Here is a 53,691-nt window from a genome sequence, read left to right on the forward strand (position 1 = left end):
CATCAAGTGTTCCAGACTCTGCAATGTTTTGATTATCATCGTAGGAAACTAATAAAATTTCATTGGAATTAATAAGAGTTGGCTTATCCATAATTTTCCTCCCTAACGCCTCTTGGCGATTGTTTGTGCGTGGTTTGCATAATTACTTATACGCAAATGTATAAACATAAGCAAGCAATAGAATCAAAAACTTTATTGGGATTATTTCATAAGTAGACGATAGGATTTGCGCGGTAATATCGCAACTATTTCTCCAACCCATTTTATCTTTGCATTTTTAATAGGTAGCGCATTCCATGATTTGAGTACAATGCCCTCTGAAGAGCGAGTAATTTGTTTGATGAAACGCCTATTATCTTCTGTTAGAACGACAACTTCATCACCGTAATAATCGCTCATTGGCTTTGTTTGCAGATGTTTAACTACGATTAAATCACCATCTTTATACACGGGATACATGGAATCTCCACGAACCATGAATCCTATTGTTTCAAAAGGCAAATCAAATGGTATTTCGATTGTTTCAAGCCCATTTTCTGGGATTTGCTCAACATCGGTATCAATCTCTAATCCTGCTCCTATATACCCCATAACAGGAACAACTGTAGTAATTTGATTATAACCTTTTAAGCTTTTATAAAGTTCTAAAATTGCGTCTCTGTGTGAACCTCTGGGATCTGATTCACTTCCTAACCATCTTGACACGGTCGCTTGGGTTACATTTAATCTATCGGCAAGATCTTTTTGATTAAGACCAAACTCAGATTGCAATACTTGCAATGTCGCAATGATATTTTTCGTCATAATTAATTACTTATGATTTTAAAATTAAAAAAATCTATTGTTTTTTTTAATTAACTCTATACAATTGCGTATATGGTTAAAATCAAGGAGCTTAACTCAAATGGACACAGAGGAAAAATTAAAGATTAAGTCTATCCGAAAGTGTTTATCGCTAATACAAAAGGAATTAGCAGATATTTTAGGTGTTAAGCAAGCTTTTTTTGTCGTTGGGAACAAGGCAAAGGACTATCTTTAAATAGTTATTTAAAGCTGCAAAAGTTGAAGGATAGTTCTAGCTCTAGTTCTGCTTTTATTGCTGCTCATACAGATAATGATGAACAGCAACAGCACCATTCACACTCTTAAAGAAGAAAGAAAATAAAATGGATTACGGTTTGGCAGCGATGATTGTGTTTTTTATAGTCAATGTAATCATGTTTTTTGCTGGCTTTTACTTTTATAAAATGACGAAAACGCATGAAAAAGACAAAATAATAGCACAATTAAGTATATTAATTAACGAGTTAGAAAAAACAGTATCGAAAAGAAGAATTGTGGGGACCTTTGGAGGCTATGAGCAGTAAAACAGAATAAGTTACTTAGATGTGTTTGCTTCTTCGCCTTTAAAAGCAAAGAAGCATAGAACAGTCAATGATTAATCTCAAAGTGGGATGAAAATTGTTGATAGGGCTTTTGACGGAAAAAACTGGGCCAAAAACGAACTTGAAGTGTTTTATATGGATCATTTGACGAGGTGTGTTCAAGAATAAAAACTGGAACGGTTATCTTATTGGAATTTTCTGTTTCTGTAGGTCGAATTTTTATACTCCAAACGCAAGTAGATCCGCCATGTAAACTAAAGAAATCAATATCGATGGTATCTGTAATGGGAAATGCTATTAAATCGATGTGTTTTTGAGATATATTGGGAGTAGTTTTTAGTGACTTTCGATAACGCGAATTGTAGGCGCTATGGAATGCCTCAACAAATTGAAATGGGCTATTTTCGTCTATTCGTATATGATTCATTTTTATTGGTTGTTTTGTAGGGTTTTTGATTTCAAATTCTACAGTAACAATATTGTGTGGTGGTATGACTTCAATCTTAGGTTCCTCAATATTAATCTCCAACTTTGGCTCTAAATTTTGTGATGCCTTTTCTAATATTGCAATTTTCCTTTTGATATTAACCAGTTGGCTTTCCAAATTTTTTAGCTTTTCTTGCATATTTCTCCCCTGCGGTTTCGAAAAAAATGATGATCAGATACGATTAAAAAATACTCTTAAATTGGAATAGCAAATGATTAACACGATTCTTTTTCTTGATCTAGGGACTAAGACAGGCTGGGCGCTTCGTGAAGCAGATGGTTTTATCACAAGTGATACAGAACATTTTCAATCACGCCGTTTTGAAGGCGGTGGCATGCGTTACTTGCGCTTTAAGAAATGGCTTACTGAACTAAAGAGGTCTGTTGATGAAATTGATGCAGTGTATTTTGAAGAGGTCCGCCGGCATGTGGGTACAGACGCTTCTCATGTTTATGGGGGCTTTCTAGCAACATTAACGGCGTGGTGTGAACATCATCAGATACCGTATGAAGGCATTCCCGTTGGTACCATTAAGAAAGCAATGACAGGCAAAGGAAATGCCTCAAAAGCAGAAATGATTAAGGCAATGCGTGCAAAAGGTCACGCGCCTTGTGACGACAACGAAGCAGATGCTTTGGCAATTTTATATTTAATGAAAGAAGGGGATGCGCATGTCTAATGGTATGCCATGGATAAGATTCCATTTGTATGACTGGATAAGTGGTACAGATGGAATGACGTTAGAGCAAAGGGGCGCTTATATGACGCTTCTCGTTCGCATGTACGATAAAAAAGCACCAATTAAAGAAGATTTTGAAACGCTTGCAATTGTTCGCAGAAAAAATTTGCAACTCTTGTCGAATACTTAATGAGGAATGATAAACTTGTTGAGACAGATAATGGATTGTGGAATACACGCGTTGAAGAAGAGCTGAATGATTTTGCTGATAAAAAAGAGCACATATCGCAAGTTCGTAGTGAGGCTGGTAAAAAAGGTGCAAAAGCAAAAAATAATATAAAACAACATATTAATAATTTTGCTGAAGCAAATGATAAGCAAAATCTAGCTATAAAGAACCAGAATAAGAATAATATATATAAAAAAAATAAAACTATCGTTTTATCAAAAAAAGAAATTGATTTTGAAGATTTAGAAATCACTGATTTGGTTGACGAGCCAATCGAGGTTGCTGCTGTTGAGACCACATCAGAGCAAATCGAAACCTCATCAGACAACCAACCTCCCATTCACGAGCAAGAGAACGTTCCCAAAAAAGCAAAACGAGCGCAAGCTAATCGCGGTTGTCGATTGCCAGAGGATTTTGAACCGGATTACGATTTTGCAATCGAAGAGGGCTTGCCTCCAGAGCGCGTGAAAGTCGAAATCGCAAAATTTCGAGATTACTGGCGTTCAAAAGCCGGAGCAAATGCAACCAAAATCGATTGGCAAGCAACATGGCGTAACTGGATACGCAAGGCGGTTGATGATTTAGAAAAAATAAAAAACACGAACAACAATGGTGGAAACAATGGAAACTTTTCAAAAGATCAAAGAACTCGCGGTGGTACCGGAGAGGCAATCCGTAATCTTATCGGTGCAACACAGCTTAGTGACGCCTCTACAAAACGCCATACAACAGATGGCAAAATATGTAACACTGGAATGTCCATGGACCTTGATCAGTGGCATGGAATTGACACCAGTCCTAGAGAAACAAGCTTTAGAAGCCTATCAGACAGTCCAAAACTTATTTACCGTGAAAGCATCTGTTGAAGATATAGCAGAGGCTCTTGATGTGCTTGAAGGTGGTTTGACAATGCAAAAAGTTTCAAATCCAGAGGCGCGTGCAAAGGCTTATATCGCTGCTCTTAACGGCATCTCACTCTGGTCTTTGTTGCAAGCTGTTAAAAATCTTATCCGTGGTGAGGCAAAAGGTATGTCAACAACCTTTGTCCCCTCATGTGCTGATCTGGCGCAGTATTGTCGTGATTTAGAAAGCGGGCTTTATGGTGTTGCTGAGAAGGTTTTTATAGCAGTTGAAAATACGCGTAACCTAGCCTTAGGAGGCAAGCGCATTTCATGCATGAGAATAGGCAAGCCTAGTGAAGAGTGTCATGACAGTAGCAGTTCCAAAGCAGCCTAAAACAGCAAAATAGTGAAAAGTGCTGATCATTTTTGGATTAGATATGTATTTAAACAGACAAAAAGGCACCATACAAAGCGATTTAAAGATTTTATGATGAAAACCACATCTGTAATACAAAACGCTCTGTACGGTCAAATTTTAGGTAAATTAACCTATTGGTAAAAATAGGAATTAAAACATGGAAATATTAAAACGAAGATTCTTTAAAAAACGTAAACAGCCTATGCAAAAAAAGTTTATCGCAACGGCTGTTGGGTATGTTCCTTGGGGAGATGGAGCAGAGGAGTATTTTTACAACCTCTACGAATATGAAGACGGTACAAGAGAGTGTGAAAAGTTTGATGGCGGTCAGTATTATACCACACCAGAAAATGCGGATTTTAGTACCAAAGCGCAAGTAAAAGCATGGGTTTACGGTGGGAATATTCCGAAAAGCGTTCTCAATTACGAGCCTCTTATAGACGAGATCAATAAAGGCATAAAAAAACTATCAGAAGTTGCTTGACAATATGGCAACATTATGTCTATTGTCGAATCAGGTGCCTAGAAAACACCTTAAAACAACTAGCGGATTGGTTGCCGAAATAACTGATCTTCCGCAATTTAAAAGCTTTGACTCATTGTGTGCTACACGCATATAATAATTTTGTCGGGTGTGGTTATGCCATAAAATACCCTTTTTGGGAAAAGCATAACGACGGGCTAGTTGCCGTGTTTTCTAGCGCCCGGCATTCTCTTTGGATGTCAATAGAAAACCTTAACAACTAGGAGTTCACAATGAACACTCTAATTAAAATATCAGAACAAGCTGTTGGACAAGAAATTATTCAAACCGTTAATGCACGTGAATTACATGCGTTTTTGGAAGTAAAACGAGACTTTTCTAATTGGATTAAAGATCGTATTAACAAATACAGTTTTCTAAAAAATCAGGATTATATAGTTTTCGCCAATTTTGGCGAAAACCTCCAAGGTGGTCGTCCAAGTACAGAATATCACCTCACTCCAGACATGGCAAAAGAGCTTTCCATTGTTGAACGCAATGAGAAAGGCAGACAAGCTCGTCGTTACTTTATTGAGTGTGAGAAAAAGTTAAAAAGCCAATCTGTTGATTATGACCATGATACACGCTTTGATTTTCCAAAAGATTGGGATAAAATGTCTCCAACTAAAAAGGCTGTTTATATTTATGGTCCTCTTCATATGCATCTTGTTAAAGCCTTTACATTGGTAGAAGAAAGCAAACAGTATAAAACACTCATTGAAGAAGTAAAACAGGTTTTAGAAAAATCTGTTAAAGCTGCTTAGTTTTTTAATATAACTCTCTTTCCTTGCTTTTTAGAGGAAGGAGAGGTCAACGCATTGAACGAAGCATAGCATCACGTAAAATGGCGTTAATCCGCGTCTGGTAGCCTTTTCCTTGACTCTTAAGCCATGCTAATACGTCTGAATCCACACGCACTGTTGTGACAGTTTTCTTTGGTTTATAGAATGGATTGCGCACTGCATTTTTCCAGAATGCATCATCTAGTGGTGGAATATCACTATGATCAATTGTGCTATCCGGCATTACAGCCAGTTTTTCAATTTCAACTCTTTGTTTATCTGTCAAAGGCGATAAGTTACCTACATCAATTTCATAACGAACTTTCTTCTTCATAATGTTTTCTCTCTTTCAAATTAGCACGCCGTGCTGAAATAATACGGATTACCTCTATGCCATCTTTATCATCATGAACAGTATGCGCTACGAGTAGCAATAAAAAACCATCCACAAGCCCTAAAGTCTGCCAACGATATTCTCCGTTTTCAATACGGTCTTGTTTAACCATAGCGAATGGGTCGGTAAAAACACGTGCAGCTATTTCAAAACTTACACGGTGCTTTCTAAGATTACTTTTCGCTTTAGCTTCATCCCATTCAAATCTTATTTTCATGTCTTATGTTAATACATTTATGTATGTATATCAAGAGTTTTAAATACAAGATTGAAGTATCTATATAACACATCTTTTTTATGAATAATTTATCAAATAAAATTATAAAGTAATTCTTTAAAAAACTGTTATTAATCAACTGAAATAATTGAAAAAATAATAAAATTATGCTAAGATTTTTTTACATATTTAAATACAAATTTAAGGTAACTAAAACATGCTAAACAAAGTGACATTAATCGGACGCCTCTGTGCTAACCCAGAAAGCAAAACCATGACTTCTGGAGCTGAAATAGTCAATTTTAGTATAGCAACTTCTGAAAGCTATACTGATAAAAAGACCAATCAAAAAGTAGATAAAACGGAATGGCACTCCATTGTGGTTTTTAATCCACATTTAGCAAAAGTTGCTCTTCAGTATCTCAGTAAAGATTCAAAGGTTTACATTGAAGGCAAATTACAAACACGCAAATGGCAAGATAAAAATGGGCATGACCGTTACACAACAGAGATTGTCTTGTCACAATATAAAGGTGAACTGCATTTGCTTGATGCAAAGAAAGAACAATCGGCACACCCCTCACCCATTACTTCTCAAAATTATGCTATTGCTTCAGGTGCTGCTGATCATAGTGCATCTCTTAATGACAGCATACCATTTTGATTGAAAAATATGACAAAAAGAAAAAAACATGCAAAACGTGGACGCCCTCGTATTAATGGATGTATCAGAGAACCCAATGGTCGTATCTCACGGACAAAAATGCCTCATGATCCCATTGACAAATTGGCAATAAATGCGTGCCAAACGCTTTGGCTTGACCATAGAAGAGGCTAAAAATCCGCTTTCCGGTACCTATATTGGGCGGCTTTATTTGCAAGGCGAAATCAATCAAGACCAATATGATGCTGCGCAAAAATATCTTGAAGTGAGAAATGATTATCTCTGTGCAAAAACATTGCCTAGTGCAATTTATGATAAAATGCCTTCATCTTCTAATGAAGAAGCTAGAAAAAAATGGGTTGAATTTACAACAAAACAACTTTTGAATATGCAAGAGGTAATAAAAGAAACACAACACCTTTACAGACAGCATAATTTTTATGCTGCGCTACAGTATCTTGTTAGTGAAGATCAAGAATTATCATACCTTGTACCTTCATTGCGGATAGTCCTTAACGCTCTCCAGAAATATTTTAACCAAAAAAATAAATGCTAAATGTTTTACTAGTATATTTATAAAAGCATCAGAAACTCTTGAAATAGCTTTTTGAATGTTATATTTTTATATAATATTTTGAGAGGTTGTTTTATGCATACAACGAAATTACGTAAAGTTGGAGGATCAGTAATGCTTTCTATACCACCCTCACTGCTTGATGTCCTTCATCTTACTGAAAATGCGCAAGTTGGTTTGACTATTGATAATGGACAATTAGTTGTGAAACCACAAACATTTCCTAGTTATACTCTTGATGAATTGTTAGCTCAATGTAATCCGTCAGATGATTTTGTAGATGAGGATATAGAATGGTTTAATACTAAACCTGTTGGTAAAGAGCTGTTGTGATGAAGCGAGGCGAAATTTGGCTAGTATCTCTTGATCCATCTTCGGGTTATGAACAAAAAGGAACGCGTCCTGTATTAATTGTATCACCGGGAGCGTTTAATCGTGTAACGAAAACACCTATTGTCTTGCCTATTACAAACGGAGGAAATTTTGCTAGAACAGCAGGCTTTGCTGTCTCATTAATGGGAGTGGGATTACATACAACGGGCATAATACGTTGTGACCAACCACGTGCTCTTGATATTGGAGTGCGTCAGGGAAAGAAAATGGAAGCAGTACCCCCCATGATTATGAACGAAGTCCTTGCTAAGCTAGCAACATTTCTTACGTAGTTGGTTCAAATCTTTATCTCGTACCGTAAAACATCGTTCTCTGAAACGAGGCAAAAAGCCAAGTAAAAGATTTATTTAAATGGGATTATTATTGCATCACTTGTTTGTCTGAATACTAAGTTTAGATTTTTAGAAACAAAAAATGTACAAAATATAGATTTTTTCTCTTGACAATGTGTAAAAAATTTTACTTAATGGTTGTGCTGTTCCTAGGTGTATTGTGTCTAAAATTCAAAAATATCCCTTAAAATTTGATAAAATCTTAAGCTTTCAAGAGAGCTTAAATTACTGTTTTTATTGATAAAACAGGATAATCTATTTTGCACATATCAAAAACCATTAAGTAACCAATGATGTCATTAATTATGACTCAAAAGGAGCGAAGATGAAAGCAATCATCACGAAGCCAATGTGTGTTGTCGGCGATAATAAAAGCACTGTTCGTTTTGAAATTTCAACTCCCAATAATCCATTTGTTGAGGTATCCAATCAAGTCTATGCTCGTCTCAAGCGTGCAAATGCTACTAAACCCTTTGTTGATGTTAAAACAAAAATAAAGCCCGACAAGGTAGTTGAACAAATTAAGCAAATAGAACAAGAAACAAACCAAATATCATCTGAGACAGTACCAGAGGAAACCTCACTCGAAAAGCCTAAAGCATCTAAAGTTTCTAAATCATCAACACCTACCCCAAAAAAGGCTTAGAAGTTGAAGTTAATCATCCACCAAAAATGGTATCTTCAACAGGTAAAAGATACCTTCACAAGCCTTCAAGCACCACGTCTTAATTGGGCTCTGCGTAATGCTCTAAACACTGCAGCAAAACAAGTTGAACGCTTTACTGAAAAGCAAGTTACCGACATCTCATCAGCCAAATCAAGCGTTTTAAGCAAGGTGTTTATATTAAAGAAAAAGCGACAGCAAGGTTTCTTGAGACAGGTATCATTGGTTCTGGAACACCAATACCTCTTAAATTTTTTAAAGCAAAAGAAACAAAACGCGGCGTAACTTACACACTGTTTGGAAAGAAAGAAATCTTACCCCATGGTTTTATCAAGGGAGGCAGTTTTCCAAAGCGTGTTGAATTGAAAATGGGAGGGAATGTGTTTCAAAGAAATGACGGAGATCAATTCCCCATTGCAAAACAAGAAGGACCTTCAATTGCTAAAGTGATGTCCAAGCCAGAGATTGCAAGTGCTATTGTAAAAGAAGCCAATGAAAGACTAATCAAAAACATACAGAGACAACTTAAACGTCAAGAATACGCTGCCAATAAGAAAAGCTAGATCATGTTCTCAAGCTTTATCTATATATTCCATATCCTTATGAGGATAGGCATTACATATTCTTATTGCAATCTTAAAAACAGATTATCACTTATGCTTCTCTTTTTTCATAAAAAAGTTAATAAAATCAATGCAAAAGGTACTTCCCAGCGAGTTGGCTTCGTTGCGGGGCAGACTAGTGCGAATTATCGCTAGCGACAGAATTTTCAATTTGACTGTACATTGTACACATAACACATTGATAAATAACGAATTTAATGTGCACTAATATACACCTTGTACAATAGTGGATTATTTTTTAGAAAAAAGTTTTTACCACTTGACAATATGGCAACAATATGAATAATCGAATCAGGTGCCTAGAAAACACCTTAAAATACCAAGCGGATTGATTGCCGAAATAATCAATCTTCTGAACATTAAAGATTTTGACTCATTATATGCTGTGGCATATAAAGATCTTGTCGGGTGTAGTTACGCTATACAATACCCTTTTGGGAAAAGCATAACGACGGACTTGGTACCGTGTTTTCTAGCACCCGGCACTCTTCATAGAGTGTCAATAGAAAACCTCTATTACCAAGGAGTTCATCATGAACACTCTTATAGAAATATCAGAACAGGTTATTGATCAAGAAACTGTTCAAACTGTTAATGCGCGTGATTTGCATGCGTTTTTAGAAGTAGGTAAAGATTTCTCTACTTGGATTAAATATCGCATCAACAAATATAATTTATTAGAAAATCAGGATTATTTAGTTTTCACCAATTTTGGGGAAAACCTCTAAGGTGGTCGTCCCTCTAAAGATTATCATCTCACCTTAAGCGTAGCCAAAGAGCTCTCTATGCTTGAAAATAATAAGAAAGGTAGAGAAGCTCGTTTATATTTTATCGAATGTGAAAGACGGTTAAAACAAGTAGCAACACCACAGATAGCCGCTCCACAAGTTGATTATTCCAAACCCGAAGCATTACTTGGTGTTTTGAATCACTTACAAAGTCAAATAGAACAGAAAGACCATGTTATTGCCGAATTGACTCCAAAAGCAGAGGCACTTAAGGGTCTAAAACGCTCTGATGGTCTGTTTGGTTTAATTGAAGCAGCAAAGATGTTAGAAGTGCGACCAAAAGATTTAACTGATTACTTTTATAAAAACATTACATTGCCACTTGACATTGTAGCGACAATATGAATAATAGAATCAGGTGCCTAAGAAACACCTTAAATCGATAGCGGATAGATTGCCGACACAATCTCTTCTCCGCACATTAAAGACTTTGACTCATTATATGCTGTGGCATATAAAGATCTTGTCGGGTGTAGTTACGCTATACAATACTCTTTATGGGGAAAGCGTAACGACGGACTATCGACCGTGTTTCTTAGCGCCCGGCATTCTTCTGAAATGTCAATAAGAAACCTCTAATCGATAGGAGTTCACTGTGAACACTCTTATAGAAATTAAAGAACGGGTTATTGATCAGGAAACTGTTCAAACTGTTAACGCGCGTGATTTGTATGCGTTTTTGGAAATAAAGTCTGAATTTAGAAATTAGATTAAAAATCGCGTTAAAGAATGTAAATTTCAGGAAAATATAAACTTTATAACTGCGGTAAATTTTTACCGGGGTGGAAAAATAAAAGAATACCACATTACGTTAGACATGGCTAAACATCTTTCGATGATAGAGCGTAATGATAAAGGGCATGAAGCACGTCAATACTTTATCAAATGTGAACGGCTTTTAAAATAAGTAGCTGTTCCACAAATTGACTACTCCAAACCCAAAGCATTACTTGGTGTTTTGAATCACTTACAAAGTCAAATAGAACAAAAAGATCATGTTATTGCCGAATTGACTCCAAAAGCAGAAGCTTTAGAAGGTTTAAAACGCTCTGATGGATTGTTTGGTCTTATTGAAGCAGCAAAGATGTTGGAGGTACGACCAAAAGATTTAACCGATTACTTGCGTAAACATGATTGGGTGTATCGACGGGCTCCAGGGGCGCCTCTGTTACCTTATCAGGATAAAATCAAAAAAGGTTTCATGGACTGTCCTGCTATTACTATCCAAAGATCAGATGGTACAGAAAAGGTGCTCCCTTCAACGAAAATCATATCCAGAGGATTAGCATGTTTAAGAGAGTAAATTCATGGAGGTGTGCAATGAAGATAGATACCAACTTCTTATGCGATTTATGGATGGCATTATCTCAATTTTCTAGACATGAAAATATGAATGATAAAAATTGTACAGCTCTGGTTGATACTATGAATGTCATAGAAAAAGCTTTGATTTCAAAACTTCAGGATGAGATGCCAAGTATACTTAAAATCTTAACAGTTCTAACAGATTTTGGTGATTCAGAGTTACCGAATAGCATGGAACATTTGTTGCGAACTTACGAACAAAATTTCGATAGCCCTATTAAAAAGGTTGCTTAAGTTCAAAAACAGAAGTCCCCTCCCCGTTCTCAAAATGGGGAGGTGGTTAAGAAGGCAATAAAATTAAGGTGCGCTATACCAAGTTGATCGTCCACCACCATGACGTATCAAAAGGCCTTTTTCAACTAATGATGTAAAAGTTACTTTAAGTGTATTAGGGCTTGCACCAACCTCACGCACCATATCGCGGGTTGTAACTCGTCCGTGATTACGCACATAATCAAGAATGTTAAGAGCCAATTCAGATAAGGAAAAAAGAGCATTTTTTTCACTCTCTATTTTTATTTCTAATTGGCGTTTTTGTTTTTGTAGAGCACGTAAAAAAAAGAGTATCCAAGGTTCCCAATTGGGTGTTTTAGTATAAATTGTTTTTTGAGTCTGATTCAGAGCTAAGTAATAGCTTTCTTTATTATTCTCAATAATGCTTTCAAGTGATGAATATGGTACATAAACATAACCTTTTTGTAACAAAAGCAGGGTGGTTAAGATACGGCTTAAACGTCCATTTCCATCTTGAAAAGGATGAATAGCTAAAAATGTAACATTAAAAATACCAATCGTAAGTAAAGGATGAAGATCCTTTAATTCATTGGTTTTATTGAACCAAGTAATAAGCTCTTGCATTCGGTATGGTGTATCAAATGGTGTAGCTGTTTCAAAAACAATGCCAACCATTTTCCCTTGAGAATTAAATGCTGCTACATCATTGCGTAAAGTCTTATATTCACCTCGATGTCGTTGGTCTTTCTCACTATTACACAAAAGATCACGATGAAGTTGTTTAATATGATTTTCAGTAATAGAAATATCACTCCAAGATTGAAAGATTGTTTCCATAACCTTGGCATAACCGATAACTTCTTGTTCATCACGACTCTTGAAACGTTTAATTTCTAAGTTTACCAAAAGCTGTTCGATTTCGCGGTCTGTTAACTTACTCCCTTCAATGCGTGTGGAAGATCCAATACTTTCAACAGTAGCAATATGACGAAGAGCGTTCAATCGCTCAGGTGCAAGAGTACCAAGGGCGCGCCATGCCCCTTTGAACTCATCAATTTCAGCAATGAGAGCCAACAATTCTTGTGTAATTTGGAGTGTATCTGTTTTCATACCGGAATATAGACCCGATTATACCCGATTGTCAATCATTCGTAACACCGTAACCACCTCCTTCTTAGGACAGAAAAGAAGGCAAGGAGCAACTATGACCAAGAAAGTTCGTGAGGGGATATCGCTTCGTGCGTTTGCCAAAAAGATGCGTGTTTCTCCTAATGCAGTGGTTTCTCGTCTTAAGACAGGGAAATTTGATAAGGCTCTTTTTGAAGATGGTTCTGTCAATGAAGCCCTTGCCACAAGCATCTGGAATGAGAATCCAACAAAACGCCCTGCTCCATTTTTAGCACCGGATGGCCAACCGCGAACAAAGATCAAACAAGTCTCTACAGAGGGTGCCAATGAATACAAGATAAAACTGGAGCGAATGCAAGTTGCGCTTGAAAGCGAAAAGATTGCCCTTGAACGCTTACGCGAAACAACCGTTGACCGTGAAGAAGTCAAGAGAGCAGCGCGTGAGTTTGGAAGAGCACACCGTGACGCTATGTTGAATTTTCCTCATCGATTTGGTGCAAGCATTGCTGCACAAGTTGGATGTGATGCTGCAAGCCTAATCGGTGCCATTGATTATTACATACGAAAGGCTTTGCTTGAAGCTGTTCATATTCCAGTTCCTTATCATGATCCTCAACCTCCAGAATGAGAGAGTTTTGGGGCGAGCAAAGAATGAATAATGGATGAGAATGCTGTTACAGAATTTTTCGCCCATGCCAATGATGCAAGACAACCGGACCCACCATACACGGTTTCGCAATGGGCGGATAAGAATAGATACCTTAGCACCGTAGCAAGTGCTGAACCTGGATTGTGGAGAACAAAACGCACCCCCTATTTGCGCGAAATCATGGATAATCTTTCTTCTTACGCGCCAATTGAAACAACCATTGTCATGAAAGGGGCGCAGGTTGGCATGTCAGAGGCAGGATTAAATTTCTGCGGTTATGCTATTCATTATAGTCCAGGACCTGCCCTTTATGTCATGCCAACCGTTGAGACAGCCAAAAAGTTTTCAAAGACGCGGCTTGATCCCATGATTATGGCAAGTCCAGTTTTAAGTGAACGCATAGCCCCAGCACGAGCACGTGACAGTGGGAATACCATGTTTTCGAAAGAGTTTGATGGTGGTGCTCTGATGCTTACAGGGGCAAACAGTGCTGCTGGTCTGCGTTCTATGCCCATTCGTTATCTGATTTTGGATGAGGTTGATGCCTATCCTCTCAGTGTCGATAACGAAGGTGATCCAGTGATGATTGCGGAAAAGCGCACATCAACCTTTGTACAACGAAAGATCTTTAAATTGTCCACCCCTACCCACCGTGACACAAGCCGTATTGCCAAGGATTTTGTACTAGGAGACCAGCGATATTACAACGTGCCTTGTGATGCATGTGGTACACTCCAGCCGATTGTTTGGTCACAAATCAAATGGCCGAAAGGAGCTCCCGAAAAAGCTGTGTTTGTTTGTGCCCATTGTGGTCATGAACATGCCGTGCACCGAAAAACAGACCTCATGTGTGAAGAAAGAGGTGCATGCTGGGTCCCCACCAGTGAATCAAGCAGACCCAATTTGCGCTCTTATCATATTTCGGCACTCTATTCACCTTGGCTTACATGGGGAGAATGTGCAAGAGAGTTTTTAAATGCCAAAGATGATCCAGCTCTTCTACAGCCTTTTGTCAATACAGTGCTTGGAGAGCCATGGGAGGATAGAACAGGCGAAGTTGTTGATCCTGATAGCCTCTATGCAAAACGCGAAGATTATCCCCTTGCACCAGAACAATCCGTCGTGTTGACAGCAGGCATTGATGTGCAAAATGACCGTTTAGAGCTTGAAGTGGTGGGATGGGGGCGTAGTGAAGAAAGTTGGCATATTGATTATCAAGTGATCCTTGGTGATCCCTCTTCTTTTGAAGTGTGGGACCAATTGGATGAATATCTTGCAAAACGTTGGCCGCATCCAGGCTATAAAGAGGGGATTAGGATAACAGCTGCTTGTATTGATACCGGTGGTGGACACACACAGGCAGTTTATAATTATGTACGCCCGCGTGAAGGGCGGCGTATCTGGGGCATTAAGGGGCAAGCGGGATGGCGTGCGGTATGGCCACGCCGACCAAGCAAAAACAATAAGGGGCAGATTAATCTCTATATTGTTGGTGTTGACGCGGCAAAAGATATTATCACGGCACGGTTTAAAAAATCGGGACCTGAAGCATCAGGGGCTGGTGCAACACACTTTCACAAAAGCCTTGACCAGGAATATTTTGACCAGCTAACTGCTGAAAGAAAAGTCATCAAATATTTCAAAGGCTTCAAGCGTATTGAATGGCAAAAAAGTGAAAAGGCAAGAAACGAAGCCTTGGATTGTAGGGTCTATGCTTATGCGGCTTTACAAGGTCTGATTTCGGCGGGAATAAACCTTAATCGAGAAGTTGATATCTTAGAAGAGCGTTTGGAAAAACTTAAAATTGAAGGTTCTGTAGAGCAACCAACATCTGGGATTTCTTCATTCACTTCTCCAAGAAGATCTCAGATAGCAAAACCTCAAAGGAAACAATCCAGAACAGTGATGAATCCTTATATGCGAGGGGATTGGAGGTAATTTGTGGATGAAACTTTAGGACAATTTAACAGCAAAATTAACAGACTGGAAAGTTTAAAAAGGCGGCGTGAACAAATTGAAGAGGCTCTTTATTCAGGTGCACAATCGGTACGCCATGGCGATAAGCAAGTCAGTAACCGCTCTGTTGAGGAACTGCGCAGAGCGCTTGAGATGCTGAACACACAAATAGCCAACCTTGAAGGACGCAAGCGTTCACGCGTTTTCTATTTTAATATATCACGAGGCTATTAATGGCTGGCTTTATCAATAAACTCACGGGCTTTTTTAAAATTTCTCGTCAACACAATCCCCATTTTGAAGCGGCAAGCAAAAGCCGCCGTATGGGTGGTTTTGACCCCGCAAAAAAACATATTAATAAAGCGATTGAAGAATGCGGTGATACCATTGTTGCCCGTTCAAGATGGCTTTATGACAATGAATCTCTTTATGGGTCTGCAACAGAAGAATGGGTCTCTGCGGCTGTTAGTGATGGGATTAAACCCTATCCTCGTATTGAAGGTTTTCAAGAAGAAAAGAAAAAGCTTTTAGACTTATGGTGGCAATGGGTTGATGAGGCGGACTATGATGAAGATGCCAATTTTTATGGACTTCAAGCAACCATTGCACGAGAAGTCTTTCTAACTGGTGAATGTTTTGTAAGACTACATTATGTTGACCTCTACGGGCGCTCTGGTGTGCCGCTTCAATTACAAGTTTATCCCACCGAAATGTTAGACCTTACTTACAATGGACCGGCTGATATTGAAGGCAATTACATTCGTATGGGGATTGAATTTAATGCCAGTGGCAAGCGTGTTGCTTATCATTTCTGGGAACATCACCCCTATGATGATGTCCCTGCAAATATGGCATTTGAGAGCCAAGAGCGCGTGCGTGTCCCTGCTGAAATGGTCATTCATATCAAAGAACGCCGGATTGCCGGACAATTGCGCGGTTCTCCCAAAATAACGCGCTCTATGACAAAAATCTTTCAACTCGAATCCTATGATGATGCAGAACTTGATCGAAAAAGGACGGCGGCTCTTTTCGCGGCGTTTGTCAAGGACAATTCCCCAAACGTCGCAAAATTATCCGATAATCGTGATAAAAACGACGTTGAAGAAGAATACGAAGCACCTGCCATTGCACCCGGTGCATCTCTTTATTTAGGAGAGAATAAAGAGGTTACATTCTCTAATCCTGTTGAGGTTGGAGGTTCTTATGAGGCTTTCCAATTTCGCAATATTTTAAAAATTTGCTCGGCTCTCAATATGCCTTATGCCGTTGTTACTGGAGACGTTACGCGCGGTAATTTTTCCAATGTGCGAACCTCTATCATTCAGTTTAGACGGCATGTCAAACAATGGCGTGAACATATCATTGCCTTTCAGTTTAACCGCATTGTTTGGGAACGTTTTGTTGAAATGGCAGTACTTTCTGGACGCGTTCACTTACCCGGATGGGAAGAAAATTCCTTGCCATGGCTTCAATGTGAAAGCTTTGCGCCCCCGCTTGAAATGATTGATCCAAACAAGGATATCTCAGCGGAAAAAGAAGAAATTCGTGCAGGCTTGAAAACACGACGCATGGCACTGGCCGAACACGGCTTTGATATCGACAGCATTCATGCAGAACTTGAGGAAGAGCACACAGACGCTCGTGCACGCGGCTTATCTTTTGATACAGATATGGCAGCACTCTCTGGTGAAAATCAAGCGATTGATGATGAAGATTCAGACTCTTCTGAAACTTATGAAAGCAACCAAGGCAGTGAGGCACACAAAAATGGTGAATAATCTTGACATGCCGTTTTTGGCATCACGGCTTTTTGGGGTTCCACACATGCTTGCCTCCACAAAGCTTGATATCATCCTTAATGCTCTTGCCCCACGCCTTTTTGCAGGCGAAAAGTTTCCCATTGAAGCTTATTCGCAAGGGAGTACAGAAGCTTTCAGACCACCAGAAACCTATGTGGTGCAAAACAATATTGCTATAATACCTGTTCATGGCACGCTTGTACGCCGCGGTGCATGGCTTTGAGCTTTATCGGGTTTGACTTCTTATGAAGGGTTAAGAGCTTCTTTTCGTGATGCCATGGCACAGCCTGATGTGAATGCCATCTTACTTGATATTGACAGTGGTGGTGGAGAAGCCGGTGGCATCTTTGATTTGGTTGAAGAGTTTCAAACCCTTTCAAAACAATACAATAAACCCATTTGGGCGCATGCCAATGAATTTGCTTGCTCGGCGGCTTATGCCATTGCTTGTGCGGCTTCTCAAATCTGGGTTGCACGCACCGGTGTTGTAGGCTCCATTGGGGTTGTTTGCGCCCATCTTGACCAATCTCGTGCGGATGAGAAACAGGGGCTTAAATGGATCTTTGTTTTTGAAGGTGATCACAAAACGCATGGCAATCCTCACGAACCCTTGAGCGATACAGCACAGATAAAAATGCAAGCCGATTGCGCCCTGCTCTACGAGATGTTTATCGATTGGGTTGCAAAAAACAGACCTCTGAGTGCGGACGCAATTCGTGACACAAAAGCAGAAACTTTTATAGGCACCCAAGCTTTAGAGCTTGGATTAGCAGATGCGCAGGGCACCCTTGCGCAAGCTTTGGAAGCCTTAACGGATTCCATATCACAAACCCCAACAGCAACAAAAGAAGGAAAAAACACATGGCACGCACACAATACCGCGCCCAAGAAGAGGATGATGAAAAAATTGTCGACATCATCAACGAAGATGAAGATGAAGAGGACGAGAGCGACATTGACGAAGATGCCGAAGTCTTTGACGATGAAGAAGAAAACGAAGACGAAGATGAGGACGAAGATAAACAAGAAAGCATAAAAGCTGCTCTTGAAAAGGAAAGAAAACGTGGCAAAGCACTGATAAACCTTGAAAGGCAAGCAAAGCGCCTAGGCGTTTCTTTTGATGCCGCAAAAGCCATTAAAAGCGGCATGAATGTTGAGAAAGCAAAAAATGTTGTTTTAACTGCTGCTGTCTCGAAAAGTTCATCTTTTAAATTATCACCCACGGTTCCTCACAGTGATGGAACGAGTAAGGCAAAAATTCATACAAAATGGGACACAGCTTGGAGGGCAATAAAATGAATAATATTATTTATGAAGACGTACGCAATGGCGCTTATCTTGGACCCTACGATACGGATATGTCAAACGAAGAAGTGGTTTTTGCATCAGGAGCCTTCATTGAAGCAGGAACTGTCATGGGGAAAATTACAGCATCAGAAAAATATGCCCCCCTTAATCCAGCAGAATCAGATGGCAGCCAAATCCCTGCTGGAATTTCTTTTGCCACTGTTGATGCCTCTCAAGCCGATCAACGTGCCGTGATTACAGCACGCTTATGCACTGTAAAAGCTTCTGAACTGCTATGGCCAGATGCCATTACAGATGAACAAAAAAGTGCGGCCATTCAATCTTTAGAAGACAATAACCAAAATTATGTTACAATGTGATAGGAGATTATACATATGGATATAAATTTTTTTAAACACGACGCTTTCTCAGCTTCCAGCATGATGAAAGCGATTAGAGACTATGCATTTCAACCAGGTCTTATCGGTTCTCTCAATCTTTTTGAAAAAATCGAGACAAATACAGCAATAGTTAGTATTGAAAGGAGAGATATATCACTTATTCAAACGAGTGAACGTGGTATGTCTTGTGCAAATGATGACAAAACTGATTGCCTTCGTTTTTTTAAAACAACACGGATTGCCAAAAGTGATGCTATTAAAATAGAAGAAATCTACGGTTGGAATGAATTGAAATTAGAAGATCAGTTAGAGATGGCAATGCAATATATTGTCAGAAAACAAAAGAAACTGATTTCTGAAATCGAATTGATATGGGAAAACATGCAACTTGGCGCTGTTCAAGGTGTTGTTCTTGATGCCGATGGTTCAGTGATTGTTGATTGGTACAAGGAATGGAAAATTACACCACCAGAGCCGATTGATTTTAAACTGAATGTTGAAACAACAAATGTTGCGGACCACGTTGATCAAGTCATTATGAAAATGATTGAAACTTCAAAGGGTGCATTCACTGATCGTTCACGCATTATTGGGCTTTGTGGACATGAATTTTTCTCCAAATTGAAAAACCATAAAACAATTCGTGAGACCTATCTCAACACAGCTTTTTCACAAACTTTGAATAGCGCCGGAGATGTTGCAACACCAAGTGCAATTGGTTCAGGGAGCTTTAGCAGTTTTGACTTTGCTGGTGTCACTTTCATTAATTACCGGAGTGTTCATAACTATAATGTGAGTGCGAATGTTGGAACAAAGCGCGCCATAGGCATTAAGCCTGATGAATGCCAATTCTTTCCTGCCAATGCGCCTGGCGTTTTCCAGAAAGCTTTTGCACCAGCAGAAATTGAGAATTTTTCTCATACGATTGGAAAACCTCTTTATACTGTTCTTATTCCAGATTCTGGTTACAACACATGGGCCAAACTTGTTGTGTGCAGCTATCCACTTTATATTTGCACGCGTCCTGAAATGCTGTTCAAAGCCGTTATTGGAGCGAAATAACATGCGATGGCATGGGCTGCTAAACAAATGATTAAAGATGTGCGCAACACCTTTGGGCAGCCCGTCATCTACAAGCGAAAGGATAATCAACAATCGTTTTGGATTACAGCGATTTATGGCATTAAACATTCGGAATCGGAGGCTGGAGGCAGAATCCCCACGACAATCGCAAAAAAGGAACTTGATGTTTGTATTAATGATATCGGGGGAATACCACCAAAACCTCAAGATAGTATTGTGGTCATCTCACCTGAAAACAACAAAGCCCCCTCTCAAGAACACTTCGTGATCACAAATGTCCAAGCCTCTGAATCCGGTATGTATAAACTTATCTTGCGGGAGACAAAAAAATGAAACATCTTTGTCTTGTGTGTTTAAAAATCAATAAGGCTGCCCAAGAGCTCGGATTACTGCTACAAACCTTGGACTTGGAATAGAACTAAATCGGTAATTCCATGGTGCACCGACCGGTACGGTGACTGATGTGACATCCTTGGTATTTTATAGATACTGATGCAATTTTTTCTCAAGTAGTCCTTTCATTATCTTCAGAGCTTTCAAATACAATAGCTTGATTTGTTACTAAAAGACGTCCTAAAAGTGGAGTCTTTTCACCAATATTGAAGGTAACGCGTTCTTGAACTCCCAACAGTTTTTCATTTTGTGCTAAACGATAATCATACTCACTTGCGTCAAGTTCTTGAAACATTTCACATGCTTCCTCAAAATTAGAGGGAGGAATATCTGACTGCCACAAAGCAACTTCTTCTTCAAAGCATTTTTCCCTTTTACTTGCAATATAGACAGGGATAATCAAAAGTAAAATGATAAGAATTGGTACTAATAACCATAGCGTAATACTTATTATTACAACAATGCCTCCAATCAGTAGAGCACAAAGAAGAAAGATCTGCACTCTCTTTTCTAACCGTTTTTTTTCAAGTTCCGGCGACATTTTATTAACAACTGATAAATCAGAAGAAGGATGGAGATGGGGAGGAGGCATTAAAACCTGCTCTGAAATGTTTTCTTTAAAACGTTTTTTGCGTTTATCTTGCCAATGAACAAAAATAGACAATGCAATAAATGCAAAGAAAATTAACCTGAACCATCCCCAAAAACCTAGACCATCATTTTCGTCTAACTTTTTGTCTTGAACATGGGTATTTTGCTTATCTGTATTCTCAGGTAATGCCCGTGTCACGCTTTCATTTTGAGCGACAACATTTATTAATAAAGTCGAAGAGGAGGAAAAAATTTCATTATTATACGCCACTTGATCTGGTTCGATTTTTTGAAAAAAAACGCACCTACTATTGCAGAGCCGAGAAATAATAAGACTCCAATGCCAAGGGTTTTCAATCCATTTTTACGCCATTTTTTTATACACACTAAAACAAGTCCGACAACCATCACCGGTAACGACAACAAACATACGATCATCGCAATTGTGTCAAGTATGTCGAGCATTATTTTCCCCTCCACTATAAATAAAAAACTAAGCTGGAAAATCTAAAGTGAGTCGACAAATAAAGTAAATATGTGCTTATGATTTTTAGAAAAAAGTGATATTATTACAGGAGTATGAATAATCGAAACAGGAACCTAACGAACACCTTAAATACTAAGCGGACAAGCTACCAAGATAGTTTATTTTCGCACATTAAAGGCTTTGACCCATTGTATGTTACTCGCATATAGTGATCTTGTGGGTTTGGTTATGCTATAAAACACCTTCACAGAAAAACATAGCAACGGACTTACTACTGTGTTTTTCAGTGCTCGGCTCTTTCTAATTAAAGAGTCAATGCAAAACGTCTAAGTAGTAAGGAGTTCATCATGAATACTCTATAGAAATTAAAGAACAAACTATTGGCCAAGTAAACAGTTCAAACTGTTGACGCACGTGAATTATATTGCGTTTTTGGAAATAAAGTCTGAATTTAGAAAACGGTGGAAAAATAAAAGAATACCACATTACATTAGACATGGCTAAACATCTTTCGATGGTAGAGCATAATGACAAAGGGCATGAGGCACGTCAATACTTTATCAAATGTGAACGACTTTTGAAACAAGTAGCAACACCGCAAATTGACTACTCCAAACCCGAAGCATTGCTTTGTGTCTTGAATCACTTACAAAGTCAAATTGAGTAGAAAGACCATGTTATTGCAGAATTAGCACCAAAAGCAGAAGCACTTGATGATTTAAAACGCTCTGATGGTTTGTTTGGTTTGATAGAAGCAGCAAAGATATTAGAGATACGACCTAAGGACTTAACTGATTACTTGCGTAAACATGATTGGGTGTATCGACGGGCTCCAGGGGCTCCTTTGTTACCTTATCAGGACAAGATCAAGAAAGGATTTATGGATTGTTCTGCTATTACCATTCAAAGACCGGATGGTACAGAAAAGGTGCTCCCTTCAACGAAAATCACATCCAGAGGATTAGCATGTTTAAGAGAGCAAATTCACGGAGGTGTGCAATGAATAGCAGTGTCGACTTCTTATGCGATTTGTGGATGGCATTGTTTAAGCTTTCTAACCATCGAGGCATTGGAGATGAGGACTGCAATGCTATAGTTGAGGTTATGGAATTAATAGAAAAGGTTCTAGTTTTAAAACTTCAAAATGACGTACCCAATATTACAAAGATCTTGGCAATTCTTACAGATTTTGGAGCTTCAGAATTACCGCATAGCATGGATTCCTTGTTGCGCGCTTATGAACCAAATTTCGAGAACCCCATTAGAAAGGTTGCTTAAGGTGAAACATTTCCTTCCCCACTTCAAAGGTGGGGAGATGGTTAAATTGTACATTCAAATTTATTAATTTTGGCAAATTCATCTGCTTTTTCTGCTTGTAAAATATGAACATCATAAGCAGCTTGCATATTAAGCCAGAACTCAGCTGTCGTATCAAAAAAAGAAGCCAGTCTGAGAGCCGTATCAGGAGTTATTGGACTATTTTCCGCAACAATACGTTCTATCCTCGTGCGTGGAACATTCAATGCTTTTGCAAGAGCATAAGCAGACAGAGCATATTCTTTTAAATATTCCTCTCGTAAAATTTCTCCGGGATGAATCGCTATATAATTTTTCATCTCGACCTCCTACAGATCAATGATAATCTACGATTTCAACTTCATAGGCACCATTAGAGCGCCATTCAAAACAAATACGAAACTGGTCATTAATACGGATAGAATATTGACCTTTACGCTCTCCTTTCAACGCTTCTAGACGATTTCCCGGAGGACTGCGCAAATCTTTAAGATCAACTGCTTTATCGAGCATAAACAACTTTCTTTGGGCTATACGCACTAGAGTGGTGGGAAAGCCTCTGGGCAGATTGCCTTCTAAAAGATCTTTACACCGCTTATCAGCAAAAGATTCAATCACCAAATCACCTTTATTCGTTCTTTTACGTATCATAACACGATACCAATATAAAGAAAAGGATAAATGTTAAATAACAGGAGCCCCCATGCCCCCCCGTGAGACGATAAGAGAAACATTTGTTGCGTTGATAAAGGCAGCAAAAACAGTAGCTGGTGATAATGTTTTCAATATGCGCGATTTCAATTTATTTATTGAAGCAATGCCAGCTATTAATATCTCAACGCAAAGTGAAATCATCGAAGATGGACATGATTTTGGCTTAAGGCGGCGTGTTTTAACAGTAGATGTTGAATGCTATGCAACATGTGAAGATGGCGCACGTTTTGTTGACCAATTAGCATGGGAAGTTGAAGAGATTTTCCATGCCAACCCCAATCTTAACAACACCGTTGAGACATGCCGCCTGCAAAATATTGCTTTTGCCTTTGGTGATAATGGCGCTTTAGCACTCCACGGTGCAATTTTAACCTTTGACGTGACGCACATAACCAATATCCCCTGCCCTGATGAAGGAAATGCAACCGCAAGAGTTGTTAAACCCCTTGTCGGTTTTAAACCAGAAACAGGTGTGGGAAACGAAGACAAATACCATAAAATTGAAGGTGACTATGTTAGAGCGGCGCGATAAGGAGATCACCGATTTAAAGAGACGCGTAGCCAATATGGTTGTGGTGGGGAAAATTAGCCATGTCGACCATAAAAACGCACGCTATCGAGTAAAAACTGGAGGTCTTGTCAGTGTCTGGATTCCAGACACACAAGCCCGCGCCGGTAAAACACGCTCTTATGAAGGGCGCGATATTGGAGAGCAAGTGATTGTTGTTTCATCATCAGGGGATTTATCGCAAGGGATGATTGTGGGTTCCATTCATACAGATGCTAATCAAGCAGCCGATAAGGGCAGCATTCACCGAACGATATACCCTGATGGAACCAGCCTTGAATATGATGATGAACAAAACACCTATGCCCTCAATATAAAATCGGGTGGAAAATTTATCCTAACAATCTCTGATGGCGTATCACTCAAAGGAGATGTTGGTAAGTTAGAGCTCAGCGCACCGGAGGGCATAAAAATCACTTCAGAACGTGATCTAAGTTTAAAGGCAAAGGGCGGCATCTCTTTGAAGGCTGGTGGTGACATTTCACTGAATTCGAATGATAGTCTCTCTCTTCATTCTGGAAATAATGTTTCCATTCATTCAAGTAGCTTAAAGCATAACGGCACCAATGTAGGAGCAACCCATGTTCATGGAGGTGTTTATTCTGGTGGCTCGATGACAGGAGGTCCCAATTGAACAGTGGAATGGATCGTACAACGGGAAAGTCCTTGGTTGGCATAGAGCATTTGCGGCAATCGATTATTGATATCTTGTCAACACGCATTGGCACACGAGTCATGCGTCGTGATTATGGTTCACGCGTTGCAGAACTCATTGATGCACCAGTGAATAATGCTTTTGCCGTTGCCCTTTATGCCGCCGTTGCTGAGGCTTTAGACAAATGGGAACCGCGTTTTAAAGTGAAAAAAATTGATTTTAAATGGAGTGAGACTGGACACGTTTCTTTATCCTTTGAAGGCATTTATTTGCCATCCGGTAAGCCCATTACCATGGAAGGATTATTGATAAAATGAATGGAGTGCTTGCAAAACCGGAAATCATCACAGAACTTTCTTTTGAAGAAATACGCGCTGCTGCTCTTGCCCATTTAAAAGAGCTTTTGCCTGAATATACCATTCTTGAAAGTGATCCAGCCGTAAAAGTCATTGAGGCTTTTAGCTATCGAGAGTTGCTGTTAAGACAGCGTATTAACGAAGCGGCACGCAACAACATTCTTGATTTTGCAATCGGTGAATCTCTTGATGCTTTGGGAAACTGGCATGGTATTGCCCGCATGGAAGGGGAAAGTGACGAGAGATATCGTGAACGCATACAGCTTCATGCCCGTGGAGGAAACGGAAGTGGAACAGAACCCTATTACAAGCTTATCGCCTTAACAGCCGATAGTCGAGTGAAAGATGCGATTATCTATCGTAAAGGCAAAAACCCAACCATCTATGTTGCTCTTTTTGGCAACAATGAAGAAGGAACAGCCTCTGAAGATCTCATACAAACAGTCTCAGAAGCTCTTCACAGAAAAAATATCATCATGACCAATGATACAATCATTGTTCACGCTGCTGTTAAAAAAGTGCTGGACTTAGAAGCAGATGTTTGGCTGTTACCGGAAACATCTTTGAAAATTCTCACGACAATGGAGGAAAATTTAAGAGCAGCGTGGAGACAAGAACAAGCCATTGGTCGTGAATTAAGCCTCTCGTGGTGGGTTTCAAAACTGATGATCCCTGGTGTCCAAAAAGTGATTGCCATTACACCCACAAAGGACAGTGCAGTTTGTGATGAAGAAATCTTATCGATTGGCAAAATCACCTTAAACTTCAAAGGGCGTGCACGCTAATGGTTGGTTCCCTTCTCCCCTCACATGCAACAGAATTTGAAAAACGCCTTGCCGATGCTTGCAACTTTCATCAAGATGTTGATGGAGCTGTTTTGGGGATTTCACGTGCAAAACTGATCACACGCCCTCCCCGCTTTTTGCCATGGTTGATTGAAGAATATGGACTTGGTGAACTGACACCTTATGTTCCAAACCTCTATGATTTGATTGATCAAGGGCTTGCATGGCAACGCCTGCGCGGGTCTGTTATGGCAATAGAGATGGGGCTTCAATGGTTAGAGCTTTCCGCGCATTTTAAGCCCGCATGGTCAGAGCGTGCATGGTGGAATTCCTTTCAACTTGAATTTAACAGTTGCCTGAACGAACACAGCTTGAAGCCGTTGAAGCAATCGTGAGACTTTCCAAAAGTTTGCGCTCTGATTTTCGTCGTGGTGTTTATGGGTATGATGTTGGAGCTGTTGAATGCAATATGTCACGCCTTGATGACAGCATGTTGGATTTTGAGAGTGGCATCTGTCTTACAGCTGGGGGAACTTTGTTTTCCTTTGGACGCACAACAGAAATCAATCATACCCTCACAAAAGAAGAAGGCAAGCTTATTGGCAATTGGATAGATGACTTTGACGAGGAGTTAAGCTGGAACCAAATTGATTACCCTTGGGATTTGGCAAATTTTCCCTGGTGTTCGGTCAAAAAACATGAACGCGATATACTCATGGCAGAGTGGTTCCAAAATCGTCCCCTTTATTTGGCTTTAAGAGACGCAAACAACACTCTGATTGGGTATCGCCGATGCTATGCTGTAGCGCCTGTAGAGCAGGTTTTAGAGGGTGTTTACAACCATTGTAGCAACAGATTTAACCCTTCCCCAACCGGCACTCTGTTGTTTCTTGCAGCTCGCACAGATTTTCACGATGTTGACGGGAAACAAGCAGCTTTTGTTTCCATTCTCGTTCATGGCTCTCTTGCACAACAAACCCCTCCTGGCAAGCTTTGGCTTGAAGCTCATGAACTGCGTGATGGTGTAGAAATTCTTAAAACACCGGTCAACATTCCTTTGCGTGCTGATGTTCGCGAACAATTCAAAATTTTATTGAGGTTTTAACATGAAGCATGAAAGTGGTTTACCCTTTGCAATTGACAGATCGGTAGGCAAAGACGAACAACAAAGCGTGGTTTTTTATGGCAAGCGCCCTTTTCTTCAAGCAGGTGAACTCAATGAGGTTCAAACCATCATCAGGGGGCGTCATGACCGTTTGGGACGCCTTGTGGCAAAAGAAGGAGACCGCGTTGAACGGGCTGATGCTTTTGTCAATAAAGAGACAAGGACTGTCACGTTAACAGAGGGCAAAATTTATATTGCAGGGGATATTTTTCCCGTTGCAAATGCTGTTCTCACCCATGTTTCTATGGTGGGTCGTATAGAAATTGGTGTCAAGCTACAAAAGAAATGGGTGACCTATGAAGATGATCCAGAGCTGTTGGGGCAAGTTGCCGGCAGTTTGGCAGAAGGAGAGCCCGGAGCGGCACGCGAAGTCGCAAAACTTGTCTGGGCTCTCAAAGATGATGAGCAGCAAGGGGCTTTCTTTCCGGTCTATATCTTACAAGATGGCGTTTTGATTGATCAAAAATCGCCCTCACTCCTTGAACCGGCCATGCAAGCCATTGCGACGTACGACCGCGCCCATGGGCATTATATCGTGGGGGGATGCCGTGTAAGTGCATTGGGAGCAAATAACGGTTGCCAAGTGTTTAGCATTCAAGAGGGAGAAGCCAATATCAATGGTTTTAAACGCAAACGCTTAGCAGCTTTGCGCCATGAAGAGATGGAAGATTTTTCGACAAGCGTTGTTCCTAGCGAAACGCACATTTTTTCGCCCCCAAAAGGGAAAACAAGTTTCACCTTTAAACCCTATTATTTTCCTATTGCCGATATTCAATCTCTTTTGTTGACAAAAGAAAAAACCGTTAACGTCACCCGTGGTGCCGTTGCCGCTGGGCGTGATGGTGTTCCTGATAAAAGCATCACCGCGTTTATTAAAGTCGTTCAAGGAAGCAAGGAATTTAAAGAAGGCACAGATTTTAAAAAAACCGGAGACACCATTGATTGGGCACCGGTGGGAGACGAACCTTTAGCAGGGAGCAGCTATAAGGTGACTTACCGCTATCGCGCAAAAATCACGGCTGATAAAGTAACAGCGCAGGAAATCACTGTCTCAGGTGGGGCGCAAGGTGGTGATATTATCGTCAGTTACACTTACAAACTCCCCCGCATTGACCGTATTGGTCTCAACACGGGGGGCAATGTGGTTTACATCAAAGGTATCTCAGTAGACCAACCCATGGCACCCAGTGTCCCTGATGATGTGTTGTCCCTTGCAACCATTACCAACAATTGGCTTGAAACGCCGGTTGTGGTTAATGATGGCACCCGTGTTGCCCCCTATGATGAGATGTGGCGCTATTTTCAACGGGTGCTTTCGCTTGATCGATTGATGCAATTAGAGCGTATTAAAAGCAATGTTGACTCTAAAGAACCTGTTGCCAAAAAGGGCATGTTTGCAGACCCTTTTCTTGATGATAGTTACAGAGATGAAGGCTTTCAACAAACGGGGGCTGTAGGCAACGGCATTTTACAGCTCGCCATTGACCCAACATTCTATACTACTCCTTTAAAAGCGCCTGTCACCCTTGACTGGACAAATGAAGTGATCATTGCGCAAGAGTTGACAACGGCTTGCGAAAAAATCAACCCCTATCAAAATTTTGCACCCCTGCCTGGTACAGTAACCCTTGAACCCGCAACAGACTTCTGGCATGAACAGCGCACCGATTGGCTCTCAAGCGTGACCAATCAAATCATTATGGGAAAACATCGCGGCAGTACCATACGTAGAACAGAAGTAAGCGATAATTTCATCAACACACACCAAGAACAAATCGACTTTTTAAGACAAATTACCCTTCACTTTAAAATTGAAGGTTTTGGCAGTAGCGAAATCTTGGAAAGTCTTACCTTTGATGGTGTGGATATTTTGCCAGCGAGCCGCCTTGTTGCCGATAGACAAGGCGCCCTTGAGGAAACTTTCACGATTCCACAAAATATTACCGCTGGCACAAAAAATGTTGTGGCACGGGGGAAAGGGGGCACCATTGCAACGGGACTTTTTACCGGACAAGGTCTGATTGATGTGAAAGTGATGCGGCGCACCACAACAGTGAAGATATGGACGCAATTTGACCCACAAGCGCAAGTCTTTACCCCCGATGAAACACGGCAAATCACTGGAATTGACTTTCATCTTTGTAAAATCGGCAATCAGAACCATGATCTGGTGATTGATTTGGTGACAACCGAAAACGGCTATCCTACCGCCGATATTCAAGCACAAAGCTTTTATTCTATGAAGGGCGCAAAGCTAGGTTGGGCTGGGGCACGCTATGATATCCCCTTGTTAGTTCCTAATGATCGTCTCACTGCTTTTATCATTAAAACCGATGATGCTGATCATGCCGTCTCACTAGCAAAGCTTGGAGATTTTGATGCAGAACACCAAAGATTTGTCTCAAGTCACCCTTACGTGACCGGTCCACGCTTTTCTTCTGTTAACGCACAAAGTTGGAGCACCCATCAAGATGAGGCTTTAGCCTTTCGAGTGCTCGCTGCACGCTATAGGCAAACAGAAAAGATTGTCGATTTAGGCACCTTTGACCTTGTAGACTGCTCTGATTTGCAAATACGCGCAGCCATTGAGTTGCCTTCAAGTGAGTGTTCTGTCATCTTTGAAATTGAACGAAACAATGGCACAATTTATCAACTTCTTCCCTTTCAATTGCTCAGTCTTACTGAATATATCAGTGAAAAGGTCAAGCTTCGCGCTATTCTTAAAGGCACCGAAAAGCTCTCACCGGTGTTATTTGCTCCTGTTCAGTTGATTGCGGGAAAGATCCATAAGGAAGCGACCTATATCACGCGTGCTTTTGCCTTTGGTGAAAAGGCAAGGTTGACCAGCTATATCAAAACCTTTTTACCGGGTGGTGCAACCTTTTCACTGGAGATGCAACTAGATGATGGTGGTTTCACCCCTTTGAAACTTGACGAAACAGAACAACTCGCTGAACCACTTTGGACAGAACGAAAATTTACCAGCAGTGACAAAACAGCCAAACAAGCGCGCTTGAAATTGACCCTTACCGGTGGACCTGCTGCGCGATCCATGGTGAGTGATTTTGGCGCTGGCATATTATAATGGGAAAATGAGACATGACAAAAACCAAAAAACTCGACATGGAATTGCCTAAAGAGGGGCGTTTTATCAGTTCTGAATTCCCAATCTTGCGCGAAAACCTCAATAAACTTGATCAAGCCATTGTTGATATTGAGGAAAAGGTAGAGGGAAAAGCGCCTTTACAGCACACGCATAGCATAAGTGATGTCGCAGATCTAGAAAGCGCTCTCAATGGCAAAATGGCAGCGGATAAAACCTTCACTTTTGCCGATTTAAGCGATATCGAGGGGGCAAAAGATGCCGCTAACAACTATGTTCTCTACAAATCAAGCAACAATAACTTTACCTTTGGCAGTGCTGTCTCCCTGTTAGGTGCGCACCAACATAAAACCGAAGATATCGTGGGGCTTGATGACTTTAGAGCCAAGATCAATGAAGATCTAACAAGCTATGGGCGCCTCACAAGCCCAAATAAATGGCAAAGTTATAATAAATTTACCAGCAAAGTTAGCATGAGTGGTGGCTTAGAGCTGTTAGGTAATTCGTCGTTTAATCTCACCCACAATAATAAAGTTGTGACAAGTCTAAGTGCAAGTGGAAGCATGCTTAGAGGTCCAGCAACTGTTGATGGTAAGGCACTTTACACAAAAGATGAGGCTACCACTGTCCTTCAAAAAATACGCAATGAGATTGCAAAACTGAAAGAAGTTACCGCGCTTAATCCCCTTGAAATCCTCATGACAGAAAGTGGACCCATTCCATTTCCTGATAGTGTTAATAGCTACACCGATATTGAAATATGGGCGTGGGGTGGCGGTGGAGGCGGCAGTAATATAAAAGGCGGTGGTGGAGGTGGCGGATATTATGGATACGCAACTAGTGGCAGTGAAGGAAGTGCCAACAGCAGTGGTCGCGGCGGTAGCGGTGGCAGCTATTACTCTAGCAATACCAGCGTCAATGGCAGTAGTTCTACTTTCGGTGGCGGGAGTGGTGGTGGCTACGCATACTATAGAAGTAACGACGGCCCCTTTATTGTCTACAAAACAAACATTGGACATGGTGGAAGCTCTATTTATGGTGGTGCTGGTGGTGGTTGCAGTGATGGTATCGCAAAAGGGGGGTACAGTGGGAAAGGCGGCAATGGTGGTGATGGAAATGGTTTTACCAGCGGCGGTGGCGGTGGCTACTTTCCAGGAAAATCTGGTGGAGATGGCTGCAATGGTGGTGACGGAGCAATCTTGTTGAGATTTTTTATCTAGGAGTTTTTTATGAAATATGCAGTTGTTGAAAATGGTGTGGTAACAAATATTATTGTAGCCTCAGAAGATTATGTTCACGCCTTTGATGGTGAATCGATCCCCTCAAGTGAAGCACAAATTGGCTGGACTTATAAGGACGGAGTGTTTTCTCCTCCCATGGTGGATAAAGAAACAATGGCAGAGCTTAGCCATAAATCACAAGAAAAAGGTGAAGAAGCTTAGGCACTCAAACAATAGTGTTAATGATGCTTGTTGTATAAGCTGGCTTTGTATGTTTTTAAAATCCCCTTTAAAGCTCTTTCAAAGCCCTTTAAAGGACTTTTTTGACTGACAGTGTCAGTCTTATGAGAGAGTGTAGATGATTGTTATGGTCTCTTCATTAATGTGGAGAGCAAAATGGCAATAGAATTTAAACTTCGTATTCACTTTATTAAGAATGGCAAGGGATCTAAGTTTTTAGCAATATTTGATCAGACAGCCGTTGGTATGTTTGTAAAATCCTTGATGTTAACGTGCAAATTTATCCCCTCCATGCACCTATTCTTCTCTTTACGCATGAGGTGGAGAAACAGGATAGTGCTCTGTTTCATAAGCTTCAATTAACAAAACAAGAGCTTTCATTCTATCAAATTCTAGAGTATTCTCTTTAGGTTGCTTGTCAAACATTGCAGACACAATTTCTAAAGATTCTTGGTAATCTCTCTCTGTACAAATTGGTTTGATATTCATTTCTTAAATTACACAGTATTGATGTTATGCTGTTTAGATTGTAATGGTTTTTAAGTTAATTGCAAAGAAGACTATCTATGACTATACGCAATCCTAATCGTTGTCCTACTCATCCAGGAGAAGTTTTAGCAGATATTATTCCTGAAACAGGCAAAACAAAGTCAGAAATTGCACAAATGCTCGGTATATCACGCCAACATCTTTATGATATTCTAAATGCCAAAAAGCCTGTCTCTCCTTCTCTTTCGGCTTGTCTTGGCAAAATGTTTGGGAATGGAGCAGCAATATGGTTACGTATGCAAGCCAATTATGATGCTTGGCATGCAGAGCGTGAAACAGATGTTAGCAAAGTTCCGACACTCCATACTGCTTAATTGTATAACTCAGTCTCTAGAAACTTTTCCAAGTGGTTTTATTGCTTTAACTTCTTTAATTTTAAGTGCAATTTTACGCATGAAAGAAAGACTAAAACGCCCTTGTGGTTTTAAATCTTCAAAGTCAAACAAAGATTCGCAAGGAACAACATTAAATTCATCAACACGCACCCAAGATTGCTTTTGCAACCCTGCACGTCTACATTCTATCTCAGGTATTTTTAAGCTAAATTGCAAATTAATAGGTTCTTGAGAAGTGATAGGAAACAAAAAGAAATGGCTTTCAGTTTTAACCATGACACAAGAAGGACGTGCTTTACGCCCTGAATGTTCACCTTTTTGCGCTTGTTCGTGCCATAAATAATAATATTGAACAACATCCCCTGCTTTAAACATGTTCATCACTATTCAAAATGTCATCTAAACCACGATCTAAATCGTCTAATATATTTTGCGGTGCATCTGCGTAAACAAAAGATTGTACACTAGAATGGGATTTTATTAATTCATGATATAAATCAACAGGAAGCATAATGATTTTTTCACGCCCTCGTTTTGTCAAAGCGACAGGTGTAGACATAGCCTCGTCTAAAATATCGCCTGCCCCGCGGTTTACATCTGTAAAACTATATTTTTTCATATGCACATCCTATCTTTAATGTATAATACGTATTATACGTACAATATGTATTATGTAAAGATATTTTATGGCATTAACTACCTCCCCGCCTCAAGGCGAGGAGATGAGTCATGTTTTTTACTTAAGCAGCTTTTACAATAGTTTTTCCTAAAACTTGCTTGGCTTCTTCAACAAGCGTTTTATAATGTTTGCTCTCTTCTACTAACGTAAAGGCTCTAACAAGATGCATGTGGAGAGGTCCATAAATATAAACAGCCTTTTCAGTCGCTCCCATTTCATCCCAGTTACTTGGAAAATCAAACCGTGTATCGCGGTCATTATCCATTAACTTGTTTTTTAAATCATAAAAAGCTTTAACAAGGGCTTTTTTAAATGCACGCACCATATCATTGTTACGCATATAGGTCATGAGTAGAGTGGCTTGTGGTTCGTTGAGAATAGCAATTACTCTTTTCTGTCTTCCGCCTTTGGTCCCAAAGGGTGAGATTTCAAATCCAACCCTTCCAAATTCTTCAAAGTCTTCAATGTTTTGACGTACCAGCTTTATAACTGTAGCGTGGCTATTCCCCACACCACCGGCAATTTTTAAAGAGGTTGTGACAGCAATACCAGCATTGTTGATTGTCACTAAATTGTTCATGGTGAACTCCTTGTTGATTAATGTTTGTTAATGACACTCAATGAAGAATGCCGGGCGCTAACAAACACGGCAACAAGCCCGTCGTTATGCCTTCCCCTAAAAGGGTATTGTATAGCATAACCACACCCGACAACACTATTATACGCTACGCGCATATAATGAGTCAAAGTCTTTAGTCTGCGGAAGATTAGTTATTTCGGCAACCAATCCGCTTGTTGTTTTAAGGTGTTTGTTAGGCACCTTTGTATGAATCTAACGGTTTTAAACATTTTGTCAAGTCGCTCGCAAGAACGGCTTTCGCCTCTCATTTTTCCCATTCATTTTAATTCATCCCTCATTTAAAGGAGCATAAAGTATGGCAACAGGTTTTCTACACGGTGTTGAAGTCATTGAAGTTGACGACGGCACCCGCCCCCTTCGCGCGGTTCAGTCTGCCGTTATCGGGATTGTTGGCACAGCACCCGATGCCGATGAACAAGCATTCCCTCTCAACACACCGGTTTTGGTAGCAGGCTCTCTTTCACAAGCTGCAAAACTCGATAAAACGGGTAAACGACGCGGCACTTTACCCAATGCCCTTGATCTTATTTTCAAGCAAGTAGGAGCAATTGTCGTTGTCGTACGCGTGAACGAGGGTGACAACGAAAATGCAACACTCACCAATGTTCTAGGCGGTGTGAACGCAAATGGTGCTTATGAAGGCGTCCATGCTTTGATTGGAGCGGGGTCCATTGTAGGACAAACACCACGCATTCTCATCGCTCCAAGCTTTACACACAAACGCCCTACAAGTCTTAGCAAGATTGATGTAACGAACCAAGGCAGTGGTTACACACAAGCACGCGTTAAAATCGAAGGCAGTGCACAAGCAGAAGCAATCCTGAAAGATGGAAAAGTAACTTCTGTTGTCATTAAGAACGGTGGCTTTGATTATCACACCGCCCCAAATGTGACGATTGAAGGGGATGGCACTGGAGCGACAGCCAAAGCCGAAATCAGTACAACCTCTAATCCTGTTGCAGCAGAACTCATTGGCATAGCAGAACGTTTGCGCGCCATTGTGGTGCTTGATGCACCAAACAGCACAGATGAAGCAGCCCTTAGCACAGCAAAGGATTTTGATTCAAAACGCGCCATTCTCATTGACCCGTTTGTAAAGGTAAATCGTGATGGAAAAATCATAGAACAGCCGGCAAGTGCAGCGGTTGCTGGTGTCATTGCCAAAACAGATTTTGACAACGGTTTTTGGCATTCTCCTTCCAATAAAGTGATCAATGGCATTGTGGGAACTGCACGCCCTATTGATTTTTCCATTGGGGACAGATCAAGCCGCGCTAACCTTCTTAACGAACAAAACATCACAACCATTATTCGGGAAAACGGCTATCGCCTCTGGGGTAATCGCACACTCTCAAGCGATACAAAATTTGCTTTCTTATCGGTGGTGCGCACCGCGGATATGATCAATGATGCCATTTTGCGCGGACATCTATGGGCTGTCGACCGCAATATCAAAAAGACCTACATGAATGATGTTAGTGAAAGCGTCAATGCCTATTTGCGTGATTTAAAAGCACAAGGCGCTATTCTTGGTGGACGCTGTACGCCTGATCTAGAGCTTAATACAGCAAGCGCCATTGAGAGCGGCAAAGTCTATTTCAATGTCGAATTCACCCCCACAACACCTGCAGAACATATCACGTTCCGTTCACGCATTGTGAATGATTACTTAGAGGAGATCTTTTAATGACCGTACCTGTTTTACCCAGAGTCTTGAAATATTTTAACATTTTTGTCGATGGTATTCCCTATCAGGCAAAATGTGAAAGTGTCACCCTACCGAATTTGAGTTTGGTTGTTGAAAGTTATCGCGGGGGTGGCATGGATAGCTCCATTGAAGTTGACCTTGGTCTTGAAACCCTCACACTTAGCATGACCATTTCTGATTGCTCTCCAGAATTGATGGCACTGTTGGGGCGCACCGATGTCAACATCTCATTGCGCAGTTCAATGCAAGCTCAAGGCACCCCCGCAGAAGGTGTTGTCATTACCATGAGAGGGCTTTGCAAAGGCTTTGAAATGGCAGAATGGCAACCGGGAGGAAAAGCAACTTCTACGGCTACATTCACATTGCAGTATTTCAAATATGTCCAGAAGGACGTTGAAATCGTTGAGATAGACGTCCTCAATCTCGTCAGAAAATTCAATGGTGTCAATCAACTCGCAGACCATAGAGACAATATAGGATTATAAAAATGACCGTCCAAACAAGCATTACACATAAATTACTTGTCCCTATCACATTTGAAGGAAAAGAGCACACCACAATTACCTTACGGCGCCCCAAAACAAAAGATGTGCAAGCAATCGACAAAAAAGAAGGCATAGAGCAAACAATTGCTATGGTTGCACGCCTTTCTGGATGGGCACATGAAGCGGTTGGAGAACTCGATATTAATGACTTGTCGAGCATTGGAGAGATTTTGGAGTCTTTTATCAAGCGGCGGGACACCTCGACTGGGAAACCGCTGCTAAACTCATAGCCGATATCGCCATTGTTTTTCATTGGTCCCTTTCAGACATGATGGAAATGGAACCGCAAGAACTCATATTCTGGCGAAAACAAGCAGCAGAAAGGTATAAGACAAAATGAGTGAAAAAGTTGCTGATGCAAAGGTAAAATTGTCTCTTGAAGACAAACTCACCGCGCCTCTTAAACGTGTACAAAAAAAATTCGATACATTGTCAAAAACACTCTCACATAGTTTGGGTATTCCGCGCTTTTCTTCTGCTGTCAAAAACATGACAAAAAGCCTTCATGGCGTTCAAAGTGCTCTTGGAGTGGCGGCAAGCCGTGCTTCGGTCTTTACCGGTGTCTTAGGGCTTGCTGGTGGTGGTCTTGTGGCAAGTGTAGCCGCCCTCACCATGAAAACCATGCATCTGGGAGATAGTCTTTATCACGCATCACACCATTTAAATATGAGTGTTGCATCACTTCAATTATGGGGTGATGCAGCCGATAATTCAGGCACTTCTGCCGAACTTTTTCAACAATCCTTAGCGGTTTTAAATAGACGTTCAGCACAAGCCTATGCTGGACAAAAAAGAGGCATGATGGGCTTTGAAGCACTTGGCATTTCTGTCAAAAACACTTCTGGAAAACTCAAATCCACTTCTGTCTTGTTAGAAGAAATTACCGACAAGATGAGTAAGATGAAAAATCAAGCACAAAGACAGCATATTGCCGCTCTGCTGTTTGGGGGCGATGGTAAGGAAATGGCGACCATGCTTGCACAAGGCATGGCACCCATTAAAGAACTGTTTGCAAAGGCGCGAAAAGGAAAATGGCTCATAGGTGCCGATGTTGCACGCTATGCAGCAGATTTGAGTGATAAGCTTGGTGCTTTTAAGAAAAAAATAGGCGGTATCGCGAGCTTTATTGGCGCCCGTTTCATGCCCGTGATTAATGATATGATTGACGGTTTTTCAAAGTTGATTGATGAAAACCGTGATCTCATTCAAACAACCGTTGCGAGTTGGGCAAAGACCTTAAAAAAAGTCCTTAATGATCTGCTTAATCCTACCTCTGATTTAAGAAAAAGCATCAGTGATCTCACAGAGAGGATTAAAGGCTGGTTCCAATGGCTAGAGCCATTGATTGGTGAAATAACCCTCTTTAAGGTGGGGCTTGTAGCTCTTGGTTCCTTCATTTTTGGTCCACTCATTGCCGCATTAGCAGCCGTAGGAACAGCGTTTGTTAGCCTTGGTATCACAATTATGACGACACCTATCGGTTGGTTAATGGGTGGCATTGCAGCGCTCTTTGTCCTCTATCAATATTGGGACAAACTCAATGGTTGGGTAGCAGCATCTTTAGCCGCGGTTGGAGCAGTTCTTACTGGGGCATTCATTGCAGCAATGGTACCGGCAGCTTCTGCAGTTGCTGGTCTTGCGGTATCTCTTGTAGCGTCACTTATCCCAGCAATAATCGCCGTTGGTTCTGCTTTTATATCGCTTGGTGTTGCTATCATGACCACACCTATTGGCTGGATTATTGGCGGCATTGCAGCTCTTGTTGCTGCCGGATATCTGCTCTACAAAAATTGGGACACAGTCATAAGCTTTATAAGCAAGCTATGGAATTCTTTTGCGAGCTTATGTAGTAACGTTTTCAATAACCTCTTGACGCTCTTTAAAAACTTTTCACCACTCTCTTGGATTGCGACAAAAATCAATGAACTCATTGAATGGCTGTTTGGTGTCGATTTAATGGAAGTAGGCTCCAATCTTATTAATGGGCTTTGGGACGGCATCAAAAGCAAATGGAATGCTCTGTCTGAATGGCTCAGCGGCATGATGGGTAAATTAACCAGTTGGATGCCAAACTGGGTGAAAGAAAAGTTAGGCTTTAATGTCTCAATAGACAAAACTTCAACGCAGACCATTAAAACCTTTACTGATGAAACTAAAACACGAGCAAAAAGAATGCTGGATACAGCAGTGGTCACAAATACTCCACCTGAAAAACGCAAGAGTGGCTTTAATACAAGCGTAGTCGAAACAGGACAAATGCAGACTACAAATACAAAAGTGGGCGCCTTCAAAACTCCCAAGCCCATTACCGTTCATAAGCCCGTTGAAGTAGATGCCCGTGTGATGATTTCAAATTTAAATATTTCCGTCCCCAATGGTTTAAAGGACGAAATCAGAGACGCAGTCAATCAAGCCCTTGAACGCTATGCCAAACAGCAACGCTTGGCTATAGCCTCTAGCCTTTCGGATTAAACATCATGATGTTAGCTTTGGGTGGTTTTATCTTTTCCATTGAAACGGCTGCCTATCAAACCCTTGACATGTCTTATGGCATTCCATGGGTCGAGCAAGGGCGATTGGGGCGCAAAGCAGCGCTTCAATTGCCTGCCCTTGCAAATGCGGAATTTTCTTTAACTGGTGTGATTTATCCAGATTTCAAAGGTGGTCACAGACAGCTCGAATATTTACGGCAAATAGCGCATATGGGACCTCACATTCTTGTGACTGGTCAAGGCAAAATCTTAGGTAAGTTTGTCATTCTTTCTGTAGAGGAAAAGCAAAGTGTTTTTCATCATAACGGCACCCCCAAAAAACAAGAATTTACGATAAAGTTGAGAGAATATGGTGAAGACCTATGAGTGACCTTTATATGACCAAAGATGGCGATATGGTGGATGCCATTTGCTGGAAATACTATGCCAAAGGTCAACAAGCTCTTGCTGTTGAACGCGTTTATGCAGCAAATTTTGGTCTTGCAGACCATGGACCTATCTTAAAAGCAGGAATCACCATAGTTTTGCCAACCCTCCCCTATCCTAAAGCCACACCGGTGATTAGAATTTGGGGCAGTCAATCATGAAACCTTTTTGCATGGTTCTGGCAAATGGAGAGGACATCACAAGAACTCTCATGGACTATGTTTTGTCGATTGAAATTACCGATGAAGCAGAAGACAAAAGTAACCGCATTACCATAGAGCTTGATGACCGCGCACGTGACAGTGATAACGGCTTTCTCGATATTCCTCTCATCGGAACAATCATTTCCGTAACACTTGGCTATGAAGGCGGCAAAAACCGCGATATGGGAGCCTATCTAATTGATGAAATCTCTGTAAGCAGCCCACCCCAAAGCTTAAGCGTGACAGGGCGCGCCGCATCAATGAACACGTCTTATAGAACACCCAAAAGCCAATCCTATCACCAGCAAACCCTTGGCAGTATTGTTCAAGAGATAGCAGAGCGCAATGGCTATACACCAAAAGTTGATCCTTCTCTTGCTAAAATTGTTGTGCGTCACATTGATCAAACAGCTGAAAGCGATATGGCTTTTGCCACACGCCTTGCAGAAGACTATGATGCGGTAGCAAAACCCGTTGATGGCAAGCTTGTTTTGGCTAAACGGGGCGAAGGCAAAGCCATCACTGGTGAAACACTCCCCGTTATTGTTATCCATGAGAAACATTGTACCTCTTGGGATTTTAAATACAGCGCACGGGATGAAGCAGGTGCAGCAAATGGCTTAGAAACAGATGTGGGAGACGACCAAAAAGCCGCTGCTGATGCACGAGAACCAGAAGAGATTGATGATGATGAAAACTTTATCCATATGGATGACAGTGATCAAGCAGCACCATCATCATCTGAATCGGAAAAAGCAGAAAAAGAATCTGAGAAAAAAGAAGAAGACAAAGAGAAGAAAGGCGGTGTTCTCGCAACCTATCATGATATTCGCACTGGTGAAAAAAAAGAAGTCAAAGTTGGTAAAGCACCGTTTCATGAACTCAAATATACCTACCACAATCAATCAGAAGCTGTTGCAGCCATTGCTGCTTATCGCAATAAATCATCACGCGGCAAATCTTCTTTCTCATGTGATATTGGTGGTGATCCCTTTGTACAAGCAGAAGCAAAGCTTGTTCAAGAGCCCCCTTTCCGCCCCTATATTCCAGCAGAATGGCGCATCAAAAGTGTTAAGCACAAACTTGATAAAACGGGTGGTTACACTACAAAAATAGATTGCGAGCTTTTTGATGAAACCCAAGAAAACACAGCTGGAAACGTTGCAAACACCACACCAGACAAAGATGATACCCTTGACCCAAACGCCCCACCTAACGCATGTGATGAAGGCGAAGGCGTTATCCATATGGATGAGGAAGACATCAATTAGCAAAAATGCAAAAAAATCTCGAAAGCAACTTGACATTGTGGCGACAATATGAATAATCAGGTACATCAAAAACGCCTTAAACACATAGCGGATAGATTGCCGAAACAGTCTTTTCACCGCCAATTAAAAGCTTTGACTCATTATATGTTACTCGCATATAATAGATTTGTCGGGTGTAGTTATGCTATACAATACCCTTTGGGAAAGGCATAACGACGGGCTATGTGCCGTGTTTTTGAGCACCCGGCACTCTTCATAGAGTGTCAATCAAAAACCTTTAAGCACATAGGAGCCAAATCATGGCACAATATTTAATCGACATACACAAAGCTACAATTGATGGCGATACCGTTCAGACGGTAAATGCACGTGAGTTACATGCATTTTTGGAAATAGGAAAAGATTTCTCTACTTGGATTACTGACCGTATCAATAAATATAATTTATTAGAAAACCAAGATTTTGTTTGCTCCCCGATTTTGGGGAGCAAAGGTAGGGGTGGTCACAATCGTAAAGACTATCACCTGATCTTAAGTGTAGCTAAAGAACTTTCGATGCTTGAGAATAATAAGAAAGGTAGAGAAGCTCGTTTATACTTTATCGAATGTGAAAGACGGTTAAAACAAGTAGCAACACCACAGATAGCCGCTCCACAAGTTGATTATTCCAAACCCGAAGCATTACTTGGTGTTTTGAATCACTTACAAAGTCAAATTGAGCAGAAAGATCATGTTATTGCCGAATTGGCTCCAAAAGCAGAAGCTTTAGATGGTTTAAAACGCTCTAATGGTTTGTTCGGTCTTATTGAAGCAGCAAAGATGCTTGAAGTACGACCAAAGGATTTAACCGATTACTTGCGTAAACATGATTGGGTCTATCGTCGGGCTCCAGGGGCGCCTCTGTTACCTTATCAGGATAAAATCAAGAAAGGCTTTATGAACTGCCCTGCGATCACCATTCAAAGACCGGATGGTACAGAAAAGGTACTCCCTTCAACGAAAATCACATCCAGAGGATTGGCATGTTTAAGAGAACAAATCCATGGAGATGTACAATGAATAGCAGTGTCGGCTTCTTATGCGATTTGTGGATGGCATTGTTTAAGCTTTCTAACCATCGAGGCATTGGAGATGAAGACTGCAATGCTATAGTTGAGGTTATGGAATCGGTCGTAGATGCTCTGGTTTTAAAGCTTCAAGATGACGTGCCCAATATTACAAAAATCTTGGCAATTTTGACAGATTTTGGAGCTTCAGAACTTCCACATCGTATGGATTCTTTGTTGCGAACTTATGAACCAAATTTGGAGCCTCCCATTAAAAAGGTTGCTTAAGTACCCCCCTTCCCCATCTTTAAAGGTGGGGAGTGAACACTAAAGCTACACGTGTGGAACTGGTCGTTCAAGAGGCTGTACAGCCAAACGAAACCCCATGGTACGCAGTAAAGCATTCAAGCTGCGGAACTCTGGATTACCTTTTTCTGAAAGTGTACGGTAAAGTTGTGTTGGATTCAAGTTGGCTGCTTTAGCTACAGCTTGAACACTACCATAAGCTTTGGCCATTTGGCGTAGAGTTACAAGTAGCTCACCTTGATCACCATCTGCTAGGATTGCATCAAGGGTAGCTGCTGCCAACTCAGGGTCATCACGGAATATTTCTGCCATTGCATCATCATGGTTACGGTCTTTCATTTTTGCACTCCTTTAATCTTCACGGTTTTGCCAATCACGCCAGCAAGCACATGCACGAGTGATATCAGTCTCTTATGTTTTTTTGCTGCCACCGCATAATAGCAACAATACGGTCTTTCCAAATTGGACATAATAAACTCGGTAGCCAGGACCAACATTAATACGCAATTCATGAACACCCTCACGAAGCGGCTTGAAATCGCCAAAGTTTTCCTGCTCTAAGCGATTAAGGCGGCGAATAATTGCAGTTTTAGCCTGCACATCACGGAGCTTTCGCAGCCAATCAGCTATCAAGTCTTTGCCATCAGAAGTAAAGTAGTGACGTATTTCAAACATAATGTATATTCGTTTATAAACGAATATTTGTCAAGAAAGAAATGATTAAGATGCTTCTTCTAAAGCTTTCTGCTCCTTACAATTCTTTTGAATAGGTGTTAAACTCATTTGCAAATCTAAAGCACTCAAAACACTAAGAAAAGTAGAAAGCCGTGGATCACCTTTATCGCTTAAAGAACGATAAAGAGACTCGCGATTTAGTCCTGTCTCTTGAGAAACAGTTGTCATTCCTTGTTTATGCGCAATAATACCTAATACATATGCAATATAGCCACTATTTTTGGTTTCTAAAGCATCATCTAATAAGATCTTAAAATCTTCAGGTGTCTTGAAATATTCACTTACATCAAATTTAGTAATTTCCATGTTTCATTTCCTTTACTAATTGAAGAAATTTTACAAAAAGCATATTCCTATCCGAAAAAAGAAATCCAATTTTTATTTTACTATTCCTAAAAATACAGCCAAACAGCGTTCAATTTCTACCATTTTATCTGCATGAATGGAGCCGAAAGCTGGACTAACTTTTTCACATCTTACCGTCATAATCTTATCAATCATGACTTGCGAAGGTTTTTGCAAACCATTTTTAGCGTTTGGCTGAATCGTAATGCGGAGTAATGGCGCATCAACAAGTGTGCTAGTAATGGGTAAAACCGTTACACTTGTATGCTCACTGAATTGATTAGCTTGAATGATTAACGCAGGTCTTGGTTTACCAAAATCGCCTTGCATAGCTATTGTGACGAGAGATCCACGCATCATTCTGTCCAGCCATCAACATCCATTAAAGATTGATCCATTAACAACTGCATAGATGTATCTGCTTTATCCATTTTTGCGACTAAGCGACATTGGCGTCGACACTCTTCTGCAAAGTTCGGTTGGCGAGTATCTGGTACCCAAATTTGCATTAAGCGCAAACCTGCTTTTCTTTGTGCGTTGCGATGTTTTTGAACGCGTTCATTGACGTGCATTGTAGCCATAACAAAATCTCCATTATGTTTCATGTAACGTATAACATAGAAAAAAGTTACATGAAACACTACTTTTAATAAAACGCAATAATTACAATTTTAATCTATCAATCTGCCCCACCTTTTGTGGGGCTTTTTTTATAGGAGCAATACATGAGAACAATATCACCAGAAGGGCTAGCACTGATTAAACAATGGGAAGGGTTACGTCTCAATGCCTATAAAGACGCCATTGGGGTGTGGACCATTGGTTATGGACATACAAACAATGCTGGAAAACCTTTTGTTCACAAAGGCATGGCAATCACTGAAAAACAAGCTGAAGAACTTCTTTGCCAAGACTTAAGACAATTTGAAAATGCCGTTGAACAAGCCGTTCAAGTTTCTTTAACCGATGAACAATTCGCGGCATTAGTCTCCTTTTGCTATAATGTAGGAACAACAGCTTTTTGCAATTCGACCCTATTAAAAAACTCAATAATGGCGATTATGAAGCAATCCCAACCGAATTACAGAAATGGACCAAAGCAGGCGGTAAGCGTCTTGAAGGTCTCGCACACCAGCGCGCGGCAGAAACAAGCTTATGGGCAAAAGGGGCTTATGTTTCCTCCAATTATCAAACAGTAGAAACGCAAGCACTAACGGGTGTTTTCAAAGCAGAAGCCCTTGCACCAGTCGTTGGTTCTTTTTCTGGGCTTGGAGGCTTATTAGCAGGCAATGGTCCAGTGCAATGGGCGCTCGCCACTATCATGGTTTTAGCCGCAGGTGCTGGTATTTTCTTTGTTGATAAACGCTTTCAGGAGCATCGTCTATGATCTTATGGATGAAAAGAAATCTGATGCTAACAGGCGCGGCTTTAGCCGCTTTTTTTATTGCCTTAGCAAGAGCCTTTACTCTTGGGAAAAAAACAGAACAACAAAAGCAAACAGAAAAAGCTTTAAAAGCAGCCACAACCCGTCTTGAGGTGGAAAGTGAAGTTAACAAAAAAGTGAAGCTGATGTGCGTGCTGCTCTCTCTGACTGGTTGCGTGACCCATAAATATGCTTCTTCTTGTGTTGGTTGGTTACCTATTTATTTAGAGAGGCAAGATGTTGACGTCATCAGTTCCAATTTAGCAAGAGAGATCTTAAAGCATAACAAGCATGGTGAACGTGTGTGTGGGTGGAAACATGGCTAGAAAAAAACACAAGACGATACAGAACTTACAGAAGCAGAAAAAGAAATGCTTCAATAAATGATCATCACCTATCAAAGTGTGAAAATGATGCTCGTTTGATGAAGTGGATAGCATTCATCCTCTTTTTGCTTATCCTTGATTTTGTACGCCTTATGGATGCGATAGACAATATCTTTGCACATTATAAAACAGTGGCTAACCAAAAACTGAAAGCTTTACCCCCTCCCCGCTTTTAAAGCAAGGAAAGAGAGATTATATCGTAATCTATCCGCTAATCGCTTAAGTGTTTCTTAGACATCTGACGCGACAATAGACATAACAATTATCAAGCCCCTCCAGATATAAAAGACGCCCATTGTTCTGAGAGGACACGGCGCTATTCTAAAAAATCCGTCCGCATGTAAGCCTTTGTCACAGAATTCCCAACTGAATACGCAAGAATAGATTCTGCAACTTCAAATGGTGTTGACGTTGTCTCTGCTATACAGTCCCGCAGAATCGATCTGAAACCATGAAGTCTATAATTAAAACCTTTGTCTTTCATAAATTTAGAAAGTGCTACATCAGATATAGGCTTTCCAAAACTCTCAACAAATAAAAAACCATTTTTTTGCTTTTTCAATAATAACAAGCACCTCAGCTGTAAGCGGGACATGAAAATCAGAAACCTTTCCAACAATTCTCTTCATATTTTCTTTTGGGATAATCCATATTGGTCCATAAATCTCCTCTGATTGAATATGCCTGATTGGCATAAAACAAAAAACCGTCAAAATAAGAATTTTTAAGGCTAGATGTGATACAAGCTCATCATTTTAAGATTGAAAAAACTTAGACATTTCTTTCCATAGCATTGCTGGAATATTTTGGGTATTTTGAATAAACTTTCCTAATAAAGCTTTTGCTTTTGGTATCAATTGCATATCCACATCTATACCAAGTGCCGCCGCATGTTTTATAGCTATATTCAAGCGGGATAGAGCTTTACTTGCTGTTTCGTTTTTTGTCTTCCAAATGGGAGAAATGCATCCTTTTATATCAATTTGCGTCAGTTCCATGATTAGCGTATCACCAAGTTTAAGAAAAACATGTAACTCAAGAGGTGTTAACCAGCTTGCTGCTTTTCCTTCATTTTTCAATTCGTTTTTTTCGCTTCAAAAGTACTAGAGGCAATTTCTCGTAAAGAAATACCCACCTGCCCGACGCAAATTTTTTTTTCGCCGAATTGGATCAATTCTTTGATCTAAAAGATCACGACAAGCTAAAGCTTTGAACAGTGCTTCTTTTAAAGATACATTGCGACAAGAGCCTAATCCCATTTCTCATCGTCTTTTATTGAGGTCAAACCTAAAAACCCATCATCCTTGATCTGGTGTAGTTTTGATAAGCCATAAACCAGCTCTGTCAGCATATTTGCCTTTAGATAGATTTTTACAGATAAGACAGACAGTCTATCACATGTTCTTATTCTGCAAACCACCTTTTGAATTGCGCTTGGAGCACTTTCATCTGGTAACAAGATATTGATTTATAATGATAATCTAGCGTTATTCATATTGAATTAGAGTCCCGAATAACGTAAGATTCTCTCATTTCAAATCTGTTTATGTTGCATCAATAAAAATCACTTATTTGCACGTCACAAGCGGGGCTGGTGTGTGGATAAAATTTGTATAAGAAAGGAGTAAAAATGGCTCTTATGAACCGTCTTAATGCAAGATCTGTCGCAACATTGGGGGCTGGCAAATATAATGATGGTGCCGGCTTGCTTCTTCACAAACGTAAAGATGGAGGTGCTCAATGGATTTTACGGTATACCCTTCACGGACGTCGTCGTGAAATGGGCTTGGGAGCGTTGCGAGATGTCTCTTTAAAACAAGCCCGTGAATTGGCAACTGGGTGGCGTTCGGTTTTACGTGAGGGTCGTGACCCCATTAAAGAACGCAATAAACAAAAGCGTGAAGCAATAAGCAATCTCCATTATTTAAAAGATATTGCCGTGGATGCTTTTGAAAGTCGTAAAGCTGAACTCAAGAATGATGGTAAAGATGGAGATTGGTTTTTACCTTTACGCCTTCATATTCTCCCTAAATTAGGTTGTCTGCCGGTTTCTGAGATTACACAAACTGAGATACGCAACACTATTGCCCCTATCTGGCATACAAAAGCTGTTACAGCGCGTAGAGCTCTCATTCGTCTCAATCTTTGTCTCAAACATGCGGCTGCTTTGGGTTTAGATGTTGATTTACAAGCAGTAGAAAAAGCACGCGCTCTCTTAGGCAAACAACGCCATAAAATCAAAAACTTACCTGCAATGGATTGGAAAGAAGATCAGATTGATGGAGATATATGGATCATACCTGCTGAAAATATGAAAGGAAAGCGCGATGCTACAACAAAATTTCGCGTTCCCTTATCATCAGAGGCAATGAAAGTGATAGAACAAGCCCGTTGTATCTCTAAAAGTAATTTCATCTTTTCTTTTTCTAGTCGGGCTCCTATTTCACCTATGGTTATGTCAAAGTATATGAGAGACAATAACCTTGAAGCCTGCCCCCATGGCTTTCGCTCTAGTTTACGCAATTGGCTTGCCGAAACAACCGATGCTCCCTATGAGGTCGCTGAAACCATTTTAAGTCATACGGTCGGAGAGCAAGTAGAGCGTGCCTATCGTCGTACTGACTATCTAGAACAGCGCCGTGTTTATATGGATAAATGGGCGGCTTATGTTACAGGTCAATCTTAAATATGGGGTGCATAACCCCATTATCTGTGGATAACTTTAGCTCTCTTCTCTCTCATTCTTTCTCAATAAGAGTCATAAATTATCACATCAGAAATTGTATAATAAAATATTGTTTTCTATAAATAAAATACCTTCAAAAATGAACCAAAATGTGGTTAATAAATGGTTATGATGTGTTACCATTTTTTGATAGAAAGGATTTTAGTATGACAGAAAATGATATTCTTTTAACAGACCGTGAAAATGCAAAATTGCTTCATATGAGTGTCTCAACATTCCGCCGTCATGTAACCAATGGCTCTCTCCCAAAATCCTTAAAATTTGGTTTTTTATCCCGTTGGTTACAATCGGATCTTTTGAATGTCATCGAACAAGCAAAACAGCAACGTCAAAGTGACGCGGCATAAAAAAAAACCTTGTCACGTAAGAACGGACAAGGCTTTCTCAAACTCATCAACCTAGAGATAGCATAATCCGTCCTATGACGCAACGTTATAGAATTTAAAATGATGTGTTCTTTTAAGAATGCGTAGGGCATTACACGTGCTGTGCCGGGGGGGTATGGGCGTTTAAAATGGCCCGTTGTCTTGCTCATGATGATAGGTTGTTATCCCTTAATAAATTGGCGTACTTTATAAATTATGCTCACTAACATCTTTAAGAATTTCTAAAACATCAAGAGAAAATCGGTTATACAAAAAACTCAGGTGTCAATAACAATCCCCTGCTCTGTTCTTTCGATTAAAGCACTAAGCTTTCCTTCTATTTATAGTTTATATTCAATATGGAGTGAAGCAAAAGCATTTTTGTTAGCATATTCTAACAAACCAAGTTTTTAATTTTCTGTGTCTTGTCATCAGGAGAAACTCGTAAATATGCGTAAAATTGTGTCACGTTCAATAAAGACCATCAATTAAGTGTATAAGTATCAGAAAAAACGATAAGTTTCTTTGATACAAAAAATCAAAATGATCAAAGATAAAAACAGATATCTTATTTTCATTTCCAAACAACAAATTGAAAAATTCATAGGAAATTTGATTGATCAGATTTAACCATTAGATTAATATTTCAAGACAGATTACAGAAAGGAATTTCCTATGCAAAAGAAATTACCCAAAAGTTATATGACGGATGCTGAACGTGAGGAGTTACGAGCAGGCGGGTTAGATCAAAACTGCATTTATACTGCTGAATCAGAAGCAGCAGACCGTGCTAACGATAGCAAAGCGGCGTGGGAATGGTTAGCAATGACTGAACCTCCAGCACATACACTTCTGTTTCTTAAAAAGCGGCATGGAGCACAATTTATTCGTGATATGGGATTTTCTACTAAAGATGCTGATAAAGAATATGGTCCCGATTGGTTAGATAAAGATGTTATCATAGGAGGTCATCATTTTTAAAGAATTTGAGGAGTTAGAACGTATTTTTGTTCGCGAAAATAACTATGTAAAAAGTCTTGATGAAGCATTGATGACCAAGAAACTACATGATGTGCGCAATGATTTGTGTAGTTATCTTCGTAACATTGAGAAAAGCGGTGGTTTGTCATTACTTATTGATACGGAGCGTAGTCTTGTAGAAAACGATCTGCTAAGATATGCCAATAGTAAGGCTATGATTAGTAGTCTTAAAACAGCATTAATGGAAATAGATATTATTAAGAAGCACATAATCCTTGTTAGTAATCCTGCGCAATATAAGACAGTAAATGAAGTTCATAGTTTACCCAAAAATCGTAAAGGCGGATTGCCTTACGATGAAGCACGTCAAGCAATAGCATCCCATTATGCAAGGTTAGGAAACTTAGATAAATCTCGTTTAACGTCAATTGAAAAATCAATTATTGATGTGCGTAAAGAAAATATGACGATTATGCGCAAGCTCTACGAAAAGATGAAAGCCAAAGCTATTGGTATAGATTTCTAACTCAATAAAATACTTATAACAAAGCTTTTTACATTAGTTTATTCACACATCTTTAAAAGTAATGGTTAAATGAAAATCTCTCGTTTATATAGCTTTTTTGAAGGGAAAAACTGTCAAATGAGATATCCCTGCTGGTTTTTTTTTCCATTCAATCAAAAAAACTTCATTTCTCATTTTCTTAGTTCTGTTTATATTCTTCATAGGAATATTAAAAGTATCCGACAGGGAGAACCCGTGATGATTACTAACATTCTGACATTTATTGTCCTGTTTGTTAATTATTTCGCTGGATGGTCTACACTTTTACTGAACTACCCCACAGTTTTTTGCTATCTGTCACTTGCTCTGGTTTCATTGATTAGCTTGCTGGTAAAGAAACCCTTTACCATTTTTTATGCCAGTGCTGGTGTTTCTGAAGAAAAACGCAAACATATCCTATTTTATCTCATCAATAAATATATTACACGTATTTGGGTAATCATCTTTTTTGCCAATGGTCTTCTAGTGGCTTTTTTTACATGGACCTCCCAGATTTGGTTAATCACTATGGGTTTAATTTGTACTGGTATTCTTTTTTCTAAATATCTTCCTAACATCATGCAATATTTTTATCGCATCAAACATCATGGAGCATAATATGTCATTGTTTAACATTCTGACCGGAACCCCTTTATGGGCTTGGATTTTGCTTATTTTTCTCATTGCGAGGGGAATAATCGCATTGAAAGATAGGGAAACGAAGGTTTACCGCCTTTTTCTCTTGCCATTAGTCTTTCTTTTTTTGGGCGCAAGCGATGTGATTAACCAGCTGGCTTTCCCACGCTGGGGAGCAATCGCAATGTTGGCAGGGCTGATGATCGGCTTTGGCGTTGGCTGGTTGCTCTGGCGTGCTACTGCGCGTTTAAAAATCAAAGAGGGAACGGATTTCATTATTCTGCCTGGTACGCCGTTGACGCTGACATTTATTCTTATCGCTTTTGTCATCAAATTCACATTGATTGTTTTTCTCAAGGTTGTACCTGATTTGAAATATGCATTTGATTTTAACCTTCTTTTTGGTCTTTTAAGTGGGTTTACTGGTGGTGTGTTGTGGGGCGGCACATTAAATTTATATATAGCATTTCGAAAGAATCCAAATTAATCCCTATACCATTAGCTGTGGGTGCTTCCCATTAGAACTATCTCAATAGAAGCTTATTCCTAACAACAACGCTGCATACAAATGCAGCGTTGCCTCGTAGTTTCAGATTTTTTTATCCCAGCGCGTGAATAGGAGAGGGAAGTGATATATCTGACTATGCCCCCTTGGGGGAAGAGCGAGCTTAAAGGTTTAGAATGCTATGAGTTTGAGCTAGCTGGACTTTGAGCAGATAGTTTATCGCTCATGGGAAATCATTTTGTTTTACGATTCAAAAAGAGGATAGTGATGGTCTCATTGGCGTAGGTGGGCAAGAAAACTGTTAGCTTGGCAATGCCGTCAACAATTTATAGAACTATGTTGTGGAACCCCTACGCAAAGCCGTTGCTATGATGGCATGATGCTTTTGTCAAGCATTATGATATGGGGAGGAACCGGTGTTTAAGGGTGCAACTGCGGTCACTATACGATCCAGTAGCATTACGTTTTTACGTTTGAGTATTTAGGAGCGGTAGACTCTGTACAGGCTATGCGTGCAATATGTGAAGCACGCTTGTGGGAAGCAGTGTGCCATTATTGCGTTGTGCATGCAACCCTCTAGCTAGTACTTCATTGGTAAGGTTGTTTTTTGAAGCTGATTAATTATCTGAGTGTTTTTTAAGAGAACGTTAGCACTGATGTATCGCGTGCCGTACCAAGAAATCTTCCAAAAAAAAATTATTAAAAATACTAAAAATATATGTGCAAGATGAACAAATGCTTGCTGAGGATATTGTATCAACGACTGTAGCTGCTTAAGGGCACATAATCTTGGGGGGCATAATGTTGTATAAAAAATCATGAAGTCCAAAAAACTCGTAAAGGTGCATTGCACTTCTCCTTTGAGAATTTGGCATCTCCTCTTAGCTTAATACGTTCTCATTATGATATAAACCCCTTGGTTCTCCTGAACACCCTCTTGTGATGCGTTTTTCTGCTGATGCTCAAGAGATCTTTCGTGAATGGATGCAAAAGATTTTTAAAGAAGCCAAAGAGAATAACCTTTCTGAAAGCTTACAAGCGCATCTTTTAAAAATGCCTAAGACCATAGTAAGTCTTGCGTTGGGAAAAATATCTGTTAAGCCATGTCAAAAGACTTTATGCGGCGGGGGGATACAGTAACAGCAGAGCGTGCAAAATTGATTGTCGAGCGTTGTGATCATTTGCCCGATGTTTTTACGGCAAGGGATGTTTATAAACGTGAGAAATGTTTAAAAGACAAAGAAGCTGTGAAGCAAGCTTTAGAGCTCTTATGTCGCTCCAATCATATTCGTCAAATAGCAAGTGAAAATAGTTCTCAAGGCGGTCGATCTACCATACGTTATGAATGGCACCTTTTCGTTAAAAACAACAGCATCAAACAATGAAGTCATTGTAATCTTTTGTTATCCTTAAAACCTTCAAAGATATTATCGTACCAACAAAGGGTTTACCTCATAAATTCACGGGCTCTGATAACAACCCAGACAGCAGAGCCAGACCGGTTTCAATGCCCTCACAAATGACCAGATGTTTTAGATTGGCTTGACTTAATTGCACCCCACCACCCGTGATAGAACCCAACATGGCTTTGGCTGGTTTTTGATCTGTTTTGCAGCCATTGTCTTTTAAAAAGGTTCTATGAATGGCAAAGGAACCAACCCCCTTAACAAGAGCAATCAACGCGGGCAGTGACATTCCTAAAGGGTGTGGACATTTGCTATGAAAACGTAAATCAGCAGGCAAATCACATGTGATCCCACGCATGCGTAAATAGGTTTCTGCTAAAGTATTTTTGATTGGTTGGCTTTGTTGCCAAATTGCTTTTGCTCTCTCTGCTTTCTGTTTTGCTTGTTTGAGATCAGCTCAAAACTGTTTTGAGAAAGAGAGCGTATGATTATAAGCTTGTTTTCCAAGCAACCCAATTCTAATAAGCGCTTGTATGATCTCTCTAAAAGAGCAGCCAGCATAACAATAGAGCAATAAACGCCCATCATGTCCATTGGTAAGGGATAAGCTAGGCAGCCTATCATCATGAGCGGGGCAACGGGCTGTTCCATAACGCCCATGCCAAACTCCACGCAAGGCACGAGTAATACCCCGCGCATTCTTAAAAGAACACATCATTTTTAATCCTATAACGTTGCGTCATAGGACGGATTATGCTATCTCTAGGTTGATGAGTTTGAGAAAGCCTTGTCCGTCCTTACGTGACAAGTTTTTTTTATGCCGCGTCACTTTGACGTTGCTGTTTTGCTTGTTCGATGACATTCAAAAGATCCGATTGTAACCAACGGGATAAAAAACCAAATTTTAAGGATTTTGGGAGAGAGCCATTGGTAACATGACGGCGGAAAGTTGAGACACTCATATGAAGTAATTTTGCACTTTCACGGTCTGTTAAAAGAATATCATTTTCTGTCATATTAAAATCCTTTCATAATAAAAAATGGAAACAAAATATAACTATTTATTAACCACATTTTGGTTCATTTTTGAATGTATTTTATTTATATAAAACAATATTTTATCATATAATTTGTGATGTGATAATTTATGACTCTTATTGAGAAAGAATGAGAGAGAAGAGAGAGAAAGTTATCCACAGATCATGGGGTTATTCACCCCATATCTTAAGATTGACCAGTAACATAAGCCGCCCATTTATCCATATAGACACGGCGCTGTTCTAGACAGTCAGTACGACGATAGGCACGCTCTACTTGCCCCCCGACCGTATGAGCTAGAATGGTTTCAGCAACCTCATAGGGGGCATCGGTTGTTTCAGCAAGCCAATTGCATAAACTAGAGCGAAATCCATGGGGGCAGGCTTCAAGGTTATTGTCTCTCATATACTTTGACATACACGTATCATTAAGAGGCCCCCGACTTCTTACAGAGAAAAAGAAATCGTTGCGAGAAAGCGAGCGCGCTTGTTTTAAAATGTCTAATGCCTCTGTTGATAAGGGCACACGAAATTCTGTTGTAGCATCACGCTTTCCTTTCATATTTTCAGCAGGAATAGTCCATATATCCCCATCAACTTGATCCTTATGAATATGACGTAAAACGCCTGTCAGAATAAGCAAACGCGAAGCCAGTTGTGTCATAGTTATTTTTTGACAAAGTGTTTTATAAAAAGCCGGCACATCTCTCCAATCCATGGCTGGTCTATTAATAACCTTATGACGTTGTTTGCCTAAGAGCGCGCGTGCTTTTTCTACAGCTTGTAAATCAACATCCAAACCTAATGCAGCCGCATGTTTGAGACAAAGATTAAGACGATTAAGAGCTCTATAAGCAGTTCCAGTTTTTGTATGCCAGATAGGGGCAAGAACATTGCGTATCTCTGTTTGTGTA

67 protein-coding genes and 13 pseudogenes (1 of these 80 only partly in view) are annotated in these 53,691 nt (G+C 40.2%); 56 read left to right on the plus strand and 24 right to left on the minus strand.

The window, feature by feature from the left end; translation table 11 throughout:
• Positions 1–201: 201 nt before the first annotated feature.
• Positions 202–804, minus strand: coding sequence for a S24 family peptidase (locus ACFILZ_RS07110; protein WP_375607556.1), 603 nt, complete (start codon positions 802–804; stop codon positions 202–204).
• A 100-nt stretch (positions 805–904) separates the two neighbouring features.
• Between ACFILZ_RS07110 and ACFILZ_RS07115 the strand changes: the two genes are divergently transcribed.
• Positions 905–1,039, plus strand: a complete 135-nt coding sequence (locus tag ACFILZ_RS07115; RefSeq protein ID WP_375607557.1) for a hypothetical protein — start codon at positions 905–907, stop codon at positions 1,037–1,039.
• A gap of 127 nt (positions 1,040–1,166) precedes the next feature.
• On the plus strand, positions 1,167–1,367 hold the full coding sequence (locus ACFILZ_RS07120) for a hypothetical protein (protein ID WP_375607558.1): 201 nt from the start codon (positions 1,167–1,169) through the stop codon (positions 1,365–1,367).
• A gap of 64 nt (positions 1,368–1,431) precedes the next feature.
• Here the strand turns inward: ACFILZ_RS07120 and ACFILZ_RS07125 are convergent, their stop codons facing one another.
• Positions 1,432–2,010: a hypothetical protein gene (locus ACFILZ_RS07125; RefSeq protein WP_375610746.1), complete on the minus strand. Its 579-nt coding sequence runs from the start codon at positions 2,008–2,010 to the stop codon at positions 1,432–1,434.
• Positions 2,011–2,083: 73 nt separating this feature from the next.
• On the opposite strand from ACFILZ_RS07125, the gene ACFILZ_RS07130 reads away from it, so the two are divergent.
• The 5 genes and pseudogenes from ACFILZ_RS07130 to ACFILZ_RS07150 all read left to right on the plus strand — a co-directional run bounded on the left by ACFILZ_RS07130 (position 2,084) and on the right by ACFILZ_RS07150 (position 5,327).
• Entirely contained in the window at positions 2,084–2,551 is a 468-nt protein-coding gene (locus ACFILZ_RS07130; RefSeq protein ID WP_375610745.1) for a crossover junction endodeoxyribonuclease RuvC, read from the plus strand.
• A pseudogene (locus ACFILZ_RS07135) lies at positions 2,544–3,646 on the plus strand (DUF1376 domain-containing protein). Before ACFILZ_RS07130 ends, ACFILZ_RS07135 begins: the two are co-directional and overlap by 8 nt.
• Entirely contained in the window at positions 3,630–4,016 is a 387-nt protein-coding gene (locus ACFILZ_RS07140) for a hypothetical protein (RefSeq protein ID WP_375682359.1), read from the plus strand. Before ACFILZ_RS07135 ends, ACFILZ_RS07140 begins: the two are co-directional and overlap by 17 nt.
• Before the next feature lie 181 nt (positions 4,017–4,197).
• Positions 4,198–4,524: a hypothetical protein gene (locus ACFILZ_RS07145; protein ID WP_375607510.1), complete on the plus strand. Its 327-nt coding sequence runs from the start codon at positions 4,198–4,200 to the stop codon at positions 4,522–4,524.
• A 272-nt stretch (positions 4,525–4,796) separates the two neighbouring features.
• On the plus strand, positions 4,797–5,327 hold the full coding sequence (locus ACFILZ_RS07150) for an antA/AntB antirepressor family protein (RefSeq protein WP_375610743.1): 531 nt from the start codon (positions 4,797–4,799) through the stop codon (positions 5,325–5,327).
• A gap of 46 nt (positions 5,328–5,373) precedes the next feature.
• Here ACFILZ_RS07150 and ACFILZ_RS07155 read toward each other — a convergent pair whose 3' ends face one another.
• On the minus strand, positions 5,374–5,679 hold the full coding sequence (locus ACFILZ_RS07155; protein ID WP_375610742.1) for a BrnA antitoxin family protein: 306 nt from the start codon (positions 5,677–5,679) through the stop codon (positions 5,374–5,376).
• Positions 5,657–5,956 (minus strand): BrnT family toxin, encoded by a 300-nt coding sequence (locus ACFILZ_RS07160; protein WP_375610741.1) that lies wholly within the window; start codon positions 5,954–5,956, stop codon positions 5,657–5,659. Before ACFILZ_RS07160 ends, ACFILZ_RS07155 begins: the two co-directional genes overlap by 23 nt.
• Before the next feature lie 217 nt (positions 5,957–6,173).
• On the opposite strand from ACFILZ_RS07160, the gene ssb reads away from it, so the two are divergent.
• The 9 genes and pseudogenes from ssb to ACFILZ_RS07205 all read left to right on the plus strand — a co-directional run bounded on the left by ssb (position 6,174) and on the right by ACFILZ_RS07205 (position 11,593).
• Positions 6,174–6,620: a single-stranded DNA-binding protein gene (gene ssb, locus ACFILZ_RS07165; RefSeq protein WP_375610740.1), complete on the plus strand. Its 447-nt coding sequence runs from the start codon at positions 6,174–6,176 to the stop codon at positions 6,618–6,620.
• 9 nt (positions 6,621–6,629) lie between these two features.
• A pseudogene (locus tag ACFILZ_RS07170) lies at positions 6,630–7,176 on the plus strand (hypothetical protein).
• Between the two features lie 93 nt (positions 7,177–7,269).
• A complete protein-coding gene (locus ACFILZ_RS07175; RefSeq protein WP_375610739.1) occupies positions 7,270–7,527 on the plus strand; it encodes an AbrB/MazE/SpoVT family DNA-binding domain-containing protein in 258 nt (85 codons plus the stop codon).
• Entirely contained in the window at positions 7,527–7,859 is a 333-nt protein-coding gene (locus ACFILZ_RS07180) for a type II toxin-antitoxin system PemK/MazF family toxin (RefSeq protein WP_375610738.1), read from the plus strand. The genes ACFILZ_RS07175 and ACFILZ_RS07180 overlap by 1 nt, the downstream gene beginning before the upstream one ends.
• A gap of 385 nt (positions 7,860–8,244) precedes the next feature.
• Positions 8,245–8,565, plus strand: a complete 321-nt coding sequence (locus ACFILZ_RS07185; protein WP_375610737.1) for a hypothetical protein — start codon at positions 8,245–8,247, stop codon at positions 8,563–8,565.
• A gap of 3 nt (positions 8,566–8,568) precedes the next feature.
• A pseudogene (locus ACFILZ_RS07190) lies at positions 8,569–9,146 on the plus strand (hypothetical protein).
• Between the two features lie 593 nt (positions 9,147–9,739).
• Positions 9,740–10,339, plus strand: a pseudogene (locus tag ACFILZ_RS07195) (antA/AntB antirepressor family protein).
• Positions 10,340–10,589: 250 nt separating this feature from the next.
• Positions 10,590–11,297 (plus strand): annotated as a pseudogene (locus ACFILZ_RS07200) (antA/AntB antirepressor family protein).
• Between the two features lie 17 nt (positions 11,298–11,314).
• A complete protein-coding gene (locus ACFILZ_RS07205; protein WP_375610736.1) occupies positions 11,315–11,593 on the plus strand; it encodes a hypothetical protein in 279 nt (92 codons plus the stop codon).
• A 63-nt stretch (positions 11,594–11,656) separates the two neighbouring features.
• Here ACFILZ_RS07205 and ACFILZ_RS07210 read toward each other — a convergent pair whose 3' ends face one another.
• Complete coding sequence (locus ACFILZ_RS07210; protein WP_375610735.1) at positions 11,657–12,703, minus strand: Fic family protein; 1,047 nt, start codon at positions 12,701–12,703, stop codon at positions 11,657–11,659.
• A 94-nt stretch (positions 12,704–12,797) separates the two neighbouring features.
• Between ACFILZ_RS07210 and ACFILZ_RS07215 the strand changes: the two genes are divergently transcribed.
• The 9 genes and pseudogenes from ACFILZ_RS07215 (at position 12,798) to ACFILZ_RS07255 (ending at position 20,229) form a co-directional block, all read left to right on the plus strand.
• Complete coding sequence (locus tag ACFILZ_RS07215; RefSeq protein WP_375610734.1) at positions 12,798–13,349, plus strand: hypothetical protein; 552 nt, start codon at positions 12,798–12,800, stop codon at positions 13,347–13,349.
• Between the two features lie 30 nt (positions 13,350–13,379).
• Entirely contained in the window at positions 13,380–15,308 is a 1,929-nt protein-coding gene (locus ACFILZ_RS07220) for a phage terminase large subunit family protein (RefSeq protein WP_375610733.1), read from the plus strand.
• Positions 15,309–15,311: 3 nt separating this feature from the next.
• A complete protein-coding gene (locus ACFILZ_RS07225) occupies positions 15,312–15,560 on the plus strand; it encodes a phage head-tail joining protein (protein ID WP_375610732.1) in 249 nt (82 codons plus the stop codon).
• Complete coding sequence (locus ACFILZ_RS07230) at positions 15,560–17,104, plus strand: phage portal protein (RefSeq protein ID WP_375610731.1); 1,545 nt, start codon at positions 15,560–15,562, stop codon at positions 17,102–17,104. Before ACFILZ_RS07225 ends, ACFILZ_RS07230 begins: the two co-directional genes overlap by 1 nt.
• A pseudogene (locus ACFILZ_RS07235) lies at positions 17,094–18,161 on the plus strand (S49 family peptidase). Before ACFILZ_RS07230 ends, ACFILZ_RS07235 begins: the two are co-directional and overlap by 11 nt.
• 110 nt (positions 18,162–18,271) lie before the next feature.
• Positions 18,272–18,424: a hypothetical protein gene (locus ACFILZ_RS07240; RefSeq protein ID WP_375682360.1), complete on the plus strand. Its 153-nt coding sequence runs from the start codon at positions 18,272–18,274 to the stop codon at positions 18,422–18,424.
• On the plus strand, positions 18,421–18,792 hold the full coding sequence (locus tag ACFILZ_RS07245) for a head decoration protein (RefSeq protein ID WP_375610730.1): 372 nt from the start codon (positions 18,421–18,423) through the stop codon (positions 18,790–18,792). The genes ACFILZ_RS07240 and ACFILZ_RS07245 overlap by 4 nt, the downstream gene beginning before the upstream one ends.
• Positions 18,793–18,807: 15 nt before the next feature.
• Positions 18,808–19,875, plus strand: coding sequence for a major capsid protein (locus tag ACFILZ_RS07250; RefSeq protein WP_375610729.1), 1,068 nt, complete (start codon positions 18,808–18,810; stop codon positions 19,873–19,875).
• A gap of 1 nt (position 19,876) precedes the next feature.
• Positions 19,877–20,229 (plus strand): annotated as a pseudogene (locus tag ACFILZ_RS07255) (hypothetical protein).
• Between the two features lie 172 nt (positions 20,230–20,401).
• On the opposite strand, the gene ACFILZ_RS07260 reads toward ACFILZ_RS07255, so the two are convergent.
• The gene (locus ACFILZ_RS07260; RefSeq protein ID WP_375610728.1) at positions 20,402–21,151 is read right to left on the minus strand and encodes a hypothetical protein; all 750 of its coding nucleotides are present in this window, start codon (positions 21,149–21,151) and stop codon (positions 20,402–20,404) included.
• Positions 21,106–21,345 carry a hypothetical protein gene (locus ACFILZ_RS07265; RefSeq protein ID WP_375610727.1) on the minus strand — a complete coding sequence of 80 codons (240 nt, stop codon included), beginning with the start codon at positions 21,343–21,345 and terminating at the stop codon, positions 21,106–21,108. The genes ACFILZ_RS07260 and ACFILZ_RS07265 overlap by 46 nt, the downstream gene beginning before the upstream one ends.
• A gap of 470 nt (positions 21,346–21,815) precedes the next feature.
• Between ACFILZ_RS07265 and ACFILZ_RS07270 the strand changes: the two are divergent.
• Both ACFILZ_RS07270 and ACFILZ_RS07275 read left to right on the plus strand, forming a co-directional pair.
• Positions 21,816–22,370, plus strand: a pseudogene (locus ACFILZ_RS07270) (phage antirepressor KilAC domain-containing protein); the annotation flags it as partial.
• Positions 22,367–22,645 (plus strand): hypothetical protein, encoded by a 279-nt coding sequence (locus ACFILZ_RS07275; RefSeq protein WP_375610726.1) that lies wholly within the window; start codon positions 22,367–22,369, stop codon positions 22,643–22,645. The pseudogene ACFILZ_RS07270 and the gene ACFILZ_RS07275, both read left to right, overlap by 4 nt.
• A 41-nt stretch (positions 22,646–22,686) precedes the next feature.
• Here ACFILZ_RS07275 and ACFILZ_RS07280 read toward each other — a convergent pair whose 3' ends face one another.
• Complete coding sequence (locus ACFILZ_RS07280) at positions 22,687–22,983, minus strand: HigA family addiction module antitoxin (protein WP_120100579.1); 297 nt, start codon at positions 22,981–22,983, stop codon at positions 22,687–22,689.
• 16 nt (positions 22,984–22,999) lie between these two features.
• Positions 23,000–23,314 carry a type II toxin-antitoxin system RelE/ParE family toxin gene (locus ACFILZ_RS07285; RefSeq protein ID WP_375610725.1) on the minus strand — a complete coding sequence of 105 codons (315 nt, stop codon included), beginning with the start codon at positions 23,312–23,314 and terminating at the stop codon, positions 23,000–23,002.
• Between the two features lie 52 nt (positions 23,315–23,366).
• Here ACFILZ_RS07285 and ACFILZ_RS07290 point away from each other — a divergent pair, with 52 nt between their 5' ends.
• The 8 genes and pseudogenes from ACFILZ_RS07290 to ACFILZ_RS07325 all read left to right on the plus strand — a co-directional run bounded on the left by ACFILZ_RS07290 (position 23,367) and on the right by ACFILZ_RS07325 (position 31,451).
• A complete protein-coding gene (locus ACFILZ_RS07290) occupies positions 23,367–23,909 on the plus strand; it encodes a hypothetical protein (RefSeq protein WP_375610724.1) in 543 nt (180 codons plus the stop codon).
• Complete coding sequence (locus ACFILZ_RS07295) at positions 23,890–24,579, plus strand: phage baseplate assembly protein V (protein WP_375610723.1); 690 nt, start codon at positions 23,890–23,892, stop codon at positions 24,577–24,579. The genes ACFILZ_RS07290 and ACFILZ_RS07295 overlap by 20 nt, the downstream gene beginning before the upstream one ends.
• A complete protein-coding gene (locus tag ACFILZ_RS07300) occupies positions 24,576–24,917 on the plus strand; it encodes a GPW/gp25 family protein (protein WP_375610722.1) in 342 nt (113 codons plus the stop codon). Before ACFILZ_RS07295 ends, ACFILZ_RS07300 begins: the two co-directional genes overlap by 4 nt.
• Positions 24,914–25,741: a baseplate J/gp47 family protein gene (locus ACFILZ_RS07305; protein ID WP_375610721.1), complete on the plus strand. Its 828-nt coding sequence runs from the start codon at positions 24,914–24,916 to the stop codon at positions 25,739–25,741. Before ACFILZ_RS07300 ends, ACFILZ_RS07305 begins: the two co-directional genes overlap by 4 nt.
• Positions 25,741–26,846 (plus strand): annotated as a pseudogene (locus ACFILZ_RS07310) (phage tail protein). The gene ACFILZ_RS07305 and the pseudogene ACFILZ_RS07310 overlap by 1 nt, the downstream one beginning before the upstream one ends.
• Position 26,847: 1 nt before the next feature.
• Entirely contained in the window at positions 26,848–29,991 is a 3,144-nt protein-coding gene (locus ACFILZ_RS07315; protein WP_375610720.1) for a DUF4815 domain-containing protein, read from the plus strand.
• Positions 29,992–30,005: 14 nt separating this feature from the next.
• Entirely contained in the window at positions 30,006–31,229 is a 1,224-nt protein-coding gene (locus ACFILZ_RS07320) for a Bgr_08870 family protein (RefSeq protein WP_375610719.1), read from the plus strand.
• Positions 31,230–31,238: 9 nt separating this feature from the next.
• Positions 31,239–31,451 carry a hypothetical protein gene (locus ACFILZ_RS07325; protein ID WP_375610718.1) on the plus strand — a complete coding sequence of 71 codons (213 nt, stop codon included), beginning with the start codon at positions 31,239–31,241 and terminating at the stop codon, positions 31,449–31,451.
• A 327-nt stretch (positions 31,452–31,778) separates the two neighbouring features.
• On the opposite strand, the gene ACFILZ_RS07330 is transcribed toward ACFILZ_RS07325, so the two are convergent.
• Positions 31,779–31,958 (minus strand): hypothetical protein, encoded by a 180-nt coding sequence (locus tag ACFILZ_RS07330; protein ID WP_375610717.1) that lies wholly within the window; start codon positions 31,956–31,958, stop codon positions 31,779–31,781.
• 77 nt (positions 31,959–32,035) lie between these two features.
• Here ACFILZ_RS07330 and ACFILZ_RS07335 point away from each other — a divergent pair, with 77 nt between their 5' ends.
• On the plus strand, positions 32,036–32,332 hold the full coding sequence (locus tag ACFILZ_RS07335) for a HigA family addiction module antitoxin (RefSeq protein WP_375607140.1): 297 nt from the start codon (positions 32,036–32,038) through the stop codon (positions 32,330–32,332).
• Between the two features lie 9 nt (positions 32,333–32,341).
• Here ACFILZ_RS07335 and ACFILZ_RS07340 read toward each other — a convergent pair whose 3' ends face one another.
• From ACFILZ_RS07340 to ACFILZ_RS07350, 3 genes are all read right to left on the minus strand, one after another.
• Positions 32,342–32,728, minus strand: a complete 387-nt coding sequence (locus ACFILZ_RS07340; RefSeq protein ID WP_375610716.1) for a hypothetical protein — start codon at positions 32,726–32,728, stop codon at positions 32,342–32,344.
• Entirely contained in the window at positions 32,721–32,972 is a 252-nt protein-coding gene (locus ACFILZ_RS07345; protein ID WP_375610715.1) for a type II toxin-antitoxin system prevent-host-death family antitoxin, read from the minus strand. Before ACFILZ_RS07345 ends, ACFILZ_RS07340 begins: the two co-directional genes overlap by 8 nt.
• Positions 32,973–33,093: 121 nt before the next feature.
• Positions 33,094–33,612: a Rha family transcriptional regulator gene (locus ACFILZ_RS07350; RefSeq protein ID WP_375610714.1), complete on the minus strand. Its 519-nt coding sequence runs from the start codon at positions 33,610–33,612 to the stop codon at positions 33,094–33,096.
• 355 nt (positions 33,613–33,967) lie between these two features.
• Between ACFILZ_RS07350 and ACFILZ_RS07355 the strand changes: the two genes are divergently transcribed.
• From ACFILZ_RS07355 to ACFILZ_RS07400, 10 genes are all read left to right on the plus strand, one after another.
• Positions 33,968–35,359, plus strand: coding sequence for a phage tail sheath subtilisin-like domain-containing protein (locus ACFILZ_RS07355; protein ID WP_375610713.1), 1,392 nt, complete (start codon positions 33,968–33,970; stop codon positions 35,357–35,359).
• On the plus strand, positions 35,359–35,865 hold the full coding sequence (locus tag ACFILZ_RS07360) for a phage major tail tube protein (RefSeq protein ID WP_375610712.1): 507 nt from the start codon (positions 35,359–35,361) through the stop codon (positions 35,863–35,865). Before ACFILZ_RS07355 ends, ACFILZ_RS07360 begins: the two co-directional genes overlap by 1 nt.
• Before the next feature lie 2 nt (positions 35,866–35,867).
• On the plus strand, positions 35,868–36,155 hold the full coding sequence (locus ACFILZ_RS07365; RefSeq protein WP_375610711.1) for a phage tail assembly protein: 288 nt from the start codon (positions 35,868–35,870) through the stop codon (positions 36,153–36,155).
• Between the two features lie 47 nt (positions 36,156–36,202).
• Positions 36,203–36,265 (plus strand): hypothetical protein, encoded by a 63-nt coding sequence (locus ACFILZ_RS07370; protein ID WP_234924827.1) that lies wholly within the window; start codon positions 36,203–36,205, stop codon positions 36,263–36,265.
• Positions 36,262–38,397, plus strand: coding sequence for a phage tail tape measure protein (locus ACFILZ_RS07375; RefSeq protein WP_375610710.1), 2,136 nt, complete (start codon positions 36,262–36,264; stop codon positions 38,395–38,397). The genes ACFILZ_RS07370 and ACFILZ_RS07375 overlap by 4 nt, the downstream gene beginning before the upstream one ends.
• A 5-nt stretch (positions 38,398–38,402) precedes the next feature.
• Positions 38,403–38,783, plus strand: coding sequence for a phage tail protein (locus ACFILZ_RS07380; RefSeq protein WP_375610709.1), 381 nt, complete (start codon positions 38,403–38,405; stop codon positions 38,781–38,783).
• Complete coding sequence (locus ACFILZ_RS07385) at positions 38,780–39,004, plus strand: tail protein X (RefSeq protein ID WP_375610708.1); 225 nt, start codon at positions 38,780–38,782, stop codon at positions 39,002–39,004. Before ACFILZ_RS07380 ends, ACFILZ_RS07385 begins: the two co-directional genes overlap by 4 nt.
• Positions 39,001–40,317, plus strand: a complete 1,317-nt coding sequence (locus ACFILZ_RS07390) for a contractile injection system protein, VgrG/Pvc8 family (protein WP_375610707.1) — start codon at positions 39,001–39,003, stop codon at positions 40,315–40,317. The genes ACFILZ_RS07385 and ACFILZ_RS07390 overlap by 4 nt, the downstream gene beginning before the upstream one ends.
• A 299-nt stretch (positions 40,318–40,616) precedes the next feature.
• Complete coding sequence (locus ACFILZ_RS07395) at positions 40,617–41,375, plus strand: antA/AntB antirepressor family protein (protein ID WP_375610706.1); 759 nt, start codon at positions 40,617–40,619, stop codon at positions 41,373–41,375.
• Positions 41,372–41,650, plus strand: coding sequence for a hypothetical protein (locus tag ACFILZ_RS07400; RefSeq protein WP_375610705.1), 279 nt, complete (start codon positions 41,372–41,374; stop codon positions 41,648–41,650). Before ACFILZ_RS07395 ends, ACFILZ_RS07400 begins: the two co-directional genes overlap by 4 nt.
• Positions 41,651–41,695: 45 nt before the next feature.
• Here ACFILZ_RS07400 and ACFILZ_RS07405 read toward each other — a convergent pair whose 3' ends face one another.
• The 5 genes from ACFILZ_RS07405 to ACFILZ_RS07425 all read right to left on the minus strand — a co-directional run bounded on the left by ACFILZ_RS07405 (position 41,696) and on the right by ACFILZ_RS07425 (position 43,329).
• Entirely contained in the window at positions 41,696–42,007 is a 312-nt protein-coding gene (locus ACFILZ_RS07405) for a DNA-binding protein (RefSeq protein WP_375610704.1), read from the minus strand.
• Positions 42,008–42,079: 72 nt separating this feature from the next.
• Positions 42,080–42,343 carry a type II toxin-antitoxin system RelE/ParE family toxin gene (locus ACFILZ_RS07410; RefSeq protein ID WP_375610703.1) on the minus strand — a complete coding sequence of 88 codons (264 nt, stop codon included), beginning with the start codon at positions 42,341–42,343 and terminating at the stop codon, positions 42,080–42,082.
• 45 nt (positions 42,344–42,388) lie between these two features.
• Positions 42,389–42,709 carry an addiction module antidote protein gene (locus tag ACFILZ_RS07415; RefSeq protein WP_375610702.1) on the minus strand — a complete coding sequence of 107 codons (321 nt, stop codon included), beginning with the start codon at positions 42,707–42,709 and terminating at the stop codon, positions 42,389–42,391.
• Positions 42,710–42,781: 72 nt separating this feature from the next.
• Positions 42,782–43,105, minus strand: coding sequence for a type II toxin-antitoxin system PemK/MazF family toxin (locus tag ACFILZ_RS07420; protein ID WP_375609602.1), 324 nt, complete (start codon positions 43,103–43,105; stop codon positions 42,782–42,784).
• Positions 43,105–43,329 (minus strand): antitoxin MazE family protein, encoded by a 225-nt coding sequence (locus ACFILZ_RS07425; protein ID WP_375610701.1) that lies wholly within the window; start codon positions 43,327–43,329, stop codon positions 43,105–43,107. Before ACFILZ_RS07425 ends, ACFILZ_RS07420 begins: the two co-directional genes overlap by 1 nt.
• A gap of 144 nt (positions 43,330–43,473) precedes the next feature.
• Here ACFILZ_RS07425 and ACFILZ_RS07430 point away from each other — a divergent pair.
• The 3 genes and pseudogenes from ACFILZ_RS07430 (at position 43,474) to ACFILZ_RS07440 (ending at position 44,733) form a co-directional block, all read left to right on the plus strand.
• Positions 43,474–44,135 (plus strand): annotated as a pseudogene (locus tag ACFILZ_RS07430) (lysozyme).
• Positions 44,132–44,358 (plus strand): annotated as a pseudogene (locus ACFILZ_RS07435) (hypothetical protein). Before ACFILZ_RS07430 ends, ACFILZ_RS07435 begins: the two co-directional pseudogenes overlap by 4 nt.
• Positions 44,359–44,595: 237 nt before the next feature.
• Entirely contained in the window at positions 44,596–44,733 is a 138-nt protein-coding gene (locus tag ACFILZ_RS07440; RefSeq protein ID WP_375682361.1) for a hypothetical protein, read from the plus strand.
• A gap of 140 nt (positions 44,734–44,873) precedes the next feature.
• Here ACFILZ_RS07440 and ACFILZ_RS07445 read toward each other — a convergent pair whose 3' ends face one another.
• The 3 genes from ACFILZ_RS07445 to ACFILZ_RS07455 all read right to left on the minus strand — a co-directional run bounded on the left by ACFILZ_RS07445 (position 44,874) and on the right by ACFILZ_RS07455 (position 45,816).
• Complete coding sequence (locus ACFILZ_RS07445) at positions 44,874–45,119, minus strand: hypothetical protein (RefSeq protein ID WP_375610700.1); 246 nt, start codon at positions 45,117–45,119, stop codon at positions 44,874–44,876.
• A 193-nt stretch (positions 45,120–45,312) separates the two neighbouring features.
• Positions 45,313–45,636 carry a phage integrase central domain-containing protein gene (locus ACFILZ_RS07450; RefSeq protein ID WP_375610699.1) on the minus strand — a complete coding sequence of 108 codons (324 nt, stop codon included), beginning with the start codon at positions 45,634–45,636 and terminating at the stop codon, positions 45,313–45,315.
• Between the two features lie 24 nt (positions 45,637–45,660).
• Complete coding sequence (locus ACFILZ_RS07455; protein WP_375610698.1) at positions 45,661–45,816, minus strand: hypothetical protein; 156 nt, start codon at positions 45,814–45,816, stop codon at positions 45,661–45,663.
• 371 nt (positions 45,817–46,187) lie between these two features.
• Here ACFILZ_RS07455 and ACFILZ_RS07460 point away from each other — a divergent pair, with 371 nt between their 5' ends.
• From ACFILZ_RS07460 to ACFILZ_RS07490, 7 genes and pseudogenes are all read left to right on the plus strand, one after another.
• A complete protein-coding gene (locus ACFILZ_RS07460; protein ID WP_375610697.1) occupies positions 46,188–47,243 on the plus strand; it encodes a tyrosine-type recombinase/integrase in 1,056 nt (351 codons plus the stop codon).
• Between the two features lie 206 nt (positions 47,244–47,449).
• The gene (locus tag ACFILZ_RS07465) at positions 47,450–47,650 is read left to right on the plus strand and encodes a helix-turn-helix transcriptional regulator (RefSeq protein WP_375610696.1); all 201 of its coding nucleotides are present in this window, start codon (positions 47,450–47,452) and stop codon (positions 47,648–47,650) included.
• A gap of 693 nt (positions 47,651–48,343) precedes the next feature.
• The gene (locus ACFILZ_RS07470) at positions 48,344–48,649 is read left to right on the plus strand and encodes a hypothetical protein (protein ID WP_375610695.1); all 306 of its coding nucleotides are present in this window, start codon (positions 48,344–48,346) and stop codon (positions 48,647–48,649) included.
• 70 nt (positions 48,650–48,719) lie between these two features.
• A complete protein-coding gene (locus tag ACFILZ_RS07475) occupies positions 48,720–49,175 on the plus strand; it encodes a hypothetical protein (protein WP_375610694.1) in 456 nt (151 codons plus the stop codon).
• A gap of 237 nt (positions 49,176–49,412) precedes the next feature.
• On the plus strand, positions 49,413–49,811 hold the full coding sequence (locus tag ACFILZ_RS07480) for a hypothetical protein (RefSeq protein WP_375610693.1): 399 nt from the start codon (positions 49,413–49,415) through the stop codon (positions 49,809–49,811).
• Position 49,812: 1 nt separating this feature from the next.
• Positions 49,813–50,316 carry a DUF6622 family protein gene (locus ACFILZ_RS07485; RefSeq protein WP_074380593.1) on the plus strand — a complete coding sequence of 168 codons (504 nt, stop codon included), beginning with the start codon at positions 49,813–49,815 and terminating at the stop codon, positions 50,314–50,316.
• A gap of 927 nt (positions 50,317–51,243) precedes the next feature.
• A pseudogene (locus ACFILZ_RS07490) lies at positions 51,244–51,719 on the plus strand (hypothetical protein); the annotation flags it as partial.
• A 70-nt stretch (positions 51,720–51,789) separates the two neighbouring features.
• On the opposite strand, the pseudogene ACFILZ_RS07495 reads toward ACFILZ_RS07490, so the two are convergent.
• The 3 genes and pseudogenes from ACFILZ_RS07495 to ACFILZ_RS07505 all read right to left on the minus strand — a co-directional run.
• A pseudogene (locus tag ACFILZ_RS07495) lies at positions 51,790–52,458 on the minus strand (virulence-associated protein E); the annotation flags it as partial.
• Between the two features lie 97 nt (positions 52,459–52,555).
• Entirely contained in the window at positions 52,556–52,756 is a 201-nt protein-coding gene (locus ACFILZ_RS07500) for a helix-turn-helix transcriptional regulator (protein ID WP_375607611.1), read from the minus strand.
• Positions 52,757–52,964: 208 nt separating this feature from the next.
• Positions 52,965–53,691, minus strand: the 3' portion of a protein-coding gene (locus tag ACFILZ_RS07505) for a tyrosine-type recombinase/integrase (RefSeq protein WP_375610692.1). It continues 428 nt past the right edge of the window; the window shows 727 of its 1,155 coding nt (coding positions 429–1,155); its start codon lies off the right edge, out of view — the gene reads right to left on this strand; it ends in the stop codon at positions 52,965–52,967.

The organism is Bartonella sp. AP40SXNS, assembly GCF_042195825.1.
Taxonomy (GTDB): domain Bacteria; phylum Pseudomonadota; class Alphaproteobacteria; order Rhizobiales; family Rhizobiaceae; genus Bartonella.

Bases quoted from the DNA above. Each gene is read 5' to 3' on its own strand.
- ACFILZ_RS07110 (WP_375607556.1), bottom strand. From the start codon at position 804: ATGACGAAAAATATCATTGCGACATTGCAAGTATTGCAATCTGAGTTT.
- ACFILZ_RS07115 (WP_375607557.1), top strand. From the start codon at position 905: ATGGACACAGAGGAAAAATTAAAGATTAAGTCTATCCGAAAGTGTTTA.
- ACFILZ_RS07120 (WP_375607558.1), top strand. From the start codon at position 1,167: ATGGATTACGGTTTGGCAGCGATGATTGTGTTTTTTATAGTCAATGTA.
- ACFILZ_RS07125 (WP_375610746.1), bottom strand. From the start codon at position 2,010: ATGCAAGAAAAGCTAAAAAATTTGGAAAGCCAACTGGTTAATATCAAA.
- ACFILZ_RS07130 (WP_375610745.1), top strand. From the start codon at position 2,084: ATGATTAACACGATTCTTTTTCTTGATCTAGGGACTAAGACAGGCTGG.
- ACFILZ_RS07145 (WP_375607510.1), top strand. From the start codon at position 4,198: ATGGAAATATTAAAACGAAGATTCTTTAAAAAACGTAAACAGCCTATG.
- ACFILZ_RS07150 (WP_375610743.1), top strand. From the start codon at position 4,797: ATGAACACTCTAATTAAAATATCAGAACAAGCTGTTGGACAAGAAATT.
- ACFILZ_RS07155 (WP_375610742.1), bottom strand. From the start codon at position 5,679: ATGAAGAAGAAAGTTCGTTATGAAATTGATGTAGGTAACTTATCGCCT.
- ACFILZ_RS07160 (WP_375610741.1), bottom strand. From the start codon at position 5,956: ATGAAAATAAGATTTGAATGGGATGAAGCTAAAGCGAAAAGTAATCTT.
- ssb (WP_375610740.1), top strand. From the start codon at position 6,174: ATGCTAAACAAAGTGACATTAATCGGACGCCTCTGTGCTAACCCAGAA.
- ACFILZ_RS07175 (WP_375610739.1), top strand. From the start codon at position 7,270: ATGCATACAACGAAATTACGTAAAGTTGGAGGATCAGTAATGCTTTCT.
- ACFILZ_RS07180 (WP_375610738.1), top strand. From the start codon at position 7,527: ATGAAGCGAGGCGAAATTTGGCTAGTATCTCTTGATCCATCTTCGGGT.
- ACFILZ_RS07185 (WP_375610737.1), top strand. From the start codon at position 8,245: ATGAAAGCAATCATCACGAAGCCAATGTGTGTTGTCGGCGATAATAAA.
- ACFILZ_RS07205 (WP_375610736.1), top strand. From the start codon at position 11,315: ATGAAGATAGATACCAACTTCTTATGCGATTTATGGATGGCATTATCT.
- ACFILZ_RS07210 (WP_375610735.1), bottom strand. From the start codon at position 12,703: ATGAAAACAGATACACTCCAAATTACACAAGAATTGTTGGCTCTCATT.
- ACFILZ_RS07215 (WP_375610734.1), top strand. From the start codon at position 12,798: ATGACCAAGAAAGTTCGTGAGGGGATATCGCTTCGTGCGTTTGCCAAA.
- ACFILZ_RS07220 (WP_375610733.1), top strand. From the start codon at position 13,380: ATGGATGAGAATGCTGTTACAGAATTTTTCGCCCATGCCAATGATGCA.
- ACFILZ_RS07230 (WP_375610731.1), top strand. From the start codon at position 15,560: ATGGCTGGCTTTATCAATAAACTCACGGGCTTTTTTAAAATTTCTCGT.
- ACFILZ_RS07240 (WP_375682360.1), top strand. From the start codon at position 18,272: ATGAATGTTGAGAAAGCAAAAAATGTTGTTTTAACTGCTGCTGTCTCG.
- ACFILZ_RS07245 (WP_375610730.1), top strand. From the start codon at position 18,421: ATGAATAATATTATTTATGAAGACGTACGCAATGGCGCTTATCTTGGA.
- ACFILZ_RS07250 (WP_375610729.1), top strand. From the start codon at position 18,808: ATGGATATAAATTTTTTTAAACACGACGCTTTCTCAGCTTCCAGCATG.
- ACFILZ_RS07265 (WP_375610727.1), bottom strand. From the start codon at position 21,345: ATGCTCGACATACTTGACACAATTGCGATGATCGTATGTTTGTTGTCG.
- ACFILZ_RS07275 (WP_375610726.1), top strand. From the start codon at position 22,367: ATGAATAGCAGTGTCGACTTCTTATGCGATTTGTGGATGGCATTGTTT.
- ACFILZ_RS07280 (WP_120100579.1), bottom strand. From the start codon at position 22,983: ATGAAAAATTATATAGCGATTCATCCCGGAGAAATTTTACGAGAGGAA.
- ACFILZ_RS07285 (WP_375610725.1), bottom strand. From the start codon at position 23,314: ATGATACGTAAAAGAACGAATAAAGGTGATTTGGTGATTGAATCTTTT.
- ACFILZ_RS07290 (WP_375610724.1), top strand. From the start codon at position 23,367: ATGCCCCCCCGTGAGACGATAAGAGAAACATTTGTTGCGTTGATAAAG.
- ACFILZ_RS07295 (WP_375610723.1), top strand. From the start codon at position 23,890: ATGTTAGAGCGGCGCGATAAGGAGATCACCGATTTAAAGAGACGCGTA.
- ACFILZ_RS07305 (WP_375610721.1), top strand. From the start codon at position 24,914: ATGAATGGAGTGCTTGCAAAACCGGAAATCATCACAGAACTTTCTTTT.
- ACFILZ_RS07315 (WP_375610720.1), top strand. From the start codon at position 26,848: ATGAAGCATGAAAGTGGTTTACCCTTTGCAATTGACAGATCGGTAGGC.
- ACFILZ_RS07320 (WP_375610719.1), top strand. From the start codon at position 30,006: ATGACAAAAACCAAAAAACTCGACATGGAATTGCCTAAAGAGGGGCGT.
- ACFILZ_RS07325 (WP_375610718.1), top strand. From the start codon at position 31,239: ATGAAATATGCAGTTGTTGAAAATGGTGTGGTAACAAATATTATTGTA.
- ACFILZ_RS07330 (WP_375610717.1), bottom strand. From the start codon at position 31,958: ATGAATATCAAACCAATTTGTACAGAGAGAGATTACCAAGAATCTTTA.
- ACFILZ_RS07335 (WP_375607140.1), top strand. From the start codon at position 32,036: ATGACTATACGCAATCCTAATCGTTGTCCTACTCATCCAGGAGAAGTT.
- ACFILZ_RS07340 (WP_375610716.1), bottom strand. From the start codon at position 32,728: ATGTTTAAAGCAGGGGATGTTGTTCAATATTATTATTTATGGCACGAA.
- ACFILZ_RS07345 (WP_375610715.1), bottom strand. From the start codon at position 32,972: ATGAAAAAATATAGTTTTACAGATGTAAACCGCGGGGCAGGCGATATT.
- ACFILZ_RS07350 (WP_375610714.1), bottom strand. From the start codon at position 33,612: ATGAACAATTTAGTGACAATCAACAATGCTGGTATTGCTGTCACAACC.
- ACFILZ_RS07355 (WP_375610713.1), top strand. From the start codon at position 33,968: ATGGCAACAGGTTTTCTACACGGTGTTGAAGTCATTGAAGTTGACGAC.
- ACFILZ_RS07360 (WP_375610712.1), top strand. From the start codon at position 35,359: ATGACCGTACCTGTTTTACCCAGAGTCTTGAAATATTTTAACATTTTT.
- ACFILZ_RS07365 (WP_375610711.1), top strand. From the start codon at position 35,868: ATGACCGTCCAAACAAGCATTACACATAAATTACTTGTCCCTATCACA.
- ACFILZ_RS07375 (WP_375610710.1), top strand. From the start codon at position 36,262: ATGAGTGAAAAAGTTGCTGATGCAAAGGTAAAATTGTCTCTTGAAGAC.
- ACFILZ_RS07380 (WP_375610709.1), top strand. From the start codon at position 38,403: ATGATGTTAGCTTTGGGTGGTTTTATCTTTTCCATTGAAACGGCTGCC.
- ACFILZ_RS07385 (WP_375610708.1), top strand. From the start codon at position 38,780: ATGAGTGACCTTTATATGACCAAAGATGGCGATATGGTGGATGCCATT.
- ACFILZ_RS07390 (WP_375610707.1), top strand. From the start codon at position 39,001: ATGAAACCTTTTTGCATGGTTCTGGCAAATGGAGAGGACATCACAAGA.
- ACFILZ_RS07395 (WP_375610706.1), top strand. From the start codon at position 40,617: ATGGCACAATATTTAATCGACATACACAAAGCTACAATTGATGGCGAT.
- ACFILZ_RS07400 (WP_375610705.1), top strand. From the start codon at position 41,372: ATGAATAGCAGTGTCGGCTTCTTATGCGATTTGTGGATGGCATTGTTT.
- ACFILZ_RS07405 (WP_375610704.1), bottom strand. From the start codon at position 42,007: ATGAAAGACCGTAACCATGATGATGCAATGGCAGAAATATTCCGTGAT.
- ACFILZ_RS07410 (WP_375610703.1), bottom strand. From the start codon at position 42,343: ATGTTTGAAATACGTCACTACTTTACTTCTGATGGCAAAGACTTGATA.
- ACFILZ_RS07415 (WP_375610702.1), bottom strand. From the start codon at position 42,709: ATGGAAATTACTAAATTTGATGTAAGTGAATATTTCAAGACACCTGAA.
- ACFILZ_RS07420 (WP_375609602.1), bottom strand. From the start codon at position 43,105: ATGCGTGGATCTCTCGTCACAATAGCTATGCAAGGCGATTTTGGTAAA.
- ACFILZ_RS07425 (WP_375610701.1), bottom strand. From the start codon at position 43,329: ATGGCTACAATGCACGTCAATGAACGCGTTCAAAAACATCGCAACGCA.
- ACFILZ_RS07440 (WP_375682361.1), top strand. From the start codon at position 44,596: ATGAAGTGGATAGCATTCATCCTCTTTTTGCTTATCCTTGATTTTGTA.
- ACFILZ_RS07455 (WP_375610698.1), bottom strand. From the start codon at position 45,816: ATGGGATTAGGCTCTTGTCGCAATGTATCTTTAAAAGAAGCACTGTTC.
- ACFILZ_RS07460 (WP_375610697.1), top strand. From the start codon at position 46,188: ATGGCTCTTATGAACCGTCTTAATGCAAGATCTGTCGCAACATTGGGG.
- ACFILZ_RS07465 (WP_375610696.1), top strand. From the start codon at position 47,450: ATGACAGAAAATGATATTCTTTTAACAGACCGTGAAAATGCAAAATTG.
- ACFILZ_RS07470 (WP_375610695.1), top strand. From the start codon at position 48,344: ATGCAAAAGAAATTACCCAAAAGTTATATGACGGATGCTGAACGTGAG.
- ACFILZ_RS07475 (WP_375610694.1), top strand. From the start codon at position 48,720: ATGACCAAGAAACTACATGATGTGCGCAATGATTTGTGTAGTTATCTT.
- ACFILZ_RS07480 (WP_375610693.1), top strand. From the start codon at position 49,413: ATGATTACTAACATTCTGACATTTATTGTCCTGTTTGTTAATTATTTC.
- ACFILZ_RS07485 (WP_074380593.1), top strand. From the start codon at position 49,813: ATGTCATTGTTTAACATTCTGACCGGAACCCCTTTATGGGCTTGGATT.
- ACFILZ_RS07500 (WP_375607611.1), bottom strand. From the start codon at position 52,756: ATGACAGAAAATGATATTCTTTTAACAGACCGTGAAAGTGCAAAATTA.